Source organism: Fibrobacter succinogenes, assembly GCF_902779965.1.
Classification (GTDB): domain Bacteria; phylum Fibrobacterota; class Fibrobacteria; order Fibrobacterales; family Fibrobacteraceae; genus Fibrobacter; species Fibrobacter succinogenes_F.
The window spans coordinates 1-52,280 of sequence record NZ_CACZDK010000025.1 but is presented as its reverse complement, the minus strand read 5'-3'; the positions used below and the strand labels follow the sequence as shown (position 1 = coordinate 52,280).

Below are 52,280 nucleotides of genomic sequence, written 5' to 3'. Positions count from 1 at the left end.
AGGCCCGTTGCAAACGGAGGGCCATCGTAGAAAGTGTACGGTTCAGTTTCCGGACGGGAGTCCAGCGACTTCTTGAACGATTCATCCTTATCCCACAAGGTAAGAACTCGTTCCTCAATATCAGGGAACGTCTCGTTTTTATCTACTTCGCGAAACAAAGCCATTATAATAACCTCTATAAAATTTACGCGGGAAATTTAGAAAAAGGCGAGAGCCACGGCAATGCAATTTATTGATTTGACATGGCCGAGCCGCATTGAATGCGCTCTGAAAGAGCGCCAATTTAGAAAAAACTGACTAAGAATTCAAAAGGGAAAGCACGCGCTCTTCGATTTGCGGGACAACTTCGCAAGCCGACCTTTGACCACTTAGTGCTTTAGCACTTATGTGGGCATGGCCACCTTTAGGTGGTAGTCGCGGGAGACTGTTTACAGGCTCCCATGACCGAGGCGAAGAAGTTGGCGCTTGCGCAACGTTTCTTCTTTCTTTACTTCACGAAACATGTTTACCTCGATATAGTAGACAGTAGGAAGTAGACAGGGTGTCCGCTTGAACTTCTACCGACCACAAGGCGTTAAATTTTCGGGCGTAAAAATAGAAACTTTTGCGTAAGGCGAGTGAAGCGGGCTTCTTTACAGGCCCATTTCCGAGCCTAGCAAAAGCACTCCGAAGGAACACCATTTAGCAAGCGTCAACAGATACGAAAATTCGCCCCACACTCCAAAATAAATTCACAAATTCTGCAAAAAACTTTCACACTGTAAGAAAATTATATATATCTATTTACAGATAAGACGGGAGCAGTGGTTGCACAACTTTCGACTTATGTAACAAAAGCGTTAGTCCATATTGGAATATCGAGCCTTTTTGTAAAACTTGAATTTACAAAAAGCCGTTTTGTATATTGTACGCAACTTGAATGACAACCAAATTAAAAAAAAGAGGTAGGGACATGTCAACAGAAAATAATTATAACGTCGGACACGTCATTATGGTGACCCTATCCGCCGCCATCGGTGGATTCCTGTTCGGCTTTGACTCATCTGTTATCAACGGTGCCAATGTGGCGCTTAAAGGCTATTTCAACTGCAACGACATGCAGCTTGGGCTTGCAGTTTCTCTCGCTTTGATTGGCGCTGCCGTCGGTGCCTATTTTGCAGGTCGCTTGGCCGATAAATTTGGACGTGTGCGTTGTATGATTGCCGCGTCCATTCTTTTCTTTGTCAGTGCAATCGGTTCTGGCCTTCCGTTCACCATCTACGACTTTATCGCATGGCGTGTCATTGGCGGTGTCGGTATTGGCGTGGCATCCATCATCGCTCCGATTTACATTGCCGAAACTTCTCCGGCACACTTGCGTGGGCGTCTCGGCTCCATGCAGCAGTTCGCCATCGTTATCGGTATCTTCGTAGCTTTGCTTTCGAACTACATCATCGTCCGCATTTCAGGTTCTGCAAGCAACTTGATTATGGGAGTCCATGCATGGAAAGTGATGTTCTGGGTCGAAGCCGTTCCGGCACTCATTTACGGCATCGCCGCTTGGCAGCTCCCGGAATCCCCGCGCTACCTCGTAAGCAAGGGCTTAATGAAAGAAGCCAAAAGCGTTCTTTCCCTTCTTTCGAGATCCAACATTGAAGAAAAAGCTAAAGAAATCCAAGATTCCTTCAAGAACAAAAAACAGGCAAAGCTTTCTGACCTTCTCGAAAAGGTCGCTGGCAAAAAGCGCATCGCTCCAATCGTTTGGGCGGGCCTTGGTCTTGCAGTTCTCCAGCAGTTTGTCGGTATCAACGTCATCTTCTATTACGGTTCCATGCTTTGGCAGAGTGTTGGCTTTGGCGAAAGCGATGCGTTCTTCACCAGCATGATTTCTAGTGCTATCAACCTGACCATGACTATCGCCGCTATTCTCCTTATCGATAAGATTGGTCGTAAACCGCTTTTGCTCATCGGTTCTGCCGGCATGACCGTTACACTTGGCGCTCTCGCCCTCTGCTTTATGTTCGGTTCTGACGCCAGCGGTAATTTGGGCTCCAATAGCGGCATTGTAGCACTCGTTGCAGCAAACCTCTACGTGACCTTCTTCGCTGCAACATGGGGTCCGGTGATGTGGGTGATGCTTGGCGAAATGTTCAACAACCGTATTCGCGCCGTGGCAATCTCTGTTTGCGGTCTCGCCCAGTGGGGTGCAAACTTCCTTGTCAGCTGGTCGTTCCCAGTTCTTGTCGGCGAACACGGTATCGGCATTGGCCCGACCTATTTGATTTACACGTCTTTCGCAGCAATAAGCTTTGTATTCGTCGCTAAACTAGTGCACGAAACCAAGGGCAAGGCGCTCGAATCGATGTAATTCAAATACTCGACTTACAGCAAATCGTCTCGGTTTTCCGGGACGATTTTTTTGTGCTTAAAATTGTATTTCCCCCGTATAAAACTTATTTCACAAAAAAATCCTTTTCGGCCTATGTAACCCCCAGCTTTGTCTATGCAAACGACACTGTTTTTCTGCTAGCCACGGGACACATGTTTGGAATGACAAAATCCGAATTTGACTTCGGATGGTCTGCCCAAATTAATTTTGTGACAGCATAAAAAAAGCCGGGGCGTTGAGCCTCGGCTTTTTTGCAATTCTTAATTCGTAAAGGAATTACTTCACGTTGATGCGGTTCATTTCGGAACCAACGCGAACGATGTAGGAACCTGCATTCGGAACGTTAACAGCCAAGTTGCTGCTCATCAACATACCACCGGCAATAGCCTTGCCCTGCATGTCGTAGACAGCGAACACGCTACCAGCCTTAGCACCGTTGATTTCGAGCTGCATGCCGTTGGCGCGGACACTGAAGCTCGGGATCATAGAAACCTTGTACAAGCCAACGCGTTCCTTGATTTCGATACCCGTGAGCTTGACCGGATCAATAGCGGCCTTGCTTCCATCGAGGAATTCAACAGCCTTGATAGAGATATCGCCAATGCCACCCTTGGCATCCTTGACTTCCCACTTGAAGCCCTTGATGCAGGTGAGAATCTCTTCGCCTAACGGAGCAGCATTTCCGTCAACCCAATCAAGAATAGCGATTTCCTTGCCATCACCCAAACCCTTGAAGCCGTATTCATACGGAGTCATGTCATAAGTAACAGCCTCATAATCGGAGGTATTGTCAACATAGACACCCGGTTCAGAACCGGCACCAGCGTTTGGAACCTTTTTCTTTTCATTTTCATCCGTGATGGTATTGAGAACTGCCATGCGGATCGGGCCAGAAGTCTTAGCCGTCACGCGAACATACTTGATACCAAGAGCCTTGAAGTCAACACCGCAGCTACCATCTTCCTTGCATTCGTCCTTCTTGAAGGAAACAGCGATACCAGCAGACGGATACTTGAGCTCGCACTGAGCCGGGCTGTTCTTGCAAACATCAGCCTTTGCCTGAGTCCATTCCGGTTCCGGGCCGATATTCATAGAAGCACGGGCAATGATAGAACCATCATCCAATTTGTAAAGCGGAGAAGAACCAGAATCCGGAATCATCTTGGTACCGATGCCGAGTTTGTCATGGTATGCACCCCAGTTCCAGAGACCAGTAACACCAATAGTCGTATCGCCAAACGCCTGCTGTTCACCAGCGCCTTCCTTGATAGACGGAGCCTTGGACGGATCCGGTGTGAACTTATCAAAACCAGTCAAGTTATAGAGGTTCGGCATGTTACCCGTCACGAGGAGGAGGTAAAGCATGTTCAAGGTAGCCGGATAGTACTTTTCACCTTCGACAGAGCCTTCGCCGCAACCCTGAGCTTTTGAGCAGCTCTTCTTTTCCTTGAGAACCTTGTAAACCGTACCAAGATAAGTCTGAGCCTGTTCACCATCTACAGAAGATGCGGCAAGGCCGAGACCACCGGAGAACGTAGAAGAAACGAAGTTGCGAATATCGGATTCATCCGCCTCATAAGTTTTTTGGCTTTTAACCCAAGCATAACCGGAGTTCACACCACTTGCGGTACGGGTTGTCGGGATAAGCCAGTCAACCACTTTCTTATTGAAAGCCTGAGCCTTGGTATCACCATACCAATAGTAAGCCCATGCCATACGCCACGGAGTACGGGCAGCGTCATCGTAGAAACCGATATCGTTAGAAACGGCTGCGGACGTCAAAATCGGTTCATGAGAATTCCAGTCGCACCAGTCCGGAACAAGACCGGTCTTAGAATTCTGGCAAGCGTTCAAATCGGTATAGGCCTGAGAAATAACACTAGACCAAGAACCACCGGCAACATCCTGGAAAAGCTTGAAGTTGGCAGTCGTTGCATAACTCGGGTTGAAACCATCATTCCACTGGTTACCCGGCTTAATCTTGTTGCTTGCGATATCGTTGGAAGCAATCCAAGAAATGAGATTTTTACCAGCAGTGAGGTAAGAATCGTCATTCCACTGCTTGGAAGCCATCACGAGAGCGAGAGCGGCGTCGAAGTCAGCGTCAGATGCGGTACCAGTACCACCGCTGCAACCGATACGCCAGTTCATACCGCCACCATTAACAGAATTGCCCGTCCAAGTCTTATAAAGATTCTTGAACACATCCTGATCGTCCATGTAGACGGAAATCAACATACCGTAAGCAATAGCTTCAGAAACGGTAGAGCAAGTTCCTTCCGGAGCGAGCACCCAACCATTGCTTGCCTGGTACCAGGCCTGCTTCCACAGCTTATAATGTTCCTTAATCATGTCCGTATCGGCATATTCAATGATCGTGCCGTGCGGATGTTTCATGTTCTGCGGGAACGGATACTGCCCAGCAGAAGCCGTCACTGCAGCGACAGCAGCAACGCCAAACATAACTTTTGCCAAATTCTTCATATGAATTCCTTTAAAAAAAAGATTTCACCCATCCAAGGTAAAAGATAGTTTGAAACTATAAAAAATTTCAACCCTTATTATGTAAAAGGATTGACATAATGCGAGAAATCACAAAAAAGTGTTCTTAAAACGTTCCTGCACACTAAGTTACGTTAACTTTTCTTTGCATTAGAGCGTTCATCGTCTCTAGAACTTTCGCAACCACAAAGGGTTTCGACAAATGATCGTCCATTCCAGCGGCAAGAGATTTCTGACGATCCTCTTCAAAAGCATTTGCGGACAATGCGATAATCGGAATTCTTGTGTCCGGATAAATCTTTCGAATGGCTTTTGTCGCTTCATAGCCATCCATGACCGGCATCTGCACATCCATCAAAATGCAGTCATAAAAATCTGGAGAATGTTCACGAACCCGAGTCACAGCTTCGAGTCCATTTTCAGCCATATCTACAGTCATTTCGGCATCTTGCAAAAAGTCCTGGGCGACTTCCCTATTGAACTCGTTATCCTCAACAAGCAAGACATGCTTGCCCTTCAAAAAATGGTCATCATCGAGCGCGCTATTTTCGCCACGATCTAAAGCGACATCTTTTTCTGTTGCAATCTTGAGCTGCGTACGCACGTGAACAGTCGTTCCAAGTCCAATTTCGCTTTGGATATTGATTTCGGCTCCGATAATATCGGCAAGCCGCTTTACAATGGACATGCCAAGCCCGGTCCCCTGCAACCTACTTTGCGTCGAATTTTGTTCACGCGCAAATTCTTCAAAAATATGCTCCAAAAACGCCTTGGACATACCAAGCCCGTTGTCGCTAATTTCAAAGTCAAACACCGTATAGCCATCCACTTGGCAAGGCAGTTCATCGATGACAAAAACGACACGCCCACCATAAGTCGTAAACTTCTGGGCATTCGATATAATGTTGTACATGATTTGGCGAAGGCTATTCACGTTGACCATGACAAACTTATTCTTAACCGCAGAAAAGTCCCAAATAAACGAAAGATTCTTTTGGGTCATCATGGGGACAAAACTTTCGCAAAGATCAGTCATGCAAGAGGTCAAATTCACCATACGTTCCTTGATCGTCATCTGCCCAGACTCGATTCTAGCCATATCAAGTACTTCTTCAATCAGCTGTAGTAAATAACCTCCCGACATGTGGATTTTTTTCAGAGCATCCTGCACATAGGCGGTGTTTTTGATATGGCGCTCGGCACGATCCGCATAGCCAATAATCGCATTCATCGGAGTGCGGATATCGTGACTCATATTGAGGAGGAATTTAGATTTTGCCTCTTTCGCTTCGGCGGCAAACGCATTGGCTTCGCGCAGTTTATAGGTCAATTCATTTTGTCGAGTTTTCAGCTTACGCCTAAACGAAAGCAACACAAGAGATGCAATCAAGCCAATTCCCAAAAGCACAAAGATCGATCCAAATACAATCGCCACGCGGGAATGCTTATGCAGCAATTCGCCCGAATAATTAGGTATACGGAACCCGGCATACTTTGTCACCTTTGAACGTACGGTCTTTGGAGATAGGGCTAAAACGCCCTTCGTCAAAATGGAAGCGAGTTCACGCGGGGAATTTCTCGGCACAGCAATGCACATTCCATACAGCAAGCTATCGTAACCGGCTAGCACTTGTTCGTGAAGATATTGCGGAGTAAACACCCACGAGTCATCACCGCCATCCATGTTATAGCGGCCATCAAGTACAATCACCGTTTTTCTGGAATCGTCATTAGCAACAAATTCATATTTCAAACCATTATGGAGCGCAATTTCGGCAAAGATGTCTAACAAAATTCCTTTCGGAATACCATTATCGACATAAGCATACGGAAATACAGCATTACGAACAGACACCTTGAGCATGCGGTCTGCACTGCGAAACTCCTGCAAATACTTGCGTTCACGCTCGGTAAGCACAGATACATCCAGCACATCGTCTCCGAAATACTTGCGATACATCTGATTCTTCCAGTTCGGTTCTGTCAAATCCATCTGGTCAATCGCATAGTCAATTTCATCCAGCAACGTCGAATCTGATTTACGAACAACGATATAATCTGAATTTAGCCCTACCGGCAACGAGAAGGCGAACAAGTTTTCCAATTCTTTCGTCTTATTCACGGGCACAACGGCATCAATTTCGCCATTTTCGAGCATGCGCAACATATCGTCACGAGTTCTGTTGCGGAAAACATATTCAAAATTCAAATTGGCATAGCGGGACAGGCGACGGAACAGTTCATAACCATATCCTTCAATTTCACCATTATCGGAAATTTCGTGGTAACCGGAACTAGCGAAAAAGCCCACTTTTATTTTTTGTGGGCCCGCATAGGCATACCCCCCTAGCAACAAAAAAAGCAAAAAAACGAAGATTTTTGCACGCATAAGCAAACATCCTGCCAAATAATCTTACATTTATATTACAAAAACATATACAATTTTAATAAAAAAGGCAATATTGAACATTTTAGCACAGTATTTGGCTTGTGACCTCGAACAATAATTTCGACGAAGTTACATTTTTCTTACGCAAAATATTAAAAATTATATACATTTAATATGCATTGTATTTGGGATTTAAAGGAATCGCGTTTATGGATGAAAAGCGCCCTCTTATACTGATTGTTGATGATGTGGCCATGAACAGAGCCCTGTTATCCGATATACTCGGCAATAAATACGATATCATAGAAGCCCAAAACGGAAACGAAGCACTCCTTTTGCTCAGGGAAAAAACCTCCGAAATTTCGCTTGTACTTCTCGACATGGTGATGCCCGAAAAAGACGGTATAGAAGTGCTTACCATCATGAACAAAAATGGCTGGATTAACGAAATACCGGTCATCATGATTTCTGCGGAAACGGCACATTCGCTCGTAGAAGGCGCATACATGCTCGGCGTTACGGATTTTATCGGGCGACCGTTCGACGAAATGGTGCTCAAGAACCGAGTGAACAACACGATTCGCCTTTACAAAAAACAAAAGAGCCTTTCGGACCTCGTCTTAAACCAGATTTATGAAAAAACGCGCAACAACAGCATGATGGTGACTATGCTTAGCCATATCGTGGAATTCCGCAATGGCGAAAGCGGGATGCACGTACTGCACATCAATACGATTACCGAAATGCTTTTGCGCGAACTTTTGCGCCGGTGCAAAAGATACAATATCACAAAATACAATATCAACAAGAACGATATCGGCGTTATCTGCACGGCCTCGTCCATGCACGATATCGGGAAAATCACGATTCCAGATGAAATTTTGAACAAGCCCGGCAAGCTTACGAAAGAAGAATTCGAAATCATGAAGGAGCATACCATAAACTGCGCCCAGATGCTCAACGCAGTTCCGGTCGGAAAAGACGAGCCCTTGATGAAGTACGCCTACGAAATTTGTCGTTGGCACCATGAACGCTGGGACGGCAATGGATACCCCGATGGGCTCAAAGGGGATGAAATTCCTATAACGGCCCAAATTGTGTCTATCGCGGACGTGTACGACGCGCTTACAAGCGAACGCTGCTACAAGAAAGCTTTCACGCACGAAAAGGCGCTCGAGATGATCCACAACAACGAATGCGGCGTATTCAACCCGCTTTTGATAGAATGCTTCGACGCCATCGCCGACAAGCTCGTGATTTCATTACAGGCGTTCGATTGGAGCAAGCAGGCAGACAAGGACTTCTTCTACATCGCTGACGCCATGATGAACCACAGCAAACACCCCATTTACAATCAGGTGTTCAGGCAGTTTATCGACGAGCGTAAAAAGTCTCATTTCTTTGAATCCATGTTGAACGGGATTCTCTTTGAATACTCCTATACGCCAGGCGTCATGAAACTTTCTTCAAAAGCATCCCAAAAATTGGGGTTGCCAAGAACTATTATTGACGATTATAGACCTAACGATAAAGAACAAAGCAAAGCGGCTATCGAAAATCTGGAAAAAATCAAAAAGATTTTAAGGCGCCATACCGCGCCAAAAGAAAAGCCTACTTTAATCAAGCAGGCATTCAACATTGACGGAAAGAGCACTCCTTGCAATGTCAAGGTCCTTCAGATTTGGACCAAAGGCCAAAACGAAGTTCCCGTGCTCACGTCGATGTATGGACATATTGATGTATTACAATAAAAAAGGATGTTTGTTATGACTCTCTCTGAATTTTATAGCTCTATCGACGAATCATTAGACGAAGTACTTGAAAGACTCCGCATGGAATCCCGTGTCGTGAAATATTTGAAGCTGTTCCTCAGCGACCCAAGCTTAACCGAGCTTAAGAACGCCTTTGCGAGCAATGATTCGCAAACGGCATTCCGTGCAGCCCATACGCTTAAGGGCGTGGCAGCAAACCTCGGTTTGAACAAGCTTTCAACATCGAGCAGTGAGCTTACCGAAGATTTGCGACCAGGTGCATTTACGGCTAATTCGCCCGCGCTTTTAGAAAAGGTGGAATTGGATTACAAAGCCGCCGTGGAAGGGATTAAGCAGCTGGACGGGTAGTGAGTAGTAGGAAGTAGACAGTAGGAAGTAGACAGTAGACAGTGGTTAGTGATTAGTGATTAGTGATTAGTGGTTAGTGGCTAGTGGCTGTCGGTTCTTATTTCCTCAAGAATTTCTTCAATGCGTCTTCGAGTTGAGCGATGACGATGGGCTTTGCCAAGTGTCCGTCCATTCCCGCATCAACAGACTTGCTACGATCCTCGTCAAACGCATTGGCCGAAAGTGCAATAATTGGGATTCGCTTATCCGGGAACATTTTACGGATAATTCGTGTCGCCTCGAAGCCATCCATTACCGGCATCTGGATATCCATCAAAATGCAATCGTAGTAATCGGCGCCCACTTCTTTTAAGCGCTCAACGGCAACGGAACCGTCTTCAGCCGAATCGACAACAATGCCAGCGCTTTCAAGAACATCTCTCGAAATTTCGAGATTCAATTCATTGTCTTCGACAACGAGGACTCTGAACCCTTCAAACGAAATGATTTCGCGTTCAGAATGCACAAAGCGAACCTGCTCTACCGCTTCTGGATTTTCTTGAATACGCAAGGGGATGCAAATCGTAAACTTGGAACCTTCACCCACCTTGCTTTCTACATTAATAGAGCCTTCCATCATATCGACAATGCGCTTGGTGATGGCAAGGCCAAGGCCTGTTCCCTGCTGCTTACTGACCGTAGATGTTCTTTCACGGGAAAATTCATCAAAGAGGTGTTGCAAGTATTCCGGGCTCATACCGATTCCAGTATCCTGGATAATGAATTGGTACATCCCGTACCCTTCGCGGTCTGAAGGAATTTCGCTAATGTCAACGAGAACAGAGCCTCCCGATGGCGTGTATTTTACAGCATTAGAAACGACGTTGATAACCACCTGATTCATGCGCAAGAAATCCACATAGACATAGCGGTTCTTGACGTCATGACGCACAAATTCAAATCGGACATTTTTCTTTTCGGCAAGCGACGTCAGCATGGGAACGATGTCATCACCGTTTTCATCCAAATTAACCGGGTTCAAATCCAGCTCGACCTTACCGCTTTCAATGCGCGACATGTCCAAAACGTCATTAATCAGAGACAAAAGATGTTCACTCGAAAGCTTAGATTTACTCAAGCAATCAAGCGCCTTTGCCTTGTCGTCGATATTTTTCACCGCCATGTCGGTAAAGCCAATCATCGCATTGAGCGGTGTGCGGATATCATGCGACATGTTAAAGAGGAACGCACTCTTTGCCTTGTTTGCCAGTTCCGCTTTTTCGAGACTCGCCATTTCACGTTTTGTTTCGGCATCGACACTATGGAAACCCGCAATCACGTGATTCTTGGAATTTTCATCTTTTACGAACTTGATTTGGTAGTAAATATCTTCGCCATCGATTTGCAATCTGAAATTGACGAAATACATGTGCTCGCGCTCGACCATTTCGAGAACTTTTGCAGGTTCCGTTGCCGCACAGAACGCTTCGCGGTCGCTAGGGTGCACAACCGTATTGACGAGGAGTTCCAGACGCTTCCCAAAATTATCAATTTTAGACCAACCCGGCACAAATTTTTCGAACACTGGATCAAAGCGATAATGCGCTTCGGAAAGCGTATCGTAATCGACGTAGACCACGCAACCAAAGTCATCGGACAAACCCGAAATCACAGCCATGTCTCGAACGGCAATAGCCTTGCGTTCGGCCTTGGCGGTTTCTTCTTCGTCTACGTTTTCAAGAGTCACCACAATATGGCTATCGGAATCGGGAGTTTTCGCAGCCTTTAAACGGTAATACACCAACCGATTATCAGTGAAAAAACGGAAAGCAACAGACACGGCGCGATCTTTTTCCAGGCCGCTCAAGAGTTTTTCTTTATTGACAAAATCCTTGACAGCATCCCAATCGTCCCGATAAACCACTTTTTCTAATGCTTGTTCAAATCCCTGAAAAAAATTGTTGCACGTTTTGACATCAAGATTTTTCACAACCCCTTGGGCGTTAAATTCGATAAAAGAATTATCATTCGTATCGACATAGTATATGTTATCGAAGCCATCACCAAGCGTATTTGCAATATCGGAATACTGAGCCAGTTCACGCAAGTGCATCTTGAACTCAATCTGGTCGGTAACATCCTCAGAACACCCTTCTAGCCGTACACCGCGTGTGTATTCTTTATTTCGGCCACCGTGACTTCTGAGGTAGATAATCCCACGCGTCTCATGGTTCCATGCGTACTCCAGTTCAGACATTTCACCGCGAGTCATTTGCTCGATAGATTCCGCAAACGCCTCGTAATACGAGAGGTCAATGTTATTGCACCATAAATTGTAAAGATCTTCGGGGAGCGTTTCTTCGGGTAAACCAAGAGTTTGGAGGAATGCTTTGTCTGCGTACAATCTAGGAGGCTTGCCATCGTCAAGTTCGATGGTCCACAAGCCGAGACCTGCACTAGAAAGAATCGCATGCGTCAAGTCTGACGATTCAAGGCAGTCCATGATTTGCAGTTCCTCCGACAAGAATATCCCTTCCAAACAACCATTAGCGGTTGCCCTATAGTATAAAATACACTTATTTTCGAGACTTGTTTTCGGAAAGACGAATATAGACTTGAATTTTTGCTTGTTTAGCCCGCTTCGCTCTTAGAACTTAGTTGGCGGAGCTTAGAATTGCTTAAAGATAACAGAGAATGTTCTAAGTTCTAAGCTCTAAGTTCTAATTGCTTTCTTGCGGCGCCAGACTTTAAATTCCATGTATAGCGTGCTGACGGTGTAAACGAAGATGAGCAAAAGGATGGTATTCTTCGGGCGATTCAGATTGCAAATGCCCCATGCAAACGTAATGATAGGCAGATGGATCAAGTACGGATAGAACGATGCGCGGCCAATTCGGCGCACAAGCGGGATGCAGAAGAACTTTGCCAAGAAGCCCTTGCCCGAAAGGAGACTCACCACGAACATGCCGTAAATGAAAATCGGGAGGCTATGGTGGATAAAGTAATTGTATCCAGGATTAGCATCAGCGCGCATGAGGAAAAGACTCCCATAAAGCGCCAAGAGCAAAAGTGCTTGCGCAATGCCACTCATAAAATCCTTCTTGAGAAAATCGAACACGCCCTCGTTGTAAAGGCGATAGAGCACCATACCGAACAAGTATTCAAAAACGCGCACCGGCGCAAACATGTGGAAGAACCGGTACTTTGCATCGTACCCGTCGAACCAAAGATTGCCGGAATTACCGTAAACAACCGCCCAAAGAATCCCCGGAATAAATACAGCGCCAAACAGCATCCAAAGCGTACGACGGTTCTGCTTAATCAGCCAACGGCTAAACCAAGGCGTAATGGCATAGCAAAGGAAAAAGCTCGTCAAGGACCAAGAAGGTTCATTCAACTTCATGCCTAGATCGGGAGCGATAGACCACGTGAGCGTAAGGTGCATCAAGAGGCTACGCCACGGATGGAACATTTTAGAAAGCCCGGCCGATGCACAATCGCCAATTTCAGAAAGCGCAGGGAAATGCGTATAACCGCTCATCTTGAACACGACGAGCACAAACATCAGAAGCGTCATGAAAAAATGCAACCGGTACAGTTTTGCAATGCGGCCAAACATGAACGGAATCACAGGGATTCTGCGATCAGGGTCGCTATACTTGCTCGCAAAGAGGAACCCTGCCAGCACGTAAAAAATTCCCGCCGCAAATGCCGGAGCCGAAATAATAGGCATCACCCATTTGCAATCGGCCATGTACGTAAGGGCACTAGAACTACCCAAATGAAGCATAACAATATTGAGACTAGCAAGAAGGCGCAGGCCGTCAATAGCGGGAAAATAATTTGCGGATTTCGACATTTCAAAAAGAAAATGTAGAAAAACAAGGAGAATTTCACGTTCGGGAGAATGTCAACCGAAGTCAAACGACTCTAAACCGGAATATAAGAGTGCGGAAAAAACGAAAAAAAAGCCTATATCAATAAATTCATAGTATTACAGTTACCACTTTGGGCCGTTTTTTCTTAAATTAATGTAACACAGCGTTATGATTTTCCAAACGCACAACACGAATTAAGACAATGAATAATGAGAGGGCTAAAATATTAATCGTCGATGATGACGCGATGAACAGAGTCGTGCTTTCCGACCTGCTTTCAGACGAATATGATATCATCGAAGCAAAAGACGGCGACGAAGCCATCGAGATTCTCGAAAAGATGGCAAAGGAAATTACGCTCGTCTTGTTAGACATGGTTATGCCAGGAAAAGACGGACTCGAAGTTCTTGAAATCATGAACGAAAAGGAATGGATCAAAGGCACTCCGGTCGTGATGATTTCTGCAGAAACATCAAGTCCACATGTAGAAAAAGCTTTTGAACTTGGCGTTACCGATTTTATCTACCGTCCGTTCGACCAGATGGTTGTTCAAAACCGCGTGCGCAATACTATCGGGCTGTACGTGAAACAGATGCGCCTTTCGGAACTCGTAACAGACAAGATTTACGAAAGAACGCGAAACAGCGACATGCTCATTTCCATCTTGAGTCACATCGTCGAATTCCGTAACGGTGAAAGCGGCCAACATGTTTTGCATATCAAAAAGATTACGGACATTCTGTTACGCGCATTGAACAACCGCACTAAAGAATACAATCTTTCCGAAGAAGATATCAGCACCATCGCTACAGCCTCTTCGATGCACGATATCGGCAAAATTACGATTCCCGATGAAATTTTAAACAAGCCCGGCAAACTCACAAAAGAAGAATTTGCAATCATGATGCAACATTCCATGAATGGCGCCCAAATGCTTGACGCCATCCAGTTCTTCAAGAAAGAACCTTTGATGAAGCATGCTTACGATATTTGCCGCTGGCATCATGAACGCTGGGATGGCCGTGGTTACCCCGACGGACTCAAGGGAAACGAAATTCCCATCAGTGCGCAAGTTGTCTCTGTCGCTGATGTTTACGACGCACTGACTAGCGAACGCTGCTACAAGAAGGCATTCTCCCACGAGAAAGCTCTCGAAATGATACGCAACAACGAATGCGGAGTGTTCAATCCATTGCTTTTGGAATGCCTCGGCGATGTTGCCGACCGACTACCTCAAGAAATCAACGACAACAGCATGAGCCATTTAAGCGAAGCTGAATTCGCAAAAATAGCAAGGTCCATTTTCGAAAGTACCGAAGATGACAATTCAGACAATATCGTTTACGAGCAATACATTAACGAGCACAAGAAAAGCAAGTTCTTTGCATCTTTGCATAACGGGGTTACTTTCGAGTACACCTACGAGCCCTCGATGCTCAAGCTCAGTGCAAAAAAATCTAAGGATTTGAGTTTCCCGAAAACGATGGTCGAACCCGAGAACAATCCCGAATTCTGGAATATTTTTGGACGAGACAACTGGGATGAATTTGCCAAGCTATTGCATGACCCGCAGCTCAACAACGACGCCTTTATTTTCAACAGCGATATGAGAATTAAGGGTGAAAAGAGGCCCTGCAAAATCAAGGTGCAACAGAATTGGAATAGGCGCGACCCAGAGAATCCAGAACTTATTTCTGTTTATGGTTGCGTGGAATTTCTTAAATAAATTTCTTTAGAACTTTTCTGAACTTACCGATATCAATCGGTTTCGCGACATGTTCGTTCATGCCGGCATCGAGTGCTGCTTTACGGTCTTCTTCAAACGCATTGGCCGTCATTGCAATAATCGGGACATTCCGGAAATATTCATCGCGCAAATCCCTAATGCGGCGAGATGTTTCAAGGCCATCCATAATTGGCATTTGCACATCCATCAAAATCATGTCATAGCAGCCAGGCTTTTCGGCACAGAGCTTTTGTAGAGCCACGCTTCCGTCTTCGGCATAATCCACAACAAAGCCCATTTCTTCTAGGACATTCTCTGCAATTTCACGATTCAGTTCGTTATCTTCGACAAGGAGTATTTTCTTTCCGGAGAAATCATCCTCCTTTTCGTTTTCTGTCTTTACATCGTCTTTCAGCACACCAATGGCACGCCCCAAGACTCCATGCATTTCAGAAAGGAACAAGGGCTTACTAATAAAATCGGTCACGCCGGCTTCACGAGCGTTTTTTTCAATGTTCGTCCAATCATAAGCCGTCATGAGAATAATCGGATTATCGTTATTCGGAATCGAACGAATTTGGCGCACCACCTCGACACTATCCAAATCGATCATGAAATCATCAACGACAATAACGCCATAGCTTTCATGCCTTTCTATCGCTTCTTTCACGCGCAGAACCGCCTCGTTACCATACATGGTCCATTCAGCCCTCATTCCCAAACGGCGAAGCAAGCTTGTCGCACTGGAGCATGCATTGTAATCGCTTTCAACGACAAGGGCACGCGCATTTTGCAAAGCCACAAGATTTGAAGAATCCACCGTCGAATTCTGAATCTTCAACTTGAGACGAACTATAAATTCTGTTCCCTTGCCGGGAGCACTTTCGACTTCAATCGTACCGCCCATCATATCGACAATTTTTTTCGTGATGGACATGCCAAGCCCAGTGCCCTGCGTCTTGGAGAGCGTCGAAGTACGTTCGCGTTCAAACGGTTCGTACAGAACTTTCAAGAATTCGGGACTCATACCAATTCCATCATCCTTGACATGGAACTCGAACATTCCCGTAGTTTCGTCTTTACTTGTTTCTCGCACAATCACATGGATATTTCCACCCACAGGCGTAAACTTGACCGCATTCGAGAGCAAGTTGATCAACATCTGGTGCAATCGCAATTTATCGCAAACAACATTTTCGTTTTCGATATCAAAGCAATCCATGTAAAGGTTTTGCTGCTTTGCATTGGCTTGCCCCAAAACAATTGTATTCAAGTCATGCATAATTTCGGACAAGTTACAATTCACTTCTTCAAGGCGAATCTTGCCCGACTCAATACGGCTCATATCGAGAATATCGTTAATGAGCGAAAGCAAATGCGTACTGGAAACAACCGTTTTATCCAAATAGCTCTTGACCGCAGAAGGGTCATCCAAGTTGTTCAAAGCCAAATTGGTAAAACCGATAATAGCATTCATCGGCGTGCGAATATCATGCGACATGTTCGAAAGGAACATCGTCTTTGCCTTATTCGCAGACTCGGCCTGCACCAAAGCCTTTTCCAAAAGTCCTTGTTGCTCTTCTAGCGCGATTTTCTGTTCTGCAATTTTAGCATCCAATTCCATCTTCTGCGCAGTCACATTGTCGATGAACATGAATGCCAAAATAAAGCTCATCGGAATGCCGTTTTTACGTTCAACGACAACAATCGTTGCACGACGCCATTCTCCTTTAAGCGCCCTATAATTGTATTCGCGTTTGTCATCATCGGCCAAATATGAACGCATGAATTCGACACTCGACATGTTTTCCCAGGTTTCACGAAACTCCGGAAGAACGGCCTTGCTAAATTCAAGAACGGCACTGCTGTATTTGGTGTAGCCGCCGTTGGTGCTTCCCTTTTCATAAATAGGCGACTCGCGGACGCCGCGGATGGTATCATCTTCAAGATTTACGAAATAAACACCAAAATAGTCTTCGTAAAGTTTACTATCGACATAACGGTTCAGGATTTCGGCATCCTTGTCGGCAAACCCGAGCACAACGGCACGCGGTTTTTCATTTTCAGGCCCGACTTTCACGAATTTCATTTCGCAAAAACGTGCAACACCGCTTTCATAACTGCGGTACTGTGTAATGAAAGACTTTTGCGCATCAAGTTGAGCCTTGATTTTTTTGATAGAACCGGCATCAAGCACCATTTTCTTGTCGAGCTCGTAGACAAAGCTATCAACATACATCTTGAATGCATCGGAATAATGGATACCGCTCGAAAAAATCTTTCCGAATTTCGATTCCGTATTTGCATTCATCGTGTAAGGGGTAAGGCTATCCGTTTCGAGGTCAATGTAATAGACTGATGAATATTCCGTTGCAAGGACGTTAATGATATCGAAGTTGCGTTCCATATTGCGTTCGCGCTCTTGCCTTGCAATAACCTCTTTATGGATATTGGAGACAGCAATAATGACATAATTATCCACGGAGTTAGACAAAAGAGCCTTGAGGCGATAATATTGAGGTTCGCCATTGACCATTAGCCTGTATTCCATGGAAAAGAATCTGCTGTCCGCAAGCTTCGATAGCAAATTTTCACGTTTCAGCGTCGAATGCATTTTTTCCATATCCTGCGGATACACAATTTTCTTGATATCCCTGGCACATTCCTGGAAAAAATTTTGCCCAGTCGTTAAAAGCTTAAGCTTGATATAGCTGCCTTCCTGACTGAACATATCGTACGATTCGTCTTTCAGATTTATGTAATAGATGATTTCGTACTCGACACTTAGCGCATTCGCAATTTCGGAAAATTCGCGATTCATCAAATCCGTGCGCATTTTTTCGTCACGGTCTGCAACACCAAGCACAACAACCGATGAATTTTCGTCGGAAATCCGAACGAACTTCATCTCGTGGTAGCGGCCCTCTTTATTTTGGTATTCAATTTCAAAATGGCCAAAATTCAAGAGCTTTTCACGGATATTTTGTACTGTCCCGCCAGCCAAGACCTTTTCGCGGTCTTTATCGCATACAACTTCTTTAGCGTACTTTTTAAAAGTTTCGGAATACGAGCTGTTATCGCGAATTGTCTTTTGGAAACCGGTTCTTGCTTCCTTTTTTATAAAGGAAATAAATTTATCCGTATCAAGATTAATGCGAAAAAGAGCTTTGTATTCAGACGAAATGGCCTGGATAATGCGGTTGTTTTCTTCAATTTTTTGACGTTTACGGACTTCATCATCCACGTTCAAAAAACAGATGGCCATGTGGTCTTCGTCGCGACCGCGAGTCACCTGAAGTTTGCAGTAACGTTCCTTGCCTGTTACCATTTCGCGCACGACAAACGAAAAACTACTTTCTCTTTTGAGGCGTTCACGGACATACTCCGGCGATGAAAGATCTTTCAGCTGTTCACGATCTTCGGGGCGGACATCTTCGGAAATAAACTTTTTAATGGCTTTTGCGGCATTTTCGCCATTGCCGTACTTTTTTTCGAGGCCTTTTTTACGATAGTAAACAACATATGTCAAATCAACAAGATTGACATAATATGCGGAAATAAACTGTTCATAGAATATATCAGCAAACAGTTCGGCGTAAGCGGCTTGATTATTACCATCACTCATTTCGGCTCCCACTCGGTAGTTAAATAAAATACATCATTTTTGCGCGCTCCGATAAAATCGAGTAATAAATTGTCAATTATTTTGAATAATTTCATGCACTTACCCCATTCCAGAACAGATGCAGGAGGCCAAAGGAAGCTGGTGTGGCCGCAAAAAAAAGAACCTTCGAGGGTTAACTCGAAGGCCTTTGGGTATTTAAGGCTCCCTTTTGAGGAGTATGGATTAGGAACTTTTTAGCGAGTCACGCGAACAGTCTTCACCATGCCGTTCTTGACGGAGCGGAGCATGTAGATACCCTGGATCTTAATATCACTGGTGTTCTTGAGTATGGACACAGCTTCGTCCATAGTGTAAGCACTCATGCGACCGAGGCGGACACCGTTCATGTCAAAGACATCGTAAGCACCAAGCGTCGGAACTTCGTAGTGAACCGGAGCCACGCGGATACCGACACCAGGATCGTCGCCGCCCTGACCAGGATTATCACCACCCTGACCTGGGTCTTCACCATCGCCCTTGACGAAGTTGATGTAGTCGATGTCGAAATATTGCTTAGTCACATCGAGGCGGAGCACATGCTTGCCTGCGGTGAGCGAAACCTTCTTCTTCACATCAGAGAATTCATCGAAGCTAGATCCAGTGACTTCGAATTCAGCAAGAGACTTGCCATCGATGGAGAGCGTGAATCCCCCCGTACCATCAGAAGCGACGGACGCAATTGCAGTGTAATCGCCAGCTTCAGCGACATTGATGGTGTATTCGTACCAGTCGCCAGTCGTGTTATAGCCGAGAGCGACGCCAGTTGCCTTCTTGTAAAGGTCTGCACCGGTATCCTTGCGGTAATCGGAATCGCCATGGTTTTCGGTATCATCGCCATAGGATTCATTGCTCGTACCGTCTTCGTTCTTGCCCTTGCCCGGAATGTCGAAGTCTTCAACTTCAATCTTGCCCGGAACAGCGAGCGCTTCGCCCTTGAAGGGGAGCTGCGGTTCAGGTTCAACTGGGGTAACAACGCCAGTTGCAAGACCGGTAGTATTTACACCCTTGTTCTTGGAGAGGTAATCCTTGAGCCAAGTCATTGCCGGGCGGTCCGTAACCTTACCGTTACTTTCCCTGATAATACCGGAGTTACCGCCGGAGGTCCAGGTGGCACCATAGAGGTAACCCCAAATGGTGATACCTGCGATATGTTCATTTTCCATGAAGTAGGAAATCTGCTGAGAGTAGCAGTTCTTCTGGTCGTTATCGTCGTTACTAGCGATATCGTATTCAGAGATGAACAGCGGAATCTGAGTCTTGTTCCAAATTTCTTCAATAGCGCTCTTGAGCGTATTGATGTTCAAGCAGGAACCGCCACCGCCCTGGCCACCAGCCTGACCGCCAGAAACCTGCATGTCGTGAGCCTGCAAGCCGTAGGCATCCACCGGAGCACCGGCCTTTTTCAGTTTCTGAATGAGGTCGATACCTTCATTCTTCTGCCATTGGACGGTGTTATAGTCGTTATAGATAAGGATTGCGTTCGGCCAACGTTTGCGAGCCATTCTGAACGCTTCGGCGACAAATTCATAGTTGCCATTGTCACCACCGAGAGCAGCGATGATGTTGTTGTTGCCCTGAGAGCCATAGTTGGAGTGGTACTTGCCACCAGACTTGATAGCTTCGTTCACCACGTCGATCATTTCGAGATCCGGATAGTGCTTTGCAACTGCATCCATCCAGTTCGTGATAGCAGTCTTGGTATCAGCTGCGCTAAGGCCATTCAACCAGTTAGGATACTGGGAACCCCACACGAGAGCGTGGAACTTGAAGTGGCCTCCGTTCTGCTTTGCCCAGTTATAGGCAGCATCGCAACCACGCCAGTTGTAGTTACCGCGGGAGCCTTCGATAGAAGCCCACTTACATTCGTTTTCTGCTGTAATCTGGTTCCACAGTTGCGTAAAGTCACTACGGACCGCTCCGCGAGTAGTGATGTTACCAACAAACTTTGCAGCGCCATCAGCCAAACCGGGGCCAGCAAAAGCGCTTACTGCACCACCCAAAAGGGCAGCGGTCATTATACCTTTCATGAATTTTGATTTCATATCCACATCCTCATATAAGTAAGAAACCCCATACAACCATTATAAACATATCCTTGTATTTGAAAAATTCTCGCAAAACGAAAAAATTTATCATTGACAAAATGTCCATAATGGAATTTTTACAAAACGCTTTTTGAGGTAAAAACCTTTAAAAATCCCATTTTTTTAAAGCACGTCTTGCGGGCGGGGCCCCACAGGGTAAAAAAAGAGCCTTCGAGGGTGAACTCGAAGGCCTGTGTGGTATTTAAGGCTCCCTTTCGGGAGTCTGGATTAGGAAATCTTAGCGAGCGATACGGACAGACTTGACAGCGCCATTTTTCACAGAACGAAGCAGGTAAAGGCCCTGGACCTTGATGGCGCTCGAACTCTTGAGCATCGTTACGGCATCGTTCATGGAGTAAGCGCTCATGCGACCGAGGCGGACACCGTTCATGTCAAAGACATCGTAATCGGTAAGCACCGGCGTTTCCATGTGAGCCTTCGTGCGGATTCCAATTTCGCCCTTGCTGACAAAGTTGAAGTAGTCCACATCAAAGTATTCTGCAGTCACATCCATACGCAAGATATGCTTGCCTGCTGGGAGTGTCACGTTTGCAGTAACATCGAAGTAATCATCCCAGCTAGAACCCGAAACAGGAACTTCAGCTACGGACTTGCCATCGATGGAGAGCGTGAAGGAGGCGGATTCGCTTTCCGCTGCAACAGAAGCGGTCATGGTGTAATCGCCGGCTTCTGCGATATTGACCGTGTATTCCAACCAATCGCCAGTCTGGTTGTAACCCACGATAACGCCTGTAGCCTTGTTGTAAAGGTCAACAGCCGAAGCGTCATCCTTGCGGTAGTCGGAATCGCCATGGTTTTCGGAATCATCGCTGTAAGAAGCGTTGGTCGTACCGTCTTCGTTAACACCCTTGCCCGGAACGTCAAAGTCTTCGGCTTCGATTTTGCCCGGAATTTCGCGCACCTTGCCCTTGAACGGAGTTTGCGGTTCCGGTTCGACAGGAGTGAAGGTCACATCGTTCTTCCCCTTGTTAAGATTTTTGGCAAAATAGTCTTCGAGCCAAGTCATTGCAGCACGCTTCCTACCGTCCTTTTCCATAATTCCAGTATTAGCGGCCCATGTTGCGCCATTGATGTAGCCCCAGATGGTAATGCCAGCAACCCACGGAGTTTCCCACATGAACGGGATCTGGTTGGCGTAGTCATTCTTTTGCTTGTTGTCATCGGCTTCACCGATATCGTATTCCGAAACCAAAAGCGGAAGGCCAGTTTCGTTATGGATTCTCGTCATTTTGCTTTCGAAATCGGACTTGCTCATGCCCTTGCAGTCGTGAGCCTGCTGGCCGTAAGCATCCACCGGAGCGCCATTCTTGACGATGGTCTGAATGAGTTCGATACCTTCGTTCATCTGCCAAGAGAGCGTGTTATAGTCGTTATAGATAAGCACAGCCTTCGGCCAGCGTTCGCGAGCCATCTTGAAAGCGGTTGTAATAAAGTCATACTGGTGCTTGCCATTGACAACACGGTCACCACCGAGAGCTTCAATGATATAGGAACCACCGCATTCGGTATCATCGGTACTGCGGCCTTCGGCACCTGCAGCCGGTTTACCGTAACCGGAGTGGTAGTTGTCGCCGGCCCAAATTGCTTCGTTCACCACGTCAATGTATTCGAGATCCGGGAACTTTGCGGCGACGGCATCGAACCATTCGGTAATGTATTTCTTGGTGAGTTCTACGGTAATGCCCGGATTTTTCTTTTTGCAAAGGAAGTTCGGGTACTGAGATCCCCAAACGAGAGCATGGAACTTGAAGTGACGTTCGCCCGGTTTTTCCTTGGCCCACTTGTAAGCACCTTCGCACTTATCGTAGTTGTCCCAAGCGAACTTGCTTGTACCGCTGTTACCGTTAGAAAGGGAATGGATTGAACCCCACTTACAGCCGTTTTCGGGAGTAATCTGGTTCCAGTAAGTGCCCATATCGTCACGGATTTGGCCACTTGTAGTAATGTTACCGACAAACTTAGCACCGCCATCGGCTAAAGCTGCATTTGCAATAGAGGCAAATCCCGCGATAGCTACAACAGCAAGAGAGAGAGAGATTTTTTTCATAACCCTAATCCTTATACCAAAAAAAGTTAAACCCCATATAACCATCCTAAACATATTCTCGTTTTTAAGGAATGCTCAAAAAACGCAAATACTTATCATTGATAAAAAATCCATGATGGAATATTTTTGGTTGGAATCGAAGTTTTTTTTGAATGCAAAAATGTACGTCATGCGGGCGGGGCCCCAGCTCAGAGTGGCGAAGGCCGCACGGGCCCCTCCCTGCACCCACCCCATCCTTGGCCGACGCTTTTATTCTCACAACGACTTTATCCCTTTTCACATTTGCCAAATATCTCACTACAACGTTATACAATGCTTTTTTAAGCATTATAATTTCGGTTGGAACCGAAGTTTTTGAATGCAAAAAGTACGTCATGCGGGTGGGGCCCCAGCTCAGGAATGTTTATTTAACACGGTGGCCGGTGAGGTCGAAGCGTTTGCCGTTTTTCTCGATGTAGAGCTTGTTATTTTGGACGCGAAGGCGCGGGGTTGCATTTTCGAGAATGCCAGCAGGGACTGCCACGCGGGATGCGCGGATTCCAACAGATTCTTCGCATTTTTCGCCTTCGCAGAAACGGATGTTGTCGATATTCACGTAATTCCCGACGATTTGCATTTTGAGGATGTGTTCGCCGGCAGCGATTTCGCCCAACCTAGATTGAATAGCGGAGTAATTCGACCAATCTTCGCCCTGTTTTGCAATGATGCTGTCAGAAACGGCCTTGCCATCGACAAAGAATTGCACGCCGGCTTTTTCGGAAGCGGTCGCCATTTGCACTTCGACTGAGTAGGTTGCAGTCTTTGCGACATTGACCGTGTACTCGAGCCATTCGCCATCGTTCGTGAATCCAATCGCATAGCCTTTCGAGAGGTCGGCGGAATCCAAGGCGACGATATCCACAGCATCCTTGCGGTAGAAACCGCCTTCGTTGTCGGAAGACTTGTCGTAGAACGAGACGCGGCTGCCACCGAGGTCATAGTTTTCGGCTTCGATTTTACCAGGGATTGCAGCAGGCTTGCCTGCGATTGCTTTTCCATCCGCATCAAAACCGCCAAACGGATCCTGTTGAGGAGGCGTTGTTTCAACGGTATCGGCCCAAGCCATTTGCATGCGGTCCACACCGGACTGGTTCACTATCTGGAGCTTGGTGTTTACGCCTTCCCCGCTGCGCTTGGTCATACTGTACCAGTCGCCATCGCGGAGACCCGGCCAGTAGAAACTGCCCATTTCCCATTCGCGCAGCTGATCGGACATGCCGCGGATGTAAGCCGTGAAGTAGTTGGTGGGAGCCTTGTTGTAATCTTGATAATCGTAATGCACGCCGTTCTTTTCGCCAGGAGACATGGCGCCACCCCATTCCGTGCAAACGGTGCGATCGATGTATTTGCCCACCTTGCCCTTAAAGCTGTTTTTCCAGCCTTGTTCGGTGGTGATGCTCATGTTCCAAAACGTGTATTCATGAACGGCAAAGAGGCAGCCTTCAAATCGCGGGTCGTCAGCGATGTCCGGGACGTTCCAAGCGAGGCCGGAGCCATCGAGCAAAATGTGGTCGCGCGGGACGTTCGGGAATTTCTTGAGCCATTCCGCATAGAGATTGCGAAGTTCGTCCTTGCTATACATGTGCGGTTCGTTGAAAATTTCAAAGTAGGCGTTCGGATGGTCGCCGTATGTTTCGACGAGTTTGGCCCACATTTTCCACCAATCGTCCATGTTTTTGGGGCCCGCAGGCTGCGCAGGGCCCCAATAGCCCATAGCCACACGACCATGTTCAAGGGCTGCATCCAAGGCGCCCGAATACATGTCAAAAGCTTTGAGAATGGTCGGTTCGTTCACCGGCATGCGCACGCTGTTTGTACCAAGCACTTCTTGGAACTGCCCGACAATACGGTCGGCAATGGCATAAGCCGATTCGTGATTGTCCGAAAGGCTAAGGCCCGAAAGCACCAGCACATCAGAGACGAAGTTGTCGCGCTTATCCGCCCAGTTGACTCCGCGGAACTGGCTTGTAACAGCGAATGAGTTTGCGCAAAGAAAAAAAGATAAACCAAGAACTCCTAACGTTTTCATAATAGCATCCTTTTTTAATCGTTCTACTAACCCACTTATAAAAGTATTCTATGGGGAGCGGGATGGCGCATGAGGAGATGCAAGTTGTTTTGTCAATTTATCAATAGGAAAATTCCCGCTATCGCGGGAATGACTATAAAAAAAGACCCCGGACTTTTTCAAGTTCAGGGCTTTGTGAGTGAGGAGGAATTTTTTATGAATCCTATCGGGTTCCGCGAATCCTCAAGGACGATAATGACTACGAAGAAAACAATTGTATGGATTCCCTCCTTCGCCTTGCTCAGTCGAGAATGACCAAGCCACGAAGAGAAATGACGTTAAGGAGGGTTGAAGTTTGCTAGCGGACGGAGAGTTTCATGGTCTTTTGGATGGAGCCGCTCTTGACGATGGCAAAGTACATGCCGGGTGCGAGAGAAGCGCTCTTGCCAAACTCGGCGAGGCCTTCGCCGTGGCCGCGTTGCGTTCCAATGTACTGTCCGTTGACACTAACGAGATGGACAACGTAATCGTTTGCGGGAGCGTTTACCATCAAGGCGATGGATGCACTCGAATGCGGGACGCGGCTTACAGAGAGCGAAGCATTATGCATTTTGACCTGCGGGAGCGCCGTCGGATCAGCCTTCAAATCATACCAGTCCACATTGCAGAGGTACGTGTCTTCGCCGGTGTATGTAAACGTGAGTTTTTGCTTACCTGCCGGGAGCGCAATCTTCGTAGAAACTTCGTACCAATCATTCCAGCCCTTAGATTTTGCGGGGTCAACAGAGAGCGTTCCGAGGATTTTGCCCGTAGAATCCGTGACCGTGATGATGCTTTCTTTTTCGGAACCTGTTGCAACGCGACCCGTCAAAATGTAACTACCAGCAGCCGGAACATTGATGTAATACTGTGTCCAGTCGCCATCGTTAATCCAGCCGATGTTCGGAGTGCCCAAGGAATCTTCTTCAATTTGCACACCATCCATAGCCACATAGTTTTCGGCTTGAATTTTGTCTGTAATTTCGAGCGGTTCGAACGGAGCATTCGTGATTTTCAAATTGCCATCGAATTCATAGACCTTGCCTGGAACGGTCGAAGTCGAGAATTTATTTGTACCAGACACAACATTAAGCGTGCTACCGACGAGAGATTTAATTGCAACATAGGTCAGCTTGCCGCCCTTCCATGCCATGGAATCGATTTCGAAACCACCGCGAGCGCGGATGCCCTTCACGGAGCCGTTTGCCCACTGCGACGGGAGAGCCGGAAGCAAATTGATTCTGTTGTTATGGCTCTGCATGAGCATTTCGTTCACGCCGGAGACTGCACCAAAGTTACCATCAATTTGGAACGGCGGATGGGCATCGAACAGGTTGTTATAAGTCTTGCTCGGCGTAAGCAGCATACGAATCATTTTGTAAGCGTGGTCGCCGTCATGCATACGCGCCCAGAAGTTGATTTTCCAAGCGAGAGACCAACCGGTTGCATCATCGCCGCGCTGTTGAAGCGTAACTCCTGCACCCTTGATCAAGTCCGGTGTTTCTTCCGGGGTAATCTGAGCACTCGGGAAAAGTCCGTACAAATGAGAAATGTGGCGGTTCTTGTTATTCGGATCGTCCCAGTCTTGGAGCCATTCCGTAATTTGTCCGTACTTACCGGTCTTTGTCGGCGGCAAACGCTTGACAGTTGCTTCCATCTTGGCGCGAACATCTTCATCAACGCCAAGGATCTTGGAGGCTTCGATTGTGTAATTCAACACGTCGCGGATAATCTGGTTGTCCATCGTCGGGCCAAAGCAAACGTTGTAGCCGCCGTGATCGTTTTCCGGAGAATCGCTCGGAGCGGTCACCAAATACTTATTGCCCGTTTCGGGTTCTTCGACGAGGCTGTTCACGAAGAAGAGCGCAGCCCCTTTCATCGTCGGATAAACATCTTGCAAGTACGCCTTGTCAGTCGGATTGTAGAGGTAGTGTTCCCAAAGATGCGTACTGAGCCAGCCTGCGCCACTCGGCCAAAGGCCCCATGCGCCATCAATCGGAGCAGAACGGTTCCAAAGGTCAGTATTGTGGTGTTCGACCCAACCTTCGTCAACGCCCCAGTGCACTTTTGCAGTCTTTTCACCTTGCGGGACCATGCTCTTGATTTTATCAATGAGCGGCCAAACGCATTCTTCGAGGTTGCCAGATTCTGCCGGCCAGTAGTTCATTTCGAGGTTAATGTTGGTCGTATATTTACTGCCCCAAATCGGGTTCGTGTCCTTGTTCCAAATACCCTGCAAGTTAGCCGGCTGGCCACCCTTACGGGAACTTGCAATGAGCAAGTAACGACCGTACTGGTAATGGAGTTCTACGAGAGAGGGGTCGTTTGTAGAATTGAAATTCTTGACACGCGTGGACGTGATATCGCCAGCGCTCTTGTCGGCTGTACCGAGATCCAGCTTGACGCGGTTGAAAATAGTCTGGTAATCCTTGAGGTGTGCGGCAAGCAAATCTTCGTAAGACTTCTTTGCGATCTTGGCCATGATTTCAGAAGCGATTGCGCCCGGATCACCGCTCACATCGTTATACGATTTGAAGTTCGTTGCAGTTGTGAGCACGAGCGTTGCGCTGTTTGCGCCTTCGACATTGATGTTGCCGTTGACGACACTGACCGTGCCGCCGTCCGTAATCACGTTCAAGCGATTCTGGAACTTGATGGAGTTGACGGTCACATCGTAAATGAGCGTGTTGCCACTAGATGACATGCGGTTTGTGCGGTGCGGCGTGGTCATGGTTGCACCAAAGCTCACGGAGCCGCTCTTGTCAGCAGACAAATGAACGACAATTACATGGTCTGGATAGCTTGCGAAATATTCACGGGTATGCTTGACACCGCTATGCGTGTAAGTCGTCTTTGCAATAGCAGTTTTTAAATCAAGTTCACGGCGATAATTCGTCGCCCCGTTATGGGATGTTGTAATCACGAGATCACCCACCGGCTGGAAACTTGCAGGACCAGGGCCAATCATGTACTGATTCACGATGGATTCTGCAGCACGGTAGTCGCCACGGAACAACGCATCACGGGCTTCTTTCAAGTGGCTTGCAGCACCTTGCTTGTTGTTATCGCCAGGACCGCCCGACCAAACGGTACTTTCGTTTAGGCCAATGTAATCCTTGGTGACGCCACCGTAAATAAGGCCACCCATGTAGCCGTTACCAATCGGGAGCGCATTCGTAAATTCGGTACCGGCATCGCTATTGTACCAAAGCGTAAGCGGATTGTCCGTCGTCGCAAAAGAGCTTGTAAAGCCCACAGCGCAAACAAACGCTGCAGAAGCAATAACGCGGCTTGCTAAAGATTTCTTTGTACTAAACATAATGTTCACCTCTTAACCTAAACACACCTTTTATCAACTCCTCGCCTTACTTCGACATGGCTCAGCGCAGGCAGTGCAAGTCGCGAGGATGACAAATAAAAAAGGAACCTATTCCCACAATAAAAAATACCCCTCGGAGAGGGGTTTTCATATAGTCAAATAATTCTTCTCATTGATTTTTTATCAATAGGAAAAGGTCTCGCCGCCCAAGGTGCATTTTAAATGCAAAAAGTACGTCATGCGGGCGGGGCCCCAGCTCAGAGTTGACGCTTACGCGTCCGTGGCTGCATTCGGTCATGAGAGTCTGCAAGCAGCCTCCCGCGACACTCATTTTGCACACTTTTGCGAAGGCCGCACGGGCCCCTCCCTGCACCCTCCCCATCCTTGGCCGACGCTTCCATTCTCTCGACGTTTTATTATCATCATTAAATTATTTAATAGTCTTTCTCGCTTACTCCAACATTAATGGATTCTTCGCTTCGCTCAGAATGACGATTGCATAAAAAAGTCATCGCGGGGCCATTTGCAAGCCTCGCGATGACAGTTCTTCAATCGATTATTTTTTACTTCTTGACGGTGATACGGAAGGCTTGGCCACCGTGCTTAGATTTCACCACGTACACGCCGGAGGTTTTGACAACGAGAGATGTCATCGCTTTGAGATCTTCGACACCGCGAGTCGAGAACGAAGCAACCTTCTTGCCCTGAGCATCAAAGACATTGTAGTCCTTGCCTGCAACGACAGCGAGCGGAGCTTTATTCATACCCGGAAGAGCCGTGATATCCTTCTTACCTTCATCGTTCTTATAAATCTTTTCAATTTCATCCGGGCCATACTTTTCCGGAGAAATTTCCTTGTTCCAACCGAAGTTTATGAAGCCGAGGAGAGAGTATTCCGTCGGGTCGTTCAACTGCTTGCGAATCGGAGCAATGCGGAACGTATGAGAGTATTCACGGTTAGCATTCAAGCGGTAGGCAGGCATCGGTTCTGCGCCCCAGGAATTGATACCACCGAGACCCATCTGGTGCAAGTCTACACGGAGAGTGATATCCTTGTCGCGCTTGAGTTCCCACGGGAGCTTCACGTCGGTGAGCTGCTCCGGTGTGTAATGCTGGGCGCTGAATTCGAGACGCGGGTTACCCACAATCATGAGGCCCTTGCCATCCTTGTTCGTGAGCGTCGCCCACTTCACATCGGTGCGCTGGCCAGTTTCACCAATTTCCATGTACATTACGGTCATAGAATCTGCCGTCGTAGAATAGAGACCCATAAAGCTACCGCGATTACGTCCGATGTAGTTTTCATCCGGGCCGCGGCCAAACCAGCGAACCTTTTCGTAACCACCCGGAACCGTGAAGAGTGTACCCACATTCGGGATATAGCTCTTGGTGCCATCCGGATTGAACTTGTAATCCACAACGATATCGCCGCTGCCATAGACATAGTAGGTAAGTCTCATCTTGGAGCTGCCAACATCCGGGAAGCTAAAGTTGAACGTCACCTGAGTTTCTTGAGCAGAAACTTCCTTCACTTCGGAGGTCACGTTGCGTTTTTTACTTGCGCTGCGCCATTCGCCGTGGCCGCGTTCCATGTTGAAGCCCTTGTCGTTATCGGTCGGAGCACGCCAGAAGTTCGGACGGCCGCCATTCTTGATAATCGTATCGCCATCGAGAACATAGCTTGCGAGCGTTCCATTTCTTTCATCGAATGTAATCTTGAAATCGGATCCTTCGATTGTAAGGCCATTGCTCTTATTAACCTTGGTGGCACTCATAGAGCTGATATCAATTTCAGTAGACCAGAGTTGTCCCAAGTCAATGCCAAACTGTTCGTGAGCAACGCTGTGGCCAGCAAATGCCCAAAGTTCATCTTTCTTCAAGCGGAAATCAATATCGAGGAAGTATTCAGCGCCAACCGTCGTCTTGATTTCAGGCATTTTGATAGTCACAGTTTTCTTTTCGTTCGGGCCGATGTTCAACTGAGAACCATCGAGCTTGCCTTCTTCAATAACCTTGCCATTTTCCTTAATTTGCCAGAATGCATCGAGGAAATCACCAAGATTCTTGTAGAGGTAGCGGCTTTCGATTTCAATCTTACCCTTAGCAGCATCTACATTGTGGACGCGGACTTGTGCATATTGATATTTGACTTCCCACATTTCCGGTTGGAGCGCACGATCCGGGAACACTAGGCCGTTAGCACAGAAGTTGTCGTCGTTCTGCCAGTCGCCCCACATACCACCAAATTCAAAGTACGGAGTACCCTTGTGACGGAGACCCTGGTCGATAAAGTCCCAAATGAAACCACCGAAAGCGCGCGGGTTGCTATAGAAGGCATCCATGTATTCTTGCAAGTCACCTACAGAGTTACCCATGGCGTGTTCGTATTCGCACAACATAATCGGTTTGTTGGCATCATTGTAACTAGCAATAGCTTCTGGGCCAAAGTACATCCAGCTGTTCACATCGGCATTGTTCCAGTCGCCTTCGTAATGCACAAAGCGAGTGGAGTCGATTTCATGAGCTCGCTGACGTTCAGAGGCAAATACGTTACCGTTACCGGCTTCGTTACCGAGAGACCAAAGAATAATGGACGGATGGTTCTTGTCACGCTGCACCATGGAATTCAGGCGGTCCACAGCCGGAGCGCGCCAATCATCGCTGTTCTTCGGAAGGTCGTTATTTGCGCCATGGCTTTCAACGTTCGCTTCGTCAATCACGTAAATACCGTACTTATCGCAAAGATCGTACATCATCGGATTGTTCGGATAATGCGACATACGGAGAGCGTTGATATTGAACTGCTTCATGAGAATGATGTCTTTTTCCATGCGTTCGTAAGTGACTGCACGGCCATTATCTGGATCGAGTTCGTGGCGATCAACACCGTGGAATTTCACCGGCATGCCGTTCACGAGCAAACGCGGAGCACCATTCTGTTTCTTGATTTCAATCTTACGGAAACCAATCTTGTTACTTTCGACCTGGAGAATCTTGCCCGAAGCATCCTTAAACGTAAGCACGGCAGAATAGAGGTCCGGCGTTTCTGCAGACCAGCGCTTCGGCGAAGAAAGCGGAAGTTCAAAGTGAACGCTCTTTTCGCCTCTCACACCAATGCCAGAAACCTTCTGAGCAGAGGGCTTAATCACTTCGGCACCGGAAGCATCGTAGAGGGAAAGTTCTACAGTGTATTCACCCGATTCCTTGCCACTTGAATTGTAAATCCAAGCGGTCGTCTTCAAGAGACCATCCTTGTAGCTATTCGTAAGGGTTGCATCAATCTGGAAATCTTGAATGTGTACTTCCGGGACAGCGTAGATATAGACGTCACGCATGATACCGGAAAGGCGGATGAAATCCTGGTCTTCGAGCCAGGAACCGTCGCACCAACGGAACACCTGCACGGAGATGTTATTTTCGCCTTTGCGGAGGTACTTGTTGATATCGAATTCATGACCCGTGAAAGTATCTTCACTGTAGCCAACGTAATTGCCGTTCACCCAAACGTAATAAGCGGATTCAACACCTTCGAAGTGCAAACGGATGCGCTTGCCATCCCACTTTTCGGGAACCGTAAACGTGCGGCGATAATGACCAACCGGATTAAAATCCGTCGGAGCATACGGTGCAGATACGCGGTTATTCTGAGACCACGGATAAATTACGTTCGTGTAAATCGGATGGTCGTAGCCCAAGAGCTGCCACGAACTCGGCACCTTGATTTCATCCCACTTGGACACATCGTAATTATCCTTGTAGAAATCGTTGTTGCGCTGACTCGGTTTTTCGACATGGAAAAATTTCCACTTGCCCGTAAGCGTCTGGTACCATTCCGAAGCGTGACGATCACCCTTCACAGCTTCTTCTACAGTCGTGTACGGCATCGAAGTTACGTGCGGAGTAAGCGTGTTCACGCCAAAAATTCTCGGTTTGCCATTCCATTCGTCGTTGGGTTGAGCAAACAAAGACGTCGCCAAAACCAAACCGGCTGACATTGTCAAAGACAAATTAATTCCGAACTTCATAGAGTCCTCCCGTTCATATTCCTGCATAAAAAAATACCCCAAAAATCGAAACTTTTTTCACCAAAAAAGCAAGGTTCTGTGGACATTTTATCAAGGGTTACAATCCTTTTAAACGTCCGTCGTTATTGCAACCTGGAATGTTTTAATCTGTAACGTTACAACTTTTTCGACAATTATTTCAGCAATAGAAAAAGGCCCGCCAGAGGCGGGCCCAGTGAGGTTAGAAAAATCGCTCAGGATGACACTATTCGTGTCATTTCACGAGAACGCGGAATGTCTTGGAATGGCCAAGGCCGCGAACCATGTACACGCCCGGAACAAAACCTGCAGAGCGGATGGACTTTGCAAGGCTCTGGCCCTTAGCGTCAACGTGTCCAAGGTACTTGCCAGTCATAGTGAACACAGCGTAAGACTTTTCGGCAATCGGGAGTTCCACGCGAGCGTTCTTGATTCCAACTTGATCTTCACAATCGAATCCCATGCAGAACTTGAACCAATCTACGTTTACGAAATTTCCGACGATTTGCATTCTGAGCACATGTTCACCCTTCGGGATTTCCTTTGTCTTGGCTTCAATTGTAGAATAGTGCGACCAATCTTCGCCCTTTTCGGCCTTGATAACATCGGTGATTTCCTCGCCATCGATATAGAACTGGACGCCCACATCGTCAGAAGCTGTTGCCATGTTCACAACGATTGTGTATTCAGATGCAATCTGGTTATCGACCGTGTATTCGACCCATTCGCCGTCTTCGGTGTAGCCGATGGCATAACCCTTAGACTTGTCGGTAGAATCGAGCTGGACAATATCCACTTCGTCTTCGCGATAGGCGCCGCCCTGATTAGCGCGATCGTTATCGTAGAAGGCCTTGTTGTGGCCGCCCTTGTCATAATCTTCGGCCTGGATTTTGCCCGGAATTGCGGAAGCCGTGCCCTTGAACGGTTCCTGCGGAATCTTGGTTGCAGCACTTTCCATGTACCAATAGTCGAAATCAAAACCGCCCTGTTTTACAACAAAGTAGAGATCTTCGACACCGGCTGCATCCGTCAAAGCAAATGTATTTTCTTGCCAGCTGGAGCTCTTCGGCACATCAATCGTTGCAATCGTCGGACCCGTCGTAGAACCGGTATGAACTTCAAGCTTACCGCCATTACCCTTGGTGCAGATGATGATATTTTCGGCACCATCACCCATGTCCACGGAGCGAACTTTCGTATAGAAGTTGTTGCCCATGTTGGTGAGATAAACATTATCGCCCTGCTTTGCCACATGCTTGATGATGGTGTATCCACCGCTCTTGTCCACATTGATGCCACCCACCCAAGACTTGGTTTCGGCTTCAACGCGTTCGAACGGGTCAAGATTCTTGATAGGCTTCACGACACCATTGTCCGTAGATTTGATGGTCGGAATAGAACCATCTGCATTCCAGGTAAATTCTTCAACTGCGGTAGAACGGCTATAGCCACCACCGCTCACATTCTTCTGGTTGTGATAGAAGAAGAAGCTGCGGCCCTTGAAGTCAATGAGGCCGGAGTGGTTCGTGAACGCAGTTCCATTGCCCTGGTCCATGATGATTCCACCCCACTTCCACGGACCCGTCGGAGAATCACTGGTGGAGTACGAAATCTTTTCAGGCACGCCATGAGAAGCGTAAATCATGTAATACTTCTTATCGCGCTTGTGAATCCACGGGCCTTCGGTATAGACGGAGTTTCCGTTCGGTGAAAAACCGCGGCTCATGTCCGTCACCTGAATTTGCCCGTCAAACTCAATCATATTCTCTTTGAGCTTGGCGTAATAGAGCTTCGGGTTGCCCCAATAAAGCCAAGCCTGGCCGTCATCGTCAATCCAAACAGTCGGGTCAATGTAATCCCAGTTCGGACCAGCAAGATGCTGACCATTGCGGGCATCCTTGAACGGACCTTGCGGCTTGTCGGCCACGGCAACGTTGATAGCGCGGCCACCGCGAGTCGATTCGACGGTCACATAGTAATAATACTTGCCATTACGACGGACAACTTGAGCAGCCCAGTCGCCGTTATCTTTTGCGTTGCCGCCAAAGTCTTTATTCGAAAGGATGAGCTCACCCATGTCGGTCCAGTTCACCATATCGGTGGTGCAAGAAACGCGCCAACCGTGCATGGTAAAGAAGGAACCACCTTCGTCGTTACCGGTATAGACGCAGACGGTGTCGCCAAACACAACCGGAGCCGGGTCCGGCGAATAGTACGTTTGGATAATCGGGTTTTCTGCAAGCGCATTGGACGCAAAACCAAGTCCAAACGCGAGAAGTATTTTACTTGTCATTTTCATAAAGCACCCCATTCCTACTTATTTTACTTGCACCATCTTGCCAAAGACTTTGTTCGCACTCTGAACAAAGTAGACACCAGACTTAAAGTTCTTTGCATGCATTTCCTGAAGCACAGAACTCGTCGTCGGCATACCCATCACGCGGAGCGTTCCCAAGCGCTGGCCACGGATATCAAAGACGTTGAGCGTAGAGCTGCGAGAGATATCCATGTTCAAACCATAACGGACACTTGGCTTGATAGAAATGATTTCTTCTTTGCTCTTACCGAACTTGATCCAGTCAATGTTCAAGTAAGCTCCTGTGATAGCCACGCGCAACACATGTTCGCCAGCTTCAATAGCAGTCGTTTTTCCATCGACCGTGCCATATGTATTCCAGTCTTCGCCCTGCGGGGCCACAATCGTATCAGAGATAGCCTTGCCATCCAAGAAGAGCTGGAAGCCAGAGCCTTCGAGACCGGTAGCCACGTTAGCCATGAAAGCGTATTCGCCAGCAGCAGAGACATTCACAGTGTATTCCATCCATTCACCAGCCTGCGTGTAACCCACTGCATAGCCTTTCGTCTTGTCGGTAGAATCGATCTGGACAATGTCCACGCCATCTTCGCGATAGACGCCGCCTTCGTTCACAAAGTCCTTGTCGTTGAAAGAAATGCTCTGGCCACCTTCGTCGTAATTTTCCATTTCGACAATGCCCGGAATCGTCATATTTTCGACAAACGGAGCCTGCGGAACCACGTTGGAAAAATCCGGAAGCGGGATTGTCGCGATGCGGTCACCAATGTTCTTGAATTCGCCCTGGAGGCCTGCAGCTTCGGCAACAGAAGCGATGTAGCCATTGTTATTCTTTTCAGTATACTGACCCGGAGCGTTACGGCCAACACCACTCGGAGCATTCTTGTAAGAGTTGTTTTCAACAGTAAAGCCACTGGAACCTTCATCGAGGTAAATCGGAAGAACCCAATAGTCAGCCCAATCAGATCCACCGTAATCGTGGAGGTAGTTTTCCTTGATTTCGCTGCCCGTACCCTGGTTACTCAAAGTGTAAATCGGACCAGAATCGCAAAGCAAGCGGGAAATGTGGTGGATGTTGTTCTTATTGATGTGGTTGTTCGTCATAGCTGTTTGTTTAGTCGTCCAGCCATAACCCACAGAAATACCGGAATAGTTTGTATAAGACACTTCGTTGTTTTCAATCACGACATAGCGCGGATAACCAGCGGCAATACCCACAGCGCCCTGATGTTCGTTCGTCACGTTCGTAATGAGGTTGTAACGGAGCGTATCGCGAGTGCTGATTTCGTCCTTATCGGTCGGATTGTACGGAATGTGGATTTCGGTCAAGGAGTCCTGAGAGAACTTGCCGAGCATAATGCCGTTTGCTCCAAGTTCGTAGAACACGTTGCCTTCGACAAGGTCGTCGTTCGTGCCTGAAACCATATCAAGACCGGTTGCAGCCATCTGCGTGAAGGTGCAATTCTTAATCTTCATGTGGTGAGCGTTTTCGATGCGGAAGCCTGCATCCGGACGCCAGAGGAGGAACTTGTTACTGCCGAGGCGGCCATTTTCTTCCATGACTTCGATGTTGAACATACCGGCCTGCAAATCCAAGAATCCTTCTTCGCTCGGGCGCAAATAGTTTGTATGTGCAAAGGTAATACCTTCAAAAGACATGTAACCAACTTTGTTCTTAGTATCCTTACCGAGGATGCTGAAGAGCGTATTGACGCGCGGTGCAACCACATTAGCCGTACCCATCGCTTCGCCTTCACGAGCCTTGTAGTAAAGCGTGTTGGTCGATTCGTCGAGGTACCATTCACCCGGCTGGTCGATAAATTCGTATGCGTTTTCGAGGTAGTAAACCTGCTGCTTCGGCGGATTACTCATGAATGCGGTACCGAGCATCGGGTACTTGCGGCGGAAAAGTTTGCTTCTTTCAGGATCCTGCGGCTCGAACTTATAGACACCGCCCTGTTGCGTAATCTTATCAAGACGCAAGATGCTTTCGGCCCATGCAATCATCAAGTGGATTTCGACTTTCTTGGGATTCTTCCAGTCAGTCGATTTAATATCATTGCCATTCAAGAGGAACGCAGAACCAGTGGAGTCCACCTTGTTCAAGCGGAAGAAGTTGTGGTCGCCATTATCCTTGAGGTTCGGCATACGGGCGCGAATTGCCTTCTTGCCGTTCACGTAAAGCTGGCGGAAACGAGCATCGACACCTTCGACCTTCCAGATGTTATTCTTTTCATCGTGAATGGTCCAGCCAGACATCGGGATACCGCCCGTGACAAGCGGAGTTTCGTTCGGATAGGCTTTATAGCGCACATAATGACCATCCTTACCGCCATCGGCTTCGGTAAAGTTCACCGTTGCGGGGAGCTGGTAAGTACCACCACGGAGAATAACGGAAATATCGCCGGTCATCGTGCCGTTGATAGCGCGCACAGCCTTTTGTGCCTGCGTAATCGTCTTGAAGGGAGCCTCTTCGGTACCCTTGTTGGAATCGCTACCATTCGGAGCGACATAGAATGTAGCCTGATCAGCAGCGGTTGCAATAGTTGCACCCAAGAAGAGCGCAGAAATCGCAGCCATTTGACTTAATGTTTTGAAGCTCATAATACCTAACCTCACGTTAAAAACCATACACCTTGGGTTTTCCCTAACAACACTTTAAAATTATTCTTGAAAAAGGCTTTTTTCTATGCGCAGCATCAAGATAGCGTGGACTGTTTATCCATGGATAGTAGGAAGTAGGAAGCAGGCGGTAGGAAGTTGGAAGTAGACAGAACTTAGAGCTTAGTTACTAAGCGGCTTCAACGCAGTTACTCGTTAATAGTTACTAATTAATGTTTTTTTGCTTTCGGCGTCAAAAAGATACGGCGACAAAAGCACAAAATGCCTCGCGGGAAAGCGAGGCATTTTGAATGCGTGTGAGGAGAAATTTTGCGAAAGGGTGAAGCCACCCTAGTCTTTTATTTCGCGATGTTCACGCGATGAATTTGATTACCCTTGACGGCGCGCATCATGTACGTGCCACGTGCATAGCCAGCGTTTTCAAGCGCCTGCACCATGCTAGCGCCATTCAATTCTACACGGCCAAGATGCTTTCCTGTCGCACTAAATACGTTGTACGAATTCTCGGATTCGAGCGAAGTCAGGCGAGTTTTAGCAAGCCCCACTTTTTCATCAACGAACTCGATCCAGTCAATGTCCATCCAATCGCCGGTAACCGTGAAGCGGAGAATGTGTTCGCCCTCGGTCAAGTCCACCTTGGCTTCAACCGTATTGTATTCGTCATAGTTGTCTTCGCCGGAGGTCGCCTGCGGAACAGAAATTTCTTCAGTGATGTCCTTGCCATCCATGGAAAGCTTGAAGCTAGAAGTGCTGTTGGCAGAGGCAACGGAAGCATTCATCGTGTAAGCTCCCGTCTTGGCAACTTTCACGGTGTATTCCAGCCATTCGCCGGCCTGGTTGTAGCCTACGATAACGCCAGTAGCCTTCTCGTACAAATCGACGCCCGTACCCTTGCGGTAGTCAGAGTCACCGTGGTTTTCGGTATCACTTTCGTTGTAAGTGGTGTTGCCCTCACCCACGCCGTTGATGTCGAAGTCTTCCATTTCAATCTTGCCCGGAATGGCGAGAGCCTTGCCCTTGAACGGTTCGCGCGGAACAGGCTTGAGAATCAAGCGGAGCAGAGCAGAACCGTGAGCCGGGAGTTCAATAGAGACATGGGAAACCGGACCCAGATCTTTCTTTTTCCAAGCGTCGCGAACTTCCACTTCGCCTTCTACGCCAATGTCAGCAAAGTTACATTCAACTGTCTGGGTAGAGCCGTTGTTATTGAGGAGCGCCACAGCAATGTCGCCATTCTTCAAAGGCTTGGTCCAAACCTGCTTGCCTTGCTTATCGGAAATGCGGTGGCCCTGAACGCCCAAGGAATCCTGGTTAATAGCAATCATGTCCTTGTTCAGATAAAGTTCCTTGGTCTCGTTGCTCATGTTGCGCACGTCGGAACTGATCATGATAGGAGCCGCCATGATGGACCACATCGTCATCTGGGAGCGCTGTTCTTCGTAAGAGAGGCCCCTGTTGCCGACTTCAAGCATGTCCGGGTCGTTCCAGTGGCCGGGCTTTGCAATTTGCCAATACTTGTTGTTGGCATCGATAATTTCATAGACGCCGCGGTACCACGAAGTGGAAATCCATTCGGGGCCGATATCGAAAGTGGTGCGCCAGAGGTTAGCGATTTTGGGCATCCAGTCCTTGTATTCCCACATGCAAATACTGAACACGATGTCGCGTCCGGAATTGCGGAGAGCCTTGGACATGGCGGTATAATCTTTTTCCTGGGTATTCGGGTCAGAATCGCAGTTGTCGTACTTCCAGTAGTCCACACCCCATTCGGCGAGTTTCTTGGCGTCCTGTTCTTCGTGACCGTTGGAACCACTCTGGCTATCCCACTTGCTGTTGTAATGGTGGCAGGTACGTTTGCCGCGGTCACCGTAAAGACCGAACTTCAGGCCTTTTTTATGCACGTAATCGGCAATGGCCTTCATGCCGCTGGGGAAAGTCTTCGGGTTGTTCTGGAGGTTGCCCTGGGCATCGCGCTTGGTATCCATCCAGTTGTCATCGAGGTTCAGGAAGACGTAGCCCGCATCTCTCAAACCCGAAGAGACCATGGCATCGGCGATTTCCTGAATCTGCTTTTCGTTGATGTTTTCGTGGAAAACGTTCCAGCTGTTCCATCCCAGCGGTGGCGTAAGCACCAAAGTATCGGCACTAGCAAAAGCCGATCCCACCAAACTCGTTAAAGCCAAAGTTGCCAACACCCCAAGTTTGCAACCGTTTTTTTTCATCAAACCAAACATAGGCACTCCTGTTCCTAGGTACTAACTATACCCCAAAACTAAAGATATCCCCTAAAAAACGAATTATTTCAATACGCCTTAACAATTCCCTTGACATATTATCCATGATGGATATTAGTTGGCAGAGCTTAGTTAGTTGGCAGAACTTAGAACTTAGAGCTTAGTTATTGGGAAAAGCCCCAAAAAAAGAGAGCCCCCTTTTCAGGGGACTGCTCTTGATTAGAGAGAGAACGAAACTATTTTTTGCGACGCAAGATGTAGACGCCCTTGCCAAAGCCTGCATTTTTCACCGTCTTTTGCATGTTCGGCACATCGTTTTCGATGATTTCGACAAAGCCGAGGCGCTTGCCCGTGAGGCTATAGACGTTATACTTGCCAGCGGCAGTTGCAAAGCGGAGAGATGGCGTAAGCGCAATTGTCCCCTGATCGGGTTCCGCAATTTTCTTGAGTTTCACGTTATCGAGCGTGAGCGTGCCCGTCGAGGCGCCCGCATTAAAGCTCAAGCGGGAATCCTTGTCGGTGGCAGCAGTCATCTGGAACTGGAAGGAATACGTTTTGGATTCCTTGCCGATTTCAAAATTCTGCTTTTCGGTGAGGTAGCTCGCCCACGGATCGGTATGCTGTTCCACATTCACTTCGAGCGTGCGGTTTGCTCCGGCGCTGGCGTCAAAGCTCACTTCGTACCATTGGCCTTTTTCGAGGTGCAAATCGTGCTGGATAACCTGCACTTGGTAATTTTCCGTACCAATTGCAGAAATGTCGAGCTCATACTTGCCATTTTTCACGTCACCTGTGGCAGCGGCGCTGCCGTGAGTCTGCAAAGTCCAAGCGACATCTGTGGAATCGAAACCGCCGTTAAAAATGCTGTCGCGGTCGGTCGGCACCTGAATCGGTGGCGTAATGCTAGAACCGTCGAGCGAATAATTCTTGACAAAGTTCCAGATTTCTACACTCGTGTTGACGCTCGCTTCGTCCATGGAATACCAGTGTCCCTTGCCTGCAATGGTAAGCAAACGGACTTCGACATTGTCCTTGCAGCCGCTCCAGACTTCAAGAGAGGCGGCAGAGCCCGACTTGTGTGCAGGATACGGCTTTGTGACTTTGGAACTTGAAGAACATTTTTGCGCAGAAACCCAACCCTTGAGGGTATTCACGGTGCTGTTGTAATTCACCACGTCATCGGTCGTGCCATGCGTATGCATAATCGGCATGGCGCGCTTGGGCGAGTTTACCCCACCGCCACCGGAAACCGGAGCAATCGCTGCAATTTGGTCGCCCATTTTGTTCGCCACATGGTAGCTCATCATGCCACCCATCGAGAAGCCCGAAACATAAACGCGATTCTTGTCGATGCCGTACTTGTTATACATTTCGTTGATGATGGCCTTGATGAAATTGAGATCCTTGTCGCCGGAAATATCCCAAGCCTTATTTTGACCGTTCGGAAACACGACCACAAAGCGGGCCGTATCGGCAATCGGCTCCCACTTGGCAGCGTTCTGCTGATACGGAGCATCCTGATTCATGCCGTGCATCTGGATGATAAGCGGACGATTTTTTTCAATGTTTCTCGGCGCATAAACATTCATGGTACGGTTCGTGCCGTTTACATTAATGTTGTCTGCAAAGGCGAAACTTGCCAAGAACGCTACAGTCGCCAAACCGACGGACAGTTTACCAAACATACCTACTCCTTTAGAAAGTACCCCTATTCACCTAAATAGAAGATACTTCTGGAGTGAGGCTATATCACGCGGAGAGCGTTATTTTTCGTTGCGATTTGTCAATGATATTGATTAGTAGACAGTAGGAAGTGGATACAACGCGAACGAAAGAGGGTGTTAAGAAGGGTGTGGTTACAAAACACAAAAACGGCTTGGACATACCCGCAGGAAAGCAAGCTTTCCGCGGGTGCATCCAAGCCTCGGGTGTGTTTGGAGGAATTAGAATAAATTACTTAGTGACAGAGATGCGGTGGGAGAGGCCGGTGGTGAGGGACTTGACGACATACACGCCACTTTCCTTCACGAGCGAGCTAACCTTAGAACGAACGTCGAAAGAGTTCGACGCATCGACACGGCCGACAAACGAACCGTTGAGGCTGTAAACGCCATACGTTCTGGAGGCATCCATGCCGTAGCGCACATTGCCAATCTTTACCGTCTTGCATTCGCCAAGACAGAATTCGAGCCAATCTACGTTGACGTTGTTACCAACAATTTCCACTTTAAGAGCGTGTTCGCCTTTTTCGATTTCCTTTGTCTGAACAGAAACTTCGCTATAAGTGGACCAATCGCTTTCGCCATTCTGCTTAGCAATAATTTCATCCGTCACAGCCTTGCCATCGATGTAAAGCTTGACGCCGGCATTCTCGGAAGGTGTCGCCATGTTCACCTTTACTTCGTAAGTGCCCGTTTCGGCAACATTCACTGTATAGCGCAACCATTCACCTTCACCGGTGTAGCCAATGGCGTAGCCCTTGGACTTGTCAGTGGAATCAAGTTGCACAATGTCCACGGATTCTTCGCGGTAGGCCTTGCCCTGATTGTCGCCGTCCTTGTCGTAGTAGGCGCGGTTCGGTTTACCGACATCGTAATTTTCGGCTTCAACCTTGCCTGGAATCTTGGCTGCAACATCGCCATACGGTGTCGGCGGAGTCGTATCCTGAGCCGCATCCAGATAAATTTCGTCCTTGTAGTCGGTACCGACCTTGAACCAGTCGAAGTCTGCATAACCGCCGGCAGTCTTTGTCGCAAAGTTGAAGAGTCCCCAGCGTACCCCCACGAACATGTGAAGGTCATAATTCAGCTTGACATCGTTGCCAATTTTTGTCCAAGTATTGCCATCGGTGCTGTAGTAGAAATATGCAGTGCCGCGGTCAATGGGCAAGTCGAAATCGATTCGCAAGTAAACCTTGGAGTCCGAAAGATTTTCGCTTTTGACAAGACTCTCGCGATCCTTGTTTCCGCTGTACATCACTACCTTGTAGCTGCCACCGTCTTTTGCAAGAGCGACAAAGCCCTTGTCATCTTGCAATGCAACGAGGCCAGCCATGTCGCCATCCTTCATGCCCTTGCCATCCACAAGCGTGCGGCCAGAACTCTTGGGGCCAAAGGAACGCTGCGTGAGCGTGTTCTTCGCGTTGACAATGCGGCTATCGGTGCGGCCCGTGGTAATGCGCAAGAATCCCGGATTCGCCGTCAAAGACCAATTCTTGTTATCCGGGTTGTGGTTCCACTGCCATTCCAGCGGAAGCACGTCGGAATCAAAGTCATCGGAAGTCACCATGCCATAGCCAGGAAGCGGGGATTCCGGCAAATCAATCGTCGCGGGGGCCTTGGAACCACTCGTGGGCACTGGCCAGCCGTCCTTCCATTCCATCGGAACTAGGTGCGACATACGTCCAACCGGGCCTGAATCGCGGAACAACAATGCATACCACTTGCCATCCGGCGTATCGAAGATGCCACCCTGCGCAACACCGTTATCGGACAAGAAATATCTTCCGCTAAATCCGGAGAGAAGGTTCTTGGAACGATAGACAATTTCGCTACGGCTCTTGCCAGCCGGCCAAGAAATCGTAAAGAGGTAGTATTCGCCGTTCACCTTTTCCATGTGCGAGCCTTCCTGCTGCACATAATAGTTATTGGTGCCGGTCACTTGGTTCACACTCACGCCGCCAACCTTACCGCTCTTGCCACCGGCCTTTACGCCGCTCGCATCGTCGTTCAGCTGCACGTAGCTAATCTGGTCGCCCGAGCCATAGAACACCCAAACCGTGCCGTCATCGTCAAAGAACAGCGACGGATCGTGATAGAACGGGAGCTGCACTTCGGACCACGGGCCATTTTCGACATCGGCGGTTTTGTAAAGGTGCGTCCTGTTCGTCGTGTAAGACGGCGTCAAGACGTAGAAAAAACCCTTGTGGTAGCGGATGCTCGATGCCCACGAACCCTTGCCGTAAGCATCCTGACCGCCATTCAAACTGATATTGTTGCCATTAGAAAGAGTCTGATAAGCATACCCCACCGTGCGCCACTGGGCCAAATCGGTGCTCTTGAAAACAGGCACGCCCGGCGCAAAATGCATCGTGGTCGTCACCATATAATAGGCATCATCGACACGGACAATCGAGGGGTCCGGGCTATCGACATACATAATCGGGTTATTGACCGTCACGGCAAAACTATTCACAACAGCTGCCGCTAAAACCGTAAAAGCGGCTGTTTTTGCCATTTTACTAAACAATCCCATAAACGACTCCTTTCCAACCAAGAATGGACTTATCTATAACCCTAATTTACCCCGTTTATAGGCCTAAATTGCAGCAATATTCCCCCTTTTCATGGATTTTTTATCAACAGCCTAGTTTTCTTTTTTTTACAGAGCACGTGACATTTCTCAATTTTCACAACGCTTTATAATTTTTCACAACAAATTTCTATTTAAAAAAAAATGATTACTTCTATATTTTGAGCGTATCAGGCTTAGCATTTTATCTTGGGATAGGCTGGCTTGGGTGCAAAACTGGTTTGGAAAAAATTTTAACAACAAAAGGAGTCGTACGACCATGTCCAAATTCATGGCATTAACCGGAACAGTAGCGTTGTTCAGCACGCTTACTTTCGCATGGAGCATCAGTGGTGTTGTTCAATCCGACAAGGGCGAGCCTCTTTCTGATGTAAAAATCAGCTCATTCAACTACGCTGGTGTCGAAACAACCTCTATTGAAGGCGGAAAATTCAGTCTCGCCTATGAACAGACTGCAAACAATGGCATTCAGGCCATCCAGACCGCCGTCACATTCAAAAACAATGTGATTACCATCGCAAACATCAAGGCTCAGACTATCACAGTGTCTGTCATGGATGCACTCGGTAAGGTCGCCTTCTCCAGGACGCAACACTACGTCAACGAAACATTAAGTTTTGACTTGAACAAGACGACAGCAAAGGGCGCCAAGTACCTCCGCATCAACGTTGATGGAAACCGCAGCACCTACCAGCTCGGCAAGGTCGTAACACTTCTCAAGGACGATGGTCCGCTTCCGGCTATTATGTTCGCCAAGGAAGGCTACCAGAACACGACCTACAACATGACAAAGTTCACCGAAACCAATGTCAACGTCACCATGAAGGCCGGCGGCACGGAACCTTCCAGTTCCTCCAGCAAAAAGGTTGAACAGTCTTCCAGCTCTGAAAAGCCGGTTGCATCCTCCAGCAGCAAGATTGAAGAAATCATCGACTGCTCCGGCAAGGCTTACCAGTCCGGCAACCACAACATGAGCGTGACTGTCGATGGCAAGAAGCGCACCTTCATCATGCACGTGCCGAGCGCCTACAAGGGCGACAAGCCGGTACCTCTCGTTGTGGACTACCATCCGGTTATGGGTTCTGGCTCCAACCAGCTCAACGGCACGACCTACAAGGCTCAGACAGACCCTGAAGGCGTTATCTCTCTGTACCCCGATGGCACGAAGTCTGCTGACTCCAGAAAGATGGGTCCGGGCTGGAACGTTGGTCCTTGCTGCTCCGACGATGACGACGTGAAGTTCTCTCGCGAAATGATCGCCGCAGTCGAAGAAAAGGTCTGCATCGACAAGAAGCGCGTTTATGCAACCGGATTCTCAATGGGTGGCGGTATGAGTAACCATGTGGCATGCTTCATGTCTGATGTGTACGCCGCAGTTGCTCCGGCAGGTATGGACTTGAACACCACAAACAGCGCCAAGTGCAATCCTGAACGTCCGATTTCTATCATCATGTTCCGTGGCACGTCCGACCCCGTCTGCAAATACCAAGGTGGCGATAGCGGCTATGGCGACGGCCTGAACTTCCTTGGTGCCGAAAGGAACTTCCAGTTCTGGGCCCAAAAGAACGGTTGCGAAGGCTCTCCGTCTAAGAACAGCAATGGTTGCCAAGAATACTCCAAGTGCAAGGACGGCACGAAGGTTGTGCTCTGCACCAAGCAGGGTGGTGGCCACGAACAGGGCGACGGCAAGATTGGCTGGCCGTTCCTGAAGCAGTTCACACTCCCGTAATGAATTTGATTTCATAATTCATCCTATACTACACTAGATCGCTCTGGAAACATCCAGAGCGATTTTTTTATGCAAAGAAAGCAACTATATAACGAATCCCGTTGCAATTGTAATAAGAAATTTCAGATGAAGCAAAGCCCAACCTCCTTGCGGATGACCGGGGCCGCGACATTGACGTTTCGCTTCAAGACTAATGGTCGATACGAAAAGAGCCCTGGGTTCACCAGGGCTCTGAGGGAGTCACACTAATTTTTTTGCAGACTAGGCCAGCGTAAAGATCCACCGCCCACTGCATTCTGCCAACTGCCAGCCAGGCTTACCCGTACATGATGCCAAGGGCAACTGCGACGACAAAGAAGAAAGCAATTTGCTTTACGATAACCAACTCGTTCTTATTCATGTATTACCACCTTCTTGGTTAAAGATTTACTTCCGTTTTTGCGGACAAAGAACACGCCCTTTGACTGCTTACGGAGTTTTGCGTTTTCCCTCACGAGGTTCATGGCGTCATCCATGCCCTTGGCGGTAAACGATCCAAGTTTAATGCCTTGCATATCGAACACGCTAAAGCTGCTTTCGGCTTCGGTCATGTCAAAGCGCACATTCTTGATTCCGATAGGCGGCTGGGAGCTGATTTCCTTGAATTCAATATAGTCGATATCAATCCAGTCATTCGTGATTTCGATTTTCAGTTCATGTTCGCCCTTGGTGAGCGTTGCCTTGCCACCATCTACCGTCGTAAATTCATCAAAGCCCTTACCTTCGTTAACGATTTCCGTACCGATTTTCTTGTCATCGATGTAAAGAACAAAGCTGCCTGTTCCGTTTTCACCAGAGACATTAGCTGAAATTCCGTATTCGCCATCAGCTTCCACATTCACGGTGTACTTGAGCCATTCACCCTTTTGGTTATGCCCCACAGTTATACCCATATTCGGCTGGTAAATATCGACGTCATCCTTACGGAGCTTGCCGCCTTCGTTACCCTTGCTTTCGTCATGGTAAGCGACTTCGGCACCACCCTTGTTGTAGTTTTCGGCCTGTACCTTGCCCGGAATGGCAATGGCTTCGGTGTACGGGCCATATTCCTCAGGCGGTTCATCCGGAACCGTAGACTGGCTCGGGTCCACCAAGTTCACGGCAGGAGCATTGGGGTCAATTGTCTTGTCGATAAGCTTGAGCATTTCGGAGCAGTAACGGCGGCCAAGTTCAATCACGCCGGCGCGGCCAAAGTGGTACGGGTCCTTGCCGTTACCCAGCAAACCCTTAGAAGAGGCCAAACCGAACTTCTTGAAATTATTCTTGAGTTCGCGAATACCGCCGTTCTTGCTGCCGCAGCAGTTATTGCCTTCCTGGAGAAGTTCGCCAGCCACGAACGGGACTTCGTTTTCGTCCAAGTCGAGAGCGTCAATAATGTCCTTGTAAGTCTTATAAACCGTTTTGCGCCAGTTGGCATCGGTACCGTCACTTTCGCCCTGATGGAAGATGAAGCCCTTGATAACGCCCACTTCCTTAGCCTTCTTGGCGAGTTCCAAGATGCGTCCCGGAGGATTGTTATCGTAATCCTTGGGCCAGCCCCAGTTCATAATGTCCTTGCCATCACCTCTGAAATACGCCTCGTACTGATCCTTGTCAAAAGCGCGGATGCTCACGGCACCGATAGCGACCGGAATGATACCCACGGTCACGCCCGGCAAGGAATCGACCATCGCGCGGCCAAAGTAGTCTGCCGGCGAGAGGTTTTCAAAAGCATGGAACATCGGCGGAATTGCCGGGTACCATTCACCAGTCTTAATGGACTGATTCGTCTTGCCGCTACGTTGGCTCGCATTTGCCGTGTGCGAAGCGAGCATGATAAAGTTCTTGGGAGCTTCGGCCTGGTCCTCGGAAGGGACGATATCGCCGTTACCCGCCATGTTGGACTGTCCGTAGGCAATGTAAATGTGGAAGTTCGGGTTCGGGGCAGCATTTGCACTTGTAAGCCCAAACAGAGAAAGGCCAGCCGCAGCACCTGCAACCGCCATCAATTTTTTTAAAGATTTTTCAACACCCATAATTTTTTCCTTAATCCAAATTTTTCACCATTCAAAAACTATCCTAAAAAGAGTGTTTTGTTTCAATTATGGGCTCCATATATTATGGACGTTTTGTCAACGGAGGGGAGTTACTAGTTACTAGAACTTAGTTTTTAAGCAAAAATCCCCGCACAGAGGCGGGGAAGCTAATTTTAACCTAGAAACATTTAATTGCGACAAAGTCGCCTAGCGCCAACGACGCTTACTCGCGCACAACCACTTTTTTGGCCATATGCGTTGCACCATCCTTACGGACGAAGAACACGCCCTTAGAGTACTTGCGGAGTTTGGCATCGGTCTTGACGAGAGCAACTGCATGTTCCATGCCCTTGGCGGTAAACGAACCAAGCTTAATGCCCTGCATATCGAACACGCTAAAGAGGCTTTCGGTATCGGTCAAATTCAAGCGAATGTTCTTTATTCCGTTAGTATCGTCAACCTTCTTGAACTCGACATAGTCGATATCGATCCAGTCATTGGCAATTTCAAGTTTCAATTCATGTTCGCCAGCCTTCAAAGTAGCCTTGCCGCCGCTCACTTCGGAGAACGTGTCAAAGCCCTTGCCTTCGTTTACAATTTCATCACCAATCTGCTTATCGTCCACATAAAGCTTAAAGCTACCGGAGCCGTTTTCACCAGCCACAAGGGCAGAAATTTCATATTCGCCATCGGCTTCCACCTTCACGGTGTACTTGAGCCATTCGCCCTTCTGGCAGTGACCTACAACAATACCCATGTTCGGCTGGTAAATATCAACATCGTCCTTGCGGAACTTGTTGCCTTCGTTGCCTTTACTCAAATCGTAATAGGCCTTGTCGGCTCCGCCCTTGTTGTAGTTTTCAGCTTCAATAGTGCCAGGAATACTTGCGGGAGCATCGCCATAGGGGCCATATTCCTCGGGAGGTTCGTCGGGAACCACAGACTTGCTGGGGTCAACCAGGTCGACAGCCGGAGCATCCGGATCGATAGTCTTGTCGATAAGCTTGAGCATTTCGGAGCAGTAGCGCTTGCCCAGTTCAATCACGCCCGCGCGGCCAAAGTGGTAAGGGTCCCTGCCGTTACCCTGCAAACCCTTGGAAGAGGCCAGACCGAACTTTTTGAACTTGCTTTTAAGCTGGGCAATACCGGCATTCTTGCCGCCGCAGCAGTTGTTGCCTTCCTGGAGCAATTCGCCTGCCACAAAGGCCACTTCGTTTTCGTCCAGTTCAAGAGCATTTACAATGTCCTTGTAGGTCTTATAGACATTATTCTGCCATTCCGAGCCAGATCCATCGGTTTCGCCCTGGTGGAAAATAAATCCCTTGATGACGCCTACTTCCTTAGCCTTCTTGCCCAAGTCCACAATTCTCTGATAGGGATTGGAATCATAGTCCTTTGCCCAGTTCTTGATATAACTTTCAGCAGAATTGAAGTAAGCTTTGTACTGATCCTTGTCAAAAGCCTTGATAGCTACAGCACCGATAGCCACAGGGATAATACCCACGGTCACACCCGGCAAGGAATCCACCATCGCGCGGCCAAAATAGTCCGCCGGGGAGAGATTCTCGGTAGGATGGAACATTGGGGGAATCGCCGGATACCATTCGCCCACCTTGATAGACTGGGTCGTTTTGCCACTACGCTGGTTCGCATTTGCGTTGTGCGAAGCCAACATGAGGAAATTCTTGGGATCCTTGGCCTGGTCCTCTGCAGGGACGATATCGCCATTCCCCGCCATGTTAGACTGACCATATGCGATATAAATATGGAAGTTCGGATTCGGAGCTGCATTAGATCCAGAAACCGCGAACAGAGAAAAGCCAGCCGCAACGCCAGCGACAGCCATCAGTTTTTTAAGATTTTCCACACTCATTTTTACCCCTTATTCCAATCAGTTACTTTTTAAAAATATCCTATTATTTCTTATTTATCTGCAAATTTTTTTTGTCAAACCAACACTCCTAAAAAAACGAGAGCCAATTGCTTGGCCCCCGCTTTAGGAATATGAAAACTATTTAACGACTGAAACGCGGAAGGATTTGGCGGATTTCAACGATTTCACGAAGTAAACGCCATTCTGATGCACCACGTTCTTGGTCATGCGCTGGACATCAGCCTTAGTCACGGCTTCAAACTTACCCACCAACACGCCGTTCATATCAAACACGCTGTAATTTTCAGCCTCGGTCGGCATGCGGAAATCGACACCGCGCAAACCAATCGTCTTATCGTCCGGATCGGCAGCATCCTTGCCCTTTGCAAAGTTGAAGTAGTCGATATCGAACCAGGAACCCGTTACCGTCATGCGGAGGATATGTTCGCCAGCCGGGAGTTTTACATTGGCCTTGACCTTGGTGAATTCGTCAAAGCTTGAGCCCGAAAGAGCGACATTTTCGACAAGCGTTTCGCCATCCAAGGAAAGCGAGAAACCTGACGTCGAATTGCTCGTTGCGACAGAAGCAAACATGGTATAATCACCAGCTTCCTTCACGTTCACGGAGTATTCAAGCCATTCGCCTTCCTCGTTGTAGCCCACAACGTAGCCCGTTGCCTTCTTGTAAATGTCAACGCCAGTGCCTTCGCGGAAATTCGTTTCGCCACGGTCTTCGGAATCATTTTCGTAGTAGGACTTGTTAGCCTTGCCCGTACCCGGAATGTCGAAGTTTTCAGCTTCAATCTTGCCCGGGATTTCAGCGACCTTGCCGCCAAACGGTTCACGAGGAGTCGGTTCAGATGGAGTGCCCACACCAACGAGCGTCACGATGCAATCCTTGTTGTTCGAATTCCCAGCATCCATTGAAATCGTCACGGAACCGTTCTTGACCTCGACTTCGCCTTCGTACTTGGCGTTCTTTGCTTCGCTAGTGGTGTACACGTGGAACGACTGGACATCGGCGCCCTGCACCTTCACGGTTACACTCTTGGAATTTTTATAATCGCGGTTCACAAGCACCACGATCACGGAGTCACCATCGGCACTCTTGTAAGCACTTGCAAAAACTTCCTTCTCGGGGTTTGCTGTAGCGCCCACGCGAACAGCACCTGGACGGACAAATCGAGCGAACTGCGAAAGCACGTAACCGCGCTTAGAAATCTTGCCTATTTCATTCTGCGGAATCTGGAGCTTGTTTCCAAAATCCTTTTCCATGATGAGGCCGTAGCAACGACGGATGTACCACCAAGTGTACTGATTAAAGTTACCCACGACCATGGCGCGGTGGATTTCGTAACCCACGTCCATAGCGTTCACGGTGTCGCGCTTGTTGGCATTCGCCTGGTCACCGGTATTGCGGATGGTACGCCAGTCGTTACCGCTTCCCTGGCTTTCGGTGTAGTGTTCCGTCATCCAGCGCTCGACCTTTTTCTGGTCGGCAAGGCTATACTGGAAGAAGTTGTCACCAGTCCTTCTGTCGCTGGCGTAGAAGTGCGCCCCAAGAATATCCCAGTTCTTGAGGGCATTGGCATCGTTCAAGACTTTGTTGTAAAGATTCTTGTCGTAGCGGAAGGATTCTGTCGAAATCACCTTCACGCCGTTCTTGCGCATCTTATCGGCGTAGCCCTTGGTGAAGTTGTAAATTTCGTCGGCACTCCAGCAAGCCCATTCACCGCACCAGTCCGGTTCGTTACTGATGGAGATGGCGTACAAGGGAACGCCCTGGTTCTTCATGTAATCGTTAAAGCTATTCAGGTGGTCCACATACTTCTGATAGTTCGAAGAAGACATGTGCTGGTTAGCGCCCGCATACGGAGACGTCCACGGAGTTGCATACAAAATAAAATCATCGCCGGCATACTTTTTGGCATACTTTGCGGCGTTCACTTCCTTGTTGAAGGAGTTGCTATTTGCATACACCGGAATACGAAGCGTATTGAGACCAATCGTGCCATCGCCCGTTCCAAAAGCAATTTTCGCATCAGCTTCGGAAAGGCCGCCACCACCCTGCCATTCGTTGTGGACCATGCCACCAAAACCGCGAATAACTTGGTGTTCTTCGGTCACGTCAACGTTCACAGTAGAAGCAAGCGCCGGAATAGCCAAAGCTAAACCAAAAGCGGCAACATTCAAAACATTACCCAAACTCTTCATTGTCTGTCTCCCATTTAAAATCAAACCCCTGCACTAAAGTGCTGCAATTTAAATTTATACCTCCCCCGCGCGCTTCTCGCAAAAACGGGAAAATTTTCCATTTGGTTTGGAGGCTTTTTGGAGGCAATCTTGTTAGATTGGCGTCTAAATCAATTCACCGCCAGTCGGTAAAGGATCCAACGACGAGGCTTCCAACAGCTGACCCTGATGCTTGAGTTCAACCACTCTCACTGTAGGGGTTGAGTATTCTTTTTTATGTTCGGTTTCGTTTTTCATATTTACCAACTCGTATTGTTAAATGTTTTACTTTTTCAGATACACGCCCTTAGCCATGCGGCCTGCGTCGCGGACATGACGGCCCTTCAGGTCGTAGGTACGCTTTGTGCGGTTCAGGCGGATTTCTCCGGTACGGCTGTTGAACTGGCCAATAACCGTCGTCTGTTCCTCGCCATCCTTTTTGCGGTCAACGATAACAATGTTCATCACATCCGGAATGTCGTTGTCGATAGATGCAGTCTGGCGCAAGCCATAGGCTCCCTTGACCGATTGCGGTACCGGCTTTTTATAGATATAGCCGCGGAACGGCTTGATGAAGGCGCCTTCGCCCACCTTGACAAACTGGCCAATCGAGATATCTGTAGCGGATGAACCCGCAAAGCCATAGGCCGCGGCCTTGGCTGTTCCCTCGATTTCTGGATCGGTA

General features: G+C 48.0%; 26 protein-coding genes. 5 read left to right on the top strand and 21 right to left on the bottom strand.

Annotation, left to right across the window (positions count from 1 at the left end; all coding sequences use genetic code 11):
* Window positions 1–164, bottom strand: a 164-nt coding sequence (locus tag HUF13_RS17600) for a class I tRNA ligase family protein (protein WP_173475340.1), incomplete at its 3' end; no start/stop codon positions are given.
* A 788-nt stretch (window positions 165–952) separates the two neighbouring features.
* Here HUF13_RS17600 and HUF13_RS11905 point away from each other — a divergent pair.
* Window positions 953–2,347: a sugar porter family MFS transporter gene (locus HUF13_RS11905; protein ID WP_173475339.1), complete on the top strand. Its 1,395-nt coding sequence runs from the start codon at window positions 953–955 to the stop codon at window positions 2,345–2,347.
* Window positions 2,348–2,644: 297 nt separating this feature from the next.
* Here the strand turns inward: HUF13_RS11905 and HUF13_RS11900 are convergent, their stop codons facing one another.
* The gene (locus HUF13_RS11900) at window positions 2,645–4,852 is read right to left on the bottom strand and encodes a glycosyl hydrolase family 8 (RefSeq protein WP_173475338.1); all 2,208 of its coding nucleotides are present in this window, start codon (window positions 4,850–4,852) and stop codon (window positions 2,645–2,647) included.
* Between the two features lie 142 nt (window positions 4,853–4,994).
* Window positions 4,995–7,181, bottom strand: coding sequence for a response regulator (locus HUF13_RS11895; protein WP_173475337.1), 2,187 nt, complete (start codon window positions 7,179–7,181; stop codon window positions 4,995–4,997).
* Between the two features lie 287 nt (window positions 7,182–7,468).
* On the opposite strand from HUF13_RS11895, the gene HUF13_RS11890 reads away from it, so the two are divergent.
* Window positions 7,469–9,010, top strand: a complete 1,542-nt coding sequence (locus HUF13_RS11890) for an HD-GYP domain-containing protein (RefSeq protein ID WP_173475336.1) — start codon at window positions 7,469–7,471, stop codon at window positions 9,008–9,010.
* A gap of 15 nt (window positions 9,011–9,025) precedes the next feature.
* Window positions 9,026–9,379, top strand: a complete 354-nt coding sequence (locus tag HUF13_RS11885) for an Hpt domain-containing protein (protein ID WP_173475335.1) — start codon at window positions 9,026–9,028, stop codon at window positions 9,377–9,379.
* A 97-nt stretch (window positions 9,380–9,476) separates the two neighbouring features.
* Here the strand turns inward: HUF13_RS11885 and HUF13_RS11880 are convergent, their stop codons facing one another.
* Complete coding sequence (locus HUF13_RS11880) at window positions 9,477–11,861, bottom strand: hybrid sensor histidine kinase/response regulator (protein WP_173475334.1); 2,385 nt, start codon at window positions 11,859–11,861, stop codon at window positions 9,477–9,479.
* Between the two features lie 210 nt (window positions 11,862–12,071).
* The gene (locus HUF13_RS11875) at window positions 12,072–13,217 is read right to left on the bottom strand and encodes an acyltransferase (protein ID WP_173475333.1); all 1,146 of its coding nucleotides are present in this window, start codon (window positions 13,215–13,217) and stop codon (window positions 12,072–12,074) included.
* 221 nt (window positions 13,218–13,438) lie between these two features.
* On the opposite strand from HUF13_RS11875, the gene HUF13_RS11870 reads away from it, so the two are divergent.
* Window positions 13,439–14,962 (top strand): HD-GYP domain-containing protein, encoded by a 1,524-nt coding sequence (locus HUF13_RS11870; RefSeq protein WP_173475332.1) that lies wholly within the window; start codon window positions 13,439–13,441, stop codon window positions 14,960–14,962.
* Here HUF13_RS11870 and HUF13_RS11865 read toward each other — a convergent pair.
* The 11 genes from HUF13_RS11865 to HUF13_RS11815 all read right to left on the bottom strand — a co-directional run bounded on the left by HUF13_RS11865 (window position 14,955) and on the right by HUF13_RS11815 (window position 43,650).
* Window positions 14,955–18,587: a response regulator gene (locus tag HUF13_RS11865; RefSeq protein ID WP_173475331.1), complete on the bottom strand. Its 3,633-nt coding sequence runs from the start codon at window positions 18,585–18,587 to the stop codon at window positions 14,955–14,957. The two genes, HUF13_RS11870 and HUF13_RS11865, sit on opposite strands and share 8 nt — an antisense overlap.
* Window positions 18,588–18,820: 233 nt before the next feature.
* A complete protein-coding gene (locus tag HUF13_RS11860) occupies window positions 18,821–20,668 on the bottom strand; it encodes an endo-1,4-beta-xylanase (RefSeq protein WP_173475330.1) in 1,848 nt (615 codons plus the stop codon).
* A 280-nt stretch (window positions 20,669–20,948) separates the two neighbouring features.
* Entirely contained in the window at window positions 20,949–22,778 is a 1,830-nt protein-coding gene (locus tag HUF13_RS11855; RefSeq protein WP_173475329.1) for a cellulase family glycosylhydrolase, read from the bottom strand.
* Between the two features lie 403 nt (window positions 22,779–23,181).
* Window positions 23,182–24,846: a carbohydrate-binding protein gene (locus HUF13_RS11850; RefSeq protein WP_173475328.1), complete on the bottom strand. Its 1,665-nt coding sequence runs from the start codon at window positions 24,844–24,846 to the stop codon at window positions 23,182–23,184.
* A gap of 337 nt (window positions 24,847–25,183) precedes the next feature.
* A complete protein-coding gene (locus HUF13_RS11845) occupies window positions 25,184–28,183 on the bottom strand; it encodes a glycoside hydrolase N-terminal domain-containing protein (protein ID WP_173475327.1) in 3,000 nt (999 codons plus the stop codon).
* A gap of 563 nt (window positions 28,184–28,746) precedes the next feature.
* Window positions 28,747–32,208: a glycoside hydrolase family 2 TIM barrel-domain containing protein gene (locus HUF13_RS11840; RefSeq protein ID WP_173475326.1), complete on the bottom strand. Its 3,462-nt coding sequence runs from the start codon at window positions 32,206–32,208 to the stop codon at window positions 28,747–28,749.
* 253 nt (window positions 32,209–32,461) lie between these two features.
* Window positions 32,462–34,525 carry a family 43 glycosylhydrolase gene (locus HUF13_RS11835; RefSeq protein ID WP_304039118.1) on the bottom strand — a complete coding sequence of 688 codons (2,064 nt, stop codon included), beginning with the start codon at window positions 34,523–34,525 and terminating at the stop codon, window positions 32,462–32,464.
* A gap of 18 nt (window positions 34,526–34,543) precedes the next feature.
* The gene (locus tag HUF13_RS11830) at window positions 34,544–37,144 is read right to left on the bottom strand and encodes a carbohydrate-binding protein (RefSeq protein ID WP_173475324.1); all 2,601 of its coding nucleotides are present in this window, start codon (window positions 37,142–37,144) and stop codon (window positions 34,544–34,546) included.
* Between the two features lie 356 nt (window positions 37,145–37,500).
* Window positions 37,501–39,396 (bottom strand): carbohydrate-binding protein, encoded by a 1,896-nt coding sequence (locus tag HUF13_RS11825; protein ID WP_173475323.1) that lies wholly within the window; start codon window positions 39,394–39,396, stop codon window positions 37,501–37,503.
* A gap of 236 nt (window positions 39,397–39,632) precedes the next feature.
* Entirely contained in the window at window positions 39,633–41,081 is a 1,449-nt protein-coding gene (locus HUF13_RS11820) for a carbohydrate binding domain-containing protein (protein ID WP_173475322.1), read from the bottom strand.
* A gap of 268 nt (window positions 41,082–41,349) precedes the next feature.
* On the bottom strand, window positions 41,350–43,650 hold the full coding sequence (locus tag HUF13_RS11815) for a family 43 glycosylhydrolase (RefSeq protein WP_173475321.1): 2,301 nt from the start codon (window positions 43,648–43,650) through the stop codon (window positions 41,350–41,352).
* 316 nt (window positions 43,651–43,966) lie between these two features.
* Here HUF13_RS11815 and HUF13_RS11810 point away from each other — a divergent pair, with 316 nt between their 5' ends.
* Window positions 43,967–45,436, top strand: a complete 1,470-nt coding sequence (locus tag HUF13_RS11810; RefSeq protein WP_173475320.1) for a PHB depolymerase family esterase — start codon at window positions 43,967–43,969, stop codon at window positions 45,434–45,436.
* A gap of 392 nt (window positions 45,437–45,828) precedes the next feature.
* On the opposite strand, the gene HUF13_RS11805 is transcribed toward HUF13_RS11810, so the two are convergent.
* From HUF13_RS11805 to HUF13_RS11790, 5 genes are all read right to left on the bottom strand, one after another.
* Window positions 45,829–47,490 (bottom strand): sialate O-acetylesterase, encoded by a 1,662-nt coding sequence (locus HUF13_RS11805; protein WP_173475319.1) that lies wholly within the window; start codon window positions 47,488–47,490, stop codon window positions 45,829–45,831.
* Between the two features lie 223 nt (window positions 47,491–47,713).
* Window positions 47,714–49,363 (bottom strand): sialate O-acetylesterase, encoded by a 1,650-nt coding sequence (locus HUF13_RS11800; protein WP_173475318.1) that lies wholly within the window; start codon window positions 49,361–49,363, stop codon window positions 47,714–47,716.
* 138 nt (window positions 49,364–49,501) lie between these two features.
* Window positions 49,502–51,577, bottom strand: coding sequence for a carbohydrate-binding protein (locus HUF13_RS11795; RefSeq protein WP_173475317.1), 2,076 nt, complete (start codon window positions 51,575–51,577; stop codon window positions 49,502–49,504).
* 144 nt (window positions 51,578–51,721) lie between these two features.
* A complete protein-coding gene (locus HUF13_RS17375) occupies window positions 51,722–51,853 on the bottom strand; it encodes a hypothetical protein (RefSeq protein ID WP_290927125.1) in 132 nt (43 codons plus the stop codon).
* A gap of 27 nt (window positions 51,854–51,880) precedes the next feature.
* Window positions 51,881–52,280 (bottom strand): hypothetical protein (locus HUF13_RS11790; protein ID WP_173475316.1); only part of this gene is annotated, 400 nt, incomplete at its 5' end.

Bases quoted from the DNA above. Each gene is read 5' to 3' on its own strand.
- HUF13_RS11905 (WP_173475339.1), top strand. From the start codon at position 953: ATGTCAACAGAAAATAATTATAACGTCGGACACGTCATTATGGTGACC.
- HUF13_RS11900 (WP_173475338.1), bottom strand. From the start codon at position 4,852: ATGAAGAATTTGGCAAAAGTTATGTTTGGCGTTGCTGCTGTCGCTGCA.
- HUF13_RS11890 (WP_173475336.1), top strand. From the start codon at position 7,469: ATGGATGAAAAGCGCCCTCTTATACTGATTGTTGATGATGTGGCCATG.
- HUF13_RS11885 (WP_173475335.1), top strand. From the start codon at position 9,026: ATGACTCTCTCTGAATTTTATAGCTCTATCGACGAATCATTAGACGAA.
- HUF13_RS11880 (WP_173475334.1), bottom strand. From the start codon at position 11,861: ATGGACTGCCTTGAATCGTCAGACTTGACGCATGCGATTCTTTCTAGT.
- HUF13_RS11875 (WP_173475333.1), bottom strand. From the start codon at position 13,217: ATGTCGAAATCCGCAAATTATTTTCCCGCTATTGACGGCCTGCGCCTT.
- HUF13_RS11870 (WP_173475332.1), top strand. From the start codon at position 13,439: ATGAATAATGAGAGGGCTAAAATATTAATCGTCGATGATGACGCGATG.
- HUF13_RS11865 (WP_173475331.1), bottom strand. From the start codon at position 18,587: ATGAGTGATGGTAATAATCAAGCCGCTTACGCCGAACTGTTTGCTGAT.
- HUF13_RS11860 (WP_173475330.1), bottom strand. From the start codon at position 20,668: ATGAAATCAAAATTCATGAAAGGTATAATGACCGCTGCCCTTTTGGGT.
- HUF13_RS11855 (WP_173475329.1), bottom strand. From the start codon at position 22,778: ATGAAAAAAATCTCTCTCTCTCTTGCTGTTGTAGCTATCGCGGGATTT.
- HUF13_RS11850 (WP_173475328.1), bottom strand. From the start codon at position 24,846: ATGAAAACGTTAGGAGTTCTTGGTTTATCTTTTTTTCTTTGCGCAAAC.
- HUF13_RS11845 (WP_173475327.1), bottom strand. From the start codon at position 28,183: ATGTTTAGTACAAAGAAATCTTTAGCAAGCCGCGTTATTGCTTCTGCA.
- HUF13_RS11840 (WP_173475326.1), bottom strand. From the start codon at position 32,208: ATGAAGTTCGGAATTAATTTGTCTTTGACAATGTCAGCCGGTTTGGTT.
- HUF13_RS11835 (WP_304039118.1), bottom strand. From the start codon at position 34,525: ATGAAAATGACAAGTAAAATACTTCTCGCGTTTGGACTTGGTTTTGCG.
- HUF13_RS11830 (WP_173475324.1), bottom strand. From the start codon at position 37,144: ATGAGCTTCAAAACATTAAGTCAAATGGCTGCGATTTCTGCGCTCTTC.
- HUF13_RS11825 (WP_173475323.1), bottom strand. From the start codon at position 39,396: ATGTTTGGTTTGATGAAAAAAAACGGTTGCAAACTTGGGGTGTTGGCA.
- HUF13_RS11820 (WP_173475322.1), bottom strand. From the start codon at position 41,081: ATGTTTGGTAAACTGTCCGTCGGTTTGGCGACTGTAGCGTTCTTGGCA.
- HUF13_RS11815 (WP_173475321.1), bottom strand. From the start codon at position 43,650: ATGGGATTGTTTAGTAAAATGGCAAAAACAGCCGCTTTTACGGTTTTA.
- HUF13_RS11810 (WP_173475320.1), top strand. From the start codon at position 43,967: ATGTCCAAATTCATGGCATTAACCGGAACAGTAGCGTTGTTCAGCACG.
- HUF13_RS11805 (WP_173475319.1), bottom strand. From the start codon at position 47,490: ATGGGTGTTGAAAAATCTTTAAAAAAATTGATGGCGGTTGCAGGTGCT.
- HUF13_RS11800 (WP_173475318.1), bottom strand. From the start codon at position 49,363: ATGAGTGTGGAAAATCTTAAAAAACTGATGGCTGTCGCTGGCGTTGCG.
- HUF13_RS11795 (WP_173475317.1), bottom strand. From the start codon at position 51,577: ATGAAGAGTTTGGGTAATGTTTTGAATGTTGCCGCTTTTGGTTTAGCT.
- HUF13_RS17375 (WP_290927125.1), bottom strand. From the start codon at position 51,853: ATGAAAAACGAAACCGAACATAAAAAAGAATACTCAACCCCTACAGTG.